General features: G+C 62.2%; 56 protein-coding genes and 1 pseudogene. 25 read left to right on the top strand and 32 right to left on the bottom strand.

Annotated features, from left to right (window positions below; genetic code table 11):
* Positions 1 to 480: 480 nt before the first annotated feature.
* The gene (locus tag HBO24_RS27855) at positions 481 to 810 is read right to left on the bottom strand and encodes a DHCW motif cupin fold protein (protein WP_057959859.1); all 330 of its coding nucleotides are present in this window, start codon (positions 808 to 810) and stop codon (positions 481 to 483) included.
* Positions 811 to 945: 135 nt separating this feature from the next.
* Between HBO24_RS27855 and HBO24_RS27850 the strand changes: the two genes are divergently transcribed.
* Positions 946 to 1,440: an HIT family protein gene (locus tag HBO24_RS27850; protein WP_170060751.1), complete on the top strand. Its 495-nt coding sequence runs from the start codon at positions 946 to 948 to the stop codon at positions 1,438 to 1,440.
* Here the strand turns inward: HBO24_RS27850 and HBO24_RS27845 are convergent.
* A complete protein-coding gene (locus HBO24_RS27845) occupies positions 1,421 to 1,891 on the bottom strand; it encodes a GNAT family N-acetyltransferase (protein WP_170060750.1) in 471 nt (156 codons plus the stop codon). The genes HBO24_RS27850 and HBO24_RS27845 overlap by 20 nt on opposite strands.
* 192 nt (positions 1,892 to 2,083) lie before the next feature.
* Between HBO24_RS27845 and HBO24_RS27840 the strand changes: the two genes are divergently transcribed.
* A complete protein-coding gene (locus HBO24_RS27840; protein WP_057438669.1) occupies positions 2,084 to 2,416 on the top strand; it encodes a hypothetical protein in 333 nt (110 codons plus the stop codon).
* Here the strand turns inward: HBO24_RS27840 and HBO24_RS27835 are convergent.
* Entirely contained in the window at positions 2,409 to 4,022 is a 1,614-nt protein-coding gene (locus HBO24_RS27835) for a hybrid sensor histidine kinase/response regulator (protein WP_076964888.1), read from the bottom strand. The two genes, HBO24_RS27840 and HBO24_RS27835, sit on opposite strands and share 8 nt — an antisense overlap.
* Positions 4,023 to 4,132: 110 nt before the next feature.
* On the opposite strand from HBO24_RS27835, the gene HBO24_RS27830 reads away from it, so the two are divergent.
* The 4 genes and pseudogenes from HBO24_RS27830 to HBO24_RS27815 all read left to right on the top strand — a co-directional run bounded on the left by HBO24_RS27830 (position 4,133) and on the right by HBO24_RS27815 (position 6,119).
* Entirely contained in the window at positions 4,133 to 4,735 is a 603-nt protein-coding gene (locus HBO24_RS27830; protein WP_057438671.1) for a response regulator transcription factor, read from the top strand.
* Positions 4,736 to 4,763: 28 nt separating this feature from the next.
* Positions 4,764 to 4,991: pseudogene (locus HBO24_RS27825) on the top strand (ASCH domain-containing protein); the annotation flags it as partial.
* Between the two features lie 117 nt (positions 4,992 to 5,108).
* A complete protein-coding gene (locus tag HBO24_RS27820; protein WP_076964903.1) occupies positions 5,109 to 5,546 on the top strand; it encodes a GNAT family N-acetyltransferase in 438 nt (145 codons plus the stop codon).
* A gap of 81 nt (positions 5,547 to 5,627) precedes the next feature.
* Complete coding sequence (locus HBO24_RS27815) at positions 5,628 to 6,119, top strand: GNAT family N-acetyltransferase (RefSeq protein WP_057438672.1); 492 nt, start codon at positions 5,628 to 5,630, stop codon at positions 6,117 to 6,119.
* Between the two features lie 14 nt (positions 6,120 to 6,133).
* Here the strand turns inward: HBO24_RS27815 and HBO24_RS27810 are convergent, their stop codons facing one another.
* From HBO24_RS27810 to HBO24_RS27800, 3 genes are all read right to left on the bottom strand, one after another.
* The gene (locus tag HBO24_RS27810; RefSeq protein ID WP_170060749.1) at positions 6,134 to 7,345 is read right to left on the bottom strand and encodes a YgcG family protein; all 1,212 of its coding nucleotides are present in this window, start codon (positions 7,343 to 7,345) and stop codon (positions 6,134 to 6,136) included.
* Between the two features lie 139 nt (positions 7,346 to 7,484).
* Positions 7,485 to 7,862: a type 1 fimbrial protein gene (locus tag HBO24_RS27805; protein WP_057444725.1), complete on the bottom strand. Its 378-nt coding sequence runs from the start codon at positions 7,860 to 7,862 to the stop codon at positions 7,485 to 7,487.
* A 129-nt stretch (positions 7,863 to 7,991) separates the two neighbouring features.
* Complete coding sequence (locus tag HBO24_RS27800) at positions 7,992 to 9,557, bottom strand: L,D-transpeptidase family protein (RefSeq protein WP_170060748.1); 1,566 nt, start codon at positions 9,555 to 9,557, stop codon at positions 7,992 to 7,994.
* A gap of 37 nt (positions 9,558 to 9,594) precedes the next feature.
* Between HBO24_RS27800 and HBO24_RS27795 the strand changes: the two genes are divergently transcribed.
* From HBO24_RS27795 to HBO24_RS27785, 3 genes are read left to right on the top strand one after another with little or no spacing between them, the layout of a single operon-like run.
* Positions 9,595 to 10,293, top strand: a complete 699-nt coding sequence (locus HBO24_RS27795; RefSeq protein WP_057438675.1) for a murein L,D-transpeptidase catalytic domain family protein — start codon at positions 9,595 to 9,597, stop codon at positions 10,291 to 10,293.
* 44 nt (positions 10,294 to 10,337) lie between these two features.
* Positions 10,338 to 11,087 (top strand): creatininase family protein, encoded by a 750-nt coding sequence (locus HBO24_RS27790; RefSeq protein WP_057959867.1) that lies wholly within the window; start codon positions 10,338 to 10,340, stop codon positions 11,085 to 11,087.
* 47 nt (positions 11,088 to 11,134) lie between these two features.
* On the top strand, positions 11,135 to 11,410 hold the full coding sequence (locus tag HBO24_RS27785; RefSeq protein WP_057438677.1) for a hypothetical protein: 276 nt from the start codon (positions 11,135 to 11,137) through the stop codon (positions 11,408 to 11,410).
* On the opposite strand, the gene yfcF is transcribed toward HBO24_RS27785, so the two are convergent.
* Both yfcF and HBO24_RS27775 read right to left on the bottom strand, forming a co-directional pair.
* The gene (gene yfcF, locus HBO24_RS27780) at positions 11,385 to 12,017 is read right to left on the bottom strand and encodes a glutathione transferase (protein ID WP_076964883.1); all 633 of its coding nucleotides are present in this window, start codon (positions 12,015 to 12,017) and stop codon (positions 11,385 to 11,387) included. The genes HBO24_RS27785 and yfcF overlap by 26 nt on opposite strands.
* A gap of 92 nt (positions 12,018 to 12,109) precedes the next feature.
* Positions 12,110 to 12,655: a DUF924 family protein gene (locus HBO24_RS27775; RefSeq protein ID WP_170060747.1), complete on the bottom strand. Its 546-nt coding sequence runs from the start codon at positions 12,653 to 12,655 to the stop codon at positions 12,110 to 12,112.
* Between the two features lie 134 nt (positions 12,656 to 12,789).
* Here HBO24_RS27775 and HBO24_RS27770 point away from each other — a divergent pair, with 134 nt between their 5' ends.
* Entirely contained in the window at positions 12,790 to 13,953 is a 1,164-nt protein-coding gene (locus tag HBO24_RS27770; protein ID WP_170060746.1) for a DUF1624 domain-containing protein, read from the top strand.
* A gap of 535 nt (positions 13,954 to 14,488) precedes the next feature.
* Here the strand turns inward: HBO24_RS27770 and metE are convergent.
* Both metE and HBO24_RS27760 read right to left on the bottom strand, forming a co-directional pair.
* Positions 14,489 to 16,777 carry a 5-methyltetrahydropteroyltriglutamate--homocysteine S-methyltransferase gene (gene metE / locus HBO24_RS27765; RefSeq protein ID WP_170060745.1) on the bottom strand — a complete coding sequence of 763 codons (2,289 nt, stop codon included), beginning with the start codon at positions 16,775 to 16,777 and terminating at the stop codon, positions 14,489 to 14,491.
* Positions 16,778 to 16,896: 119 nt separating this feature from the next.
* On the bottom strand, positions 16,897 to 17,670 hold the full coding sequence (locus HBO24_RS27760; RefSeq protein WP_170060744.1) for a M12 family metallopeptidase: 774 nt from the start codon (positions 17,668 to 17,670) through the stop codon (positions 16,897 to 16,899).
* Positions 17,671 to 17,955: 285 nt separating this feature from the next.
* Between HBO24_RS27760 and HBO24_RS27755 the strand changes: the two genes are divergently transcribed.
* The 6 genes from HBO24_RS27755 (at position 17,956) to HBO24_RS27730 (ending at position 25,858) form a co-directional block, all read left to right on the top strand.
* Positions 17,956 to 19,053, top strand: a complete 1,098-nt coding sequence (locus tag HBO24_RS27755; protein WP_057438683.1) for a carboxynorspermidine decarboxylase — start codon at positions 17,956 to 17,958, stop codon at positions 19,051 to 19,053.
* A 29-nt stretch (positions 19,054 to 19,082) separates the two neighbouring features.
* Positions 19,083 to 20,327: a saccharopine dehydrogenase family protein gene (locus HBO24_RS27750; protein ID WP_057438684.1), complete on the top strand. Its 1,245-nt coding sequence runs from the start codon at positions 19,083 to 19,085 to the stop codon at positions 20,325 to 20,327.
* Between the two features lie 1,051 nt (positions 20,328 to 21,378).
* Positions 21,379 to 21,729: a DUF6124 family protein gene (locus HBO24_RS27745; protein ID WP_115127998.1), complete on the top strand. Its 351-nt coding sequence runs from the start codon at positions 21,379 to 21,381 to the stop codon at positions 21,727 to 21,729.
* Positions 21,730 to 21,850: 121 nt separating this feature from the next.
* Positions 21,851 to 22,357, top strand: a complete 507-nt coding sequence (locus HBO24_RS27740; protein WP_120732581.1) for a sigma-70 family RNA polymerase sigma factor — start codon at positions 21,851 to 21,853, stop codon at positions 22,355 to 22,357.
* On the top strand, positions 22,354 to 23,313 hold the full coding sequence (locus HBO24_RS27735; protein WP_170060743.1) for a FecR family protein: 960 nt from the start codon (positions 22,354 to 22,356) through the stop codon (positions 23,311 to 23,313). Before HBO24_RS27740 ends, HBO24_RS27735 begins: the two co-directional genes overlap by 4 nt.
* 100 nt (positions 23,314 to 23,413) lie before the next feature.
* Positions 23,414 to 25,858 carry a TonB-dependent receptor gene (locus HBO24_RS27730; RefSeq protein WP_170060742.1) on the top strand — a complete coding sequence of 815 codons (2,445 nt, stop codon included), beginning with the start codon at positions 23,414 to 23,416 and terminating at the stop codon, positions 25,856 to 25,858.
* 72 nt (positions 25,859 to 25,930) lie between these two features.
* Here the strand turns inward: HBO24_RS27730 and HBO24_RS27725 are convergent, their stop codons facing one another.
* Positions 25,931 to 27,115 carry a sugar transporter gene (locus tag HBO24_RS27725; protein ID WP_057959876.1) on the bottom strand — a complete coding sequence of 395 codons (1,185 nt, stop codon included), beginning with the start codon at positions 27,113 to 27,115 and terminating at the stop codon, positions 25,931 to 25,933.
* Between the two features lie 87 nt (positions 27,116 to 27,202).
* A complete protein-coding gene (locus HBO24_RS27720; protein ID WP_057438688.1) occupies positions 27,203 to 28,201 on the bottom strand; it encodes a bile acid:sodium symporter family protein in 999 nt (332 codons plus the stop codon).
* Between the two features lie 84 nt (positions 28,202 to 28,285).
* On the opposite strand from HBO24_RS27720, the gene HBO24_RS27715 reads away from it, so the two are divergent.
* Positions 28,286 to 29,074, top strand: a complete 789-nt coding sequence (locus HBO24_RS27715; protein ID WP_057438689.1) for a helix-turn-helix transcriptional regulator — start codon at positions 28,286 to 28,288, stop codon at positions 29,072 to 29,074.
* A gap of 680 nt (positions 29,075 to 29,754) precedes the next feature.
* Here the strand turns inward: HBO24_RS27715 and HBO24_RS27710 are convergent.
* Complete coding sequence (locus HBO24_RS27710; protein ID WP_170060741.1) at positions 29,755 to 30,783, bottom strand: LacI family DNA-binding transcriptional regulator; 1,029 nt, start codon at positions 30,781 to 30,783, stop codon at positions 29,755 to 29,757.
* Between the two features lie 213 nt (positions 30,784 to 30,996).
* On the opposite strand from HBO24_RS27710, the gene HBO24_RS27705 reads away from it, so the two are divergent.
* Entirely contained in the window at positions 30,997 to 32,328 is a 1,332-nt protein-coding gene (locus HBO24_RS27705) for an MFS transporter (protein WP_115127994.1), read from the top strand.
* Positions 32,329 to 32,341: 13 nt separating this feature from the next.
* Positions 32,342 to 33,697 (top strand): amidase, encoded by a 1,356-nt coding sequence (locus tag HBO24_RS27700; protein ID WP_170060740.1) that lies wholly within the window; start codon positions 32,342 to 32,344, stop codon positions 33,695 to 33,697.
* A gap of 42 nt (positions 33,698 to 33,739) precedes the next feature.
* Here the strand turns inward: HBO24_RS27700 and HBO24_RS27695 are convergent, their stop codons facing one another.
* From HBO24_RS27695 to HBO24_RS27665, 7 genes are all read right to left on the bottom strand, one after another.
* Positions 33,740 to 34,975 carry a Zn-dependent hydrolase gene (locus HBO24_RS27695; RefSeq protein ID WP_076964775.1) on the bottom strand — a complete coding sequence of 412 codons (1,236 nt, stop codon included), beginning with the start codon at positions 34,973 to 34,975 and terminating at the stop codon, positions 33,740 to 33,742.
* Positions 34,972 to 35,463, bottom strand: coding sequence for an L-2-amino-thiazoline-4-carboxylic acid hydrolase (locus HBO24_RS27690; protein WP_057438692.1), 492 nt, complete (start codon positions 35,461 to 35,463; stop codon positions 34,972 to 34,974). The genes HBO24_RS27695 and HBO24_RS27690 overlap by 4 nt, the downstream gene beginning before the upstream one ends.
* Positions 35,464 to 35,579: 116 nt before the next feature.
* A complete protein-coding gene (locus HBO24_RS27685) occupies positions 35,580 to 36,719 on the bottom strand; it encodes a branched-chain amino acid ABC transporter substrate-binding protein (RefSeq protein ID WP_115127991.1) in 1,140 nt (379 codons plus the stop codon).
* Positions 36,720 to 36,804: 85 nt separating this feature from the next.
* Positions 36,805 to 37,521 (bottom strand): ABC transporter ATP-binding protein, encoded by a 717-nt coding sequence (locus HBO24_RS27680; protein WP_170060739.1) that lies wholly within the window; start codon positions 37,519 to 37,521, stop codon positions 36,805 to 36,807.
* Positions 37,514 to 38,287 (bottom strand): ABC transporter ATP-binding protein, encoded by a 774-nt coding sequence (locus HBO24_RS27675; RefSeq protein WP_029292970.1) that lies wholly within the window; start codon positions 38,285 to 38,287, stop codon positions 37,514 to 37,516. Before HBO24_RS27675 ends, HBO24_RS27680 begins: the two co-directional genes overlap by 8 nt.
* A complete protein-coding gene (locus HBO24_RS27670) occupies positions 38,284 to 39,384 on the bottom strand; it encodes an ABC transporter ATP-binding protein (RefSeq protein WP_057438695.1) in 1,101 nt (366 codons plus the stop codon). The genes HBO24_RS27675 and HBO24_RS27670 overlap by 4 nt, the downstream gene beginning before the upstream one ends.
* The gene (locus HBO24_RS27665; RefSeq protein WP_057438696.1) at positions 39,381 to 40,328 is read right to left on the bottom strand and encodes a branched-chain amino acid ABC transporter permease; all 948 of its coding nucleotides are present in this window, start codon (positions 40,326 to 40,328) and stop codon (positions 39,381 to 39,383) included. The genes HBO24_RS27670 and HBO24_RS27665 overlap by 4 nt, the downstream gene beginning before the upstream one ends.
* A gap of 197 nt (positions 40,329 to 40,525) precedes the next feature.
* On the opposite strand from HBO24_RS27665, the gene HBO24_RS27660 reads away from it, so the two are divergent.
* From HBO24_RS27660 to HBO24_RS27650, 3 genes are all read left to right on the top strand, one after another.
* Complete coding sequence (locus tag HBO24_RS27660) at positions 40,526 to 41,431, top strand: LysR substrate-binding domain-containing protein (protein WP_170060738.1); 906 nt, start codon at positions 40,526 to 40,528, stop codon at positions 41,429 to 41,431.
* Positions 41,432 to 41,670: 239 nt separating this feature from the next.
* On the top strand, positions 41,671 to 42,123 hold the full coding sequence (locus tag HBO24_RS27655) for a thiol-disulfide oxidoreductase DCC family protein (protein WP_170060737.1): 453 nt from the start codon (positions 41,671 to 41,673) through the stop codon (positions 42,121 to 42,123).
* Positions 42,120 to 42,533 carry a DoxX-like family protein gene (locus tag HBO24_RS27650; RefSeq protein ID WP_170060736.1) on the top strand — a complete coding sequence of 138 codons (414 nt, stop codon included), beginning with the start codon at positions 42,120 to 42,122 and terminating at the stop codon, positions 42,531 to 42,533. The genes HBO24_RS27655 and HBO24_RS27650 overlap by 4 nt, the downstream gene beginning before the upstream one ends.
* Here the strand turns inward: HBO24_RS27650 and HBO24_RS27645 are convergent.
* Both HBO24_RS27645 and HBO24_RS27640 read right to left on the bottom strand, forming a co-directional pair.
* Positions 42,484 to 42,975 carry a DUF2269 domain-containing protein gene (locus HBO24_RS27645; RefSeq protein ID WP_170060735.1) on the bottom strand — a complete coding sequence of 164 codons (492 nt, stop codon included), beginning with the start codon at positions 42,973 to 42,975 and terminating at the stop codon, positions 42,484 to 42,486. The genes HBO24_RS27650 and HBO24_RS27645 overlap by 50 nt on opposite strands.
* A gap of 2 nt (positions 42,976 to 42,977) precedes the next feature.
* Complete coding sequence (locus tag HBO24_RS27640) at positions 42,978 to 44,105, bottom strand: saccharopine dehydrogenase (RefSeq protein ID WP_170060734.1); 1,128 nt, start codon at positions 44,103 to 44,105, stop codon at positions 42,978 to 42,980.
* 142 nt (positions 44,106 to 44,247) lie between these two features.
* On the opposite strand from HBO24_RS27640, the gene HBO24_RS27635 reads away from it, so the two are divergent.
* The 3 genes from HBO24_RS27635 to HBO24_RS27625 all read left to right on the top strand — a co-directional run bounded on the left by HBO24_RS27635 (position 44,248) and on the right by HBO24_RS27625 (position 45,271).
* Positions 44,248 to 44,676 carry a hypothetical protein gene (locus HBO24_RS27635; RefSeq protein WP_057959888.1) on the top strand — a complete coding sequence of 143 codons (429 nt, stop codon included), beginning with the start codon at positions 44,248 to 44,250 and terminating at the stop codon, positions 44,674 to 44,676.
* Between the two features lie 151 nt (positions 44,677 to 44,827).
* Positions 44,828 to 45,064 (top strand): hypothetical protein, encoded by a 237-nt coding sequence (locus HBO24_RS27630; RefSeq protein ID WP_170060733.1) that lies wholly within the window; start codon positions 44,828 to 44,830, stop codon positions 45,062 to 45,064.
* 42 nt (positions 45,065 to 45,106) lie between these two features.
* Positions 45,107 to 45,271, top strand: a complete 165-nt coding sequence (locus HBO24_RS27625) for a hypothetical protein (RefSeq protein ID WP_170060732.1) — start codon at positions 45,107 to 45,109, stop codon at positions 45,269 to 45,271.
* Between the two features lie 103 nt (positions 45,272 to 45,374).
* Here HBO24_RS27625 and HBO24_RS27620 read toward each other — a convergent pair whose 3' ends face one another.
* The 10 genes from HBO24_RS27620 to HBO24_RS27575 all read right to left on the bottom strand — a co-directional run bounded on the left by HBO24_RS27620 (position 45,375) and on the right by HBO24_RS27575 (position 55,415).
* Complete coding sequence (locus HBO24_RS27620) at positions 45,375 to 46,352, bottom strand: LysR family transcriptional regulator (protein ID WP_057959890.1); 978 nt, start codon at positions 46,350 to 46,352, stop codon at positions 45,375 to 45,377.
* Positions 46,353 to 46,405: 53 nt separating this feature from the next.
* Positions 46,406 to 47,335, bottom strand: coding sequence for a peptidylprolyl isomerase (locus tag HBO24_RS27615; RefSeq protein ID WP_169961191.1), 930 nt, complete (start codon positions 47,333 to 47,335; stop codon positions 46,406 to 46,408).
* Complete coding sequence (locus HBO24_RS27610) at positions 47,332 to 47,805, bottom strand: YbjN domain-containing protein (protein WP_170060731.1); 474 nt, start codon at positions 47,803 to 47,805, stop codon at positions 47,332 to 47,334. The genes HBO24_RS27615 and HBO24_RS27610 overlap by 4 nt, the downstream gene beginning before the upstream one ends.
* 22 nt (positions 47,806 to 47,827) lie before the next feature.
* A complete protein-coding gene (locus tag HBO24_RS27605; protein ID WP_057438705.1) occupies positions 47,828 to 48,454 on the bottom strand; it encodes a hypothetical protein in 627 nt (208 codons plus the stop codon).
* A 17-nt stretch (positions 48,455 to 48,471) separates the two neighbouring features.
* On the bottom strand, positions 48,472 to 50,163 hold the full coding sequence (locus HBO24_RS27600) for a putative porin (protein WP_170060730.1): 1,692 nt from the start codon (positions 50,161 to 50,163) through the stop codon (positions 48,472 to 48,474).
* Positions 50,164 to 50,203: 40 nt separating this feature from the next.
* The gene (locus tag HBO24_RS27595) at positions 50,204 to 50,908 is read right to left on the bottom strand and encodes an energy transducer TonB (RefSeq protein ID WP_170060729.1); all 705 of its coding nucleotides are present in this window, start codon (positions 50,906 to 50,908) and stop codon (positions 50,204 to 50,206) included.
* A complete protein-coding gene (locus tag HBO24_RS27590) occupies positions 50,905 to 51,324 on the bottom strand; it encodes a biopolymer transporter ExbD (RefSeq protein ID WP_057438708.1) in 420 nt (139 codons plus the stop codon). Before HBO24_RS27590 ends, HBO24_RS27595 begins: the two co-directional genes overlap by 4 nt.
* A gap of 11 nt (positions 51,325 to 51,335) precedes the next feature.
* Positions 51,336 to 53,135 (bottom strand): MotA/TolQ/ExbB proton channel family protein, encoded by a 1,800-nt coding sequence (locus HBO24_RS27585; RefSeq protein WP_170060728.1) that lies wholly within the window; start codon positions 53,133 to 53,135, stop codon positions 51,336 to 51,338.
* A gap of 25 nt (positions 53,136 to 53,160) precedes the next feature.
* A complete protein-coding gene (locus HBO24_RS27580) occupies positions 53,161 to 54,750 on the bottom strand; it encodes a ShlB/FhaC/HecB family hemolysin secretion/activation protein (protein WP_170060727.1) in 1,590 nt (529 codons plus the stop codon).
* A gap of 62 nt (positions 54,751 to 54,812) precedes the next feature.
* On the bottom strand, positions 54,813 to 55,415 hold the full coding sequence (locus HBO24_RS27575; protein WP_057438711.1) for a transposase: 603 nt from the start codon (positions 55,413 to 55,415) through the stop codon (positions 54,813 to 54,815).
* Between the last annotated feature and the right edge of the window lie 466 nt (positions 55,416 to 55,881).

The raw sequence follows: 55,881 nt of genomic DNA, 5'->3' as shown, positions 1-55,881 counted from the left end.
GGCTTTGCTGTTGCTGTTGCTCTGCTTTTGATCTGGCTTTTGATCTTAGGCGCCCCGTTAAACCACGATGGCCGCAGGCAGGTATTGCGCAGTGGGCACCCCGGCATGGATGCCGGGGTAGCCGCGACACGGCCATGGATGGCCGATCGCGGCGGGCCCACGGAGCAATGCCTGACTGCGGGCATGCCGAGCCTAGGCGAGGCACCGAGTGGTGGGGCAAGAGCCCTTTGCTTACTTTGGGGCTCTTCCAAAGTGAGCCGCCGTAAGGGCGGAACCCTAAGTGGCCGTAACCGCAGCAACGGATATGTACACATACCCAGAAGAAGATACCTATGGCCACCGCGAGCAATCCAACTCCCACAGGGATCTTTGCCGAGCGCAGAGCTTTGTGCCACACCGCCCATCAAATACGGGAGTTGTGCCGAGACACCAAACTCTGAAAACCCCACGATGGATCCATCTCAGCCGATGGACGACTAATCAATCCACAATAAACAGCCTGGCCCCGGTGGCTGTGCTCGACCGGTGCCCGTCCCTGTCATTGCCCACCTGATAACTCATCCCCGCCGTCAGGGTGAACTGGCGGCCATCCTCCAGTTCGGTCTGCAACTCCCCCTCCAGGCACAACAACACATGCCCGCGCCAACACCAGTGGTCAGCCAGGTAGCCAGGGCTGTATTCCACCATGCGCACGCGGGTGGTGCCGAAATGGCAGGTGCGCCATAGGGCGCTGCCGGTTTCGCCAGGGTGCAACTCTGGTTCGATGGTCGACCAGTCGGTGGTGCCAAAAGGGGTAGCCAGTAGATCCATGATTGCCTCAGCGTTAAAGCAAAGAGCAGGACAGTACCCACAAGACCCGACCGTCGAAAGACACAGATCGCGCCCATTTCTGGGATACAGGGGGTTGCCTTTGGTATCCTGCCGGCCCGACCTAGGTGCCCGGCCATGCACATTGCTCCGTCCCATATCCTCCACGAAACCGAACACTGGCTGCTCAACCATCACCTGGGCTCGGCCCTGCCCGGTTATTTGATGCTGGGGGCCAAGACGCCAATCAGCTCGCTGGCTGACCTGCCCGACGCGGCCCTGGCGGAAATGGGTGGCCTGCTGGCGAAAACCCAGCGGGTGATGGAAGTACAGCTCCAACCCAAGTGGCTATACATCAGCCGCTTTGGGCATATGCCCGGCTTCCCGCTGCATTTTCATTTGATCCCGGTCTATGACTGGGTCGAAACGCTGTTCTGGGAGGATGAGCGCTACCGGGTGCTGCAAGACTTCGGCACTGGCAGCAACGGGCAAGCGGCGACGGATGGGGCCGAACTCACCCTGTTTATCTGGCGCGAGTTCGGTGAGAACCCGACGCCACCCGCGACGGCCGGGCTCACGGTGCCGGGCGTGATCGAGCGGCTGCGGGCGGCGTTCAAACAGTCAGGCGCTTGACCATCGGGATACACGCCAGCTCCAGCCCCGAAGGCGAATGATAGATGGACTGTTCGCAGCCTTCATAACCACGCCTGCGATAGAACTGCGCGGCATTCAACGTCGCGTCCAGCACCACCTCCTCAATCCCCAACTCCAGCGCCACTTGCTCCAGGTGCTCAAGCATCTGCCGGCCAAAACCGCGCCCGATAAAACCGGGCAGCACAAACAGCGCCCCCACTTCCCGGTGCGCCGGGTCGAGCATGCCCGTGGCGACCGGCTCGCCATCGACGCAGCCCAGGTAAAACGGCTTGGCCATTAGCGCGGTATAGCCGTCCTCGGCCGCGCCACGGGTCCAGGTCAGCATCTGTTCGGCGGTGTAGGCGCCGATGCATTGGCCGCGGATCGCCTGACGGCGAATGTCGAAGGCGATAGGTCCATCGTCGTCGGTGGCGCGTCTGATTTGCAGCATGCGAATCTCCCTGAATTCACTCTGTTTGCCGTGACCTCAAGGTGCCATTAGCACACTTGTGCTAATCGACCCCGCAGGCCCCCGGCGCTATATTCCCCGGTACTCCAATGCTCCCCGCCAGCACGTCGAACCCGCCGTGCAAGGGATCGTTGTGCGTTGAAAACACTAAAACAACCCCAAGGAAGACACGCCATGAAACTGCACTCCCCTGTCGCCCGCCTTGCCCTGTTGGGCGCCCTGATGCTCGGTGTTGCCGGTTGCAGCAATATCAAGCCTACCGAAGACCACCTCAAGACCCTCTCGGAAACCAACCTCGGCGAGCCGGTCAAGCGTGTCTCCAATGTCCGCAGCGACTCCATGACCACCTATTACATCGCCAGCACCGCTTCCGGTGACTACAACTGCTCCGTGCCCAGCGGTGCCAGCGGCGGGATGTTTGCAGTGGCCAGCTTTGGCATGATGAAACCCGCCGCCTACTGCCAACCCAAGGGCGCCCGGGGTAACGGGTTGACGCCGTTTAACTAGTAACCGGCCCCTGGCTGAGGTCGCGCAGGGTGCCCCGTAGTTCAGCGGGGCGCACTGGCTTGGACAAAATGGCGATCTGCCGGTCGTGCAGCGCCGCCTGGATCTTCTCCACCTCATGCCCGGTCAGAATCAGCGCCGGCACCGCCACGCCACGCTGTGCACGCAACCGGTCGATGCACTCGATACCGGTGGCGTGGTTGCCCAGGTCATAGTCGGCGACGATGATGTCGCAATCGCTGACCAGGTTATGCCCGCTCGACTCCGCCTGCACCTGGCAGCCCCAACGCTCCAGCAATGCCTGGGTGGCCAGCAGCACGTTGTGGTCATCTTCCACCAGGCACACTTTCAAGCCGGTCAACAGCCCCGCCTGGCGTGCATCGTCGCGCACCGGGGGTTGATGGGGCGCGGTCGCCAGGTGCAACCCGCGCAGGCTGACGGACGTGCCATGGCCCACCCGGGAGCGCAGCACCACGTCCATGTCCATCAACTGCCCCAGACGCTTGACGATGGACAAGCCCAGGCCGACCCCTTCCACGTCCTTGTCGCGCAGGTGGCGGACGCGATAGAACTCCTCGAAGACCCGCGGCAGATGCTCCTCGGCAATCCCCCGGCCCTGGTCGTGAATCTCCACCCGCACCTCGCCGCCGCGCTGGCGCACGCCGATCAGCACCGGGCGCTGGCCGCCGTACTTGAAGCAATTGGAGAGCACGTTCTGCACCATCGTTGCCAACAGCGCCGGATCCACCCGCACCCAGTGGGCGCAGGGGCGCAGGCGCAGTTCTACGCCGGCCCAGCGTGCGGCTTCGGCGTTTTGCCGCAGCAGGTCGGCCAGCCACTCACCCAGGTGCACCACCTGGTATTTGGGCAGCAGCCGGCCGTTATCCAGGGTGTAGAGATCGAGAATGGAGCGGAACAACTGCGAGACGTTGAGCAGCGAACGGTCGATATTGTCCACCAGCCGCCGCTCCTCATCGCCCAACCGCGCTTCACGCAGGCACGCCGTAAACAGGCCGATGGAGTGGATGGGCTGGCGCAGATCATGGCTGGCCTGGGCGAGGAAGCGCGACTTTTCCAGGTTGGCGGCGGTGGCCTCTTCAGACGCCTTGCGCGTGCGCTCCAGCAGCAGGTGGGCGTAGACCGGGATCACCGTGCTGGTAATCATCAGCATCAGCACCATAAAGGGCTGCGCCTGCCACAACGGGGTCAGCCGATACACAATCAGCAGCGCCAGCAACGCCAGGCCCGTGGCAATCGCCAGGTAGCGCGAGCCATAGCGCATGCCATTGCCCAGGTTGACCCAGACCATCACCGCATACAGCGGCAATGCCGCCTCGCCGCCGACTACCAGGCCGAACGAGGTGCCGGTGTAGTCGTGGATCATCCCGAAAACCCGTCGCGCCGGGTAATGCCCGGGCCAGCGTGCAATCACCTGACGCAGCACAACCGAGACCAGCAGAAACAGGCAAATATAAATAATCACCGGCACATAGCGGTCCATCGACTGCCCCGGCAAAAAGCCCAGCAGGCTGATGTACACAATGGCGCAGACGGCCACCACAATACGCAGGTTGGCTTGGTCCAGTTCGGCGTCTTTCACGAACTTCATGGGCAACGTCCTTGTACGGTCATCGTCTAAACTGTGCCCCCAGCAGGCAGGCGCTGAGCAGAGTGGTAAAGTAGCACGCCACACAACCTGGCCCCAGGGAGGAGCACATCATGACATGCCGGATCATCATCGCCGACGACCATCCCATGTTTCGCGAAGGCATGCTGCGCACCGTGCAACGCCTGCTGCCCGAGGCCCGCGTGGAACAGGCCGGCGACCTGGATACAGTGCTGCACCTGCTCAAGAGCGGCAGCGAAGTCGACACCCTGATCCTCGATTTGCGCTTCCCCGGCCTGACCTGTATCAGCCAGTTGGGCGAGCTGCGCCAGCAACTGCGGCGCACCACGCTAATCGTGGTGTCGATGGTCGATGACCCGGGGTTGATCGAACAGGTGATGGCGCTGGGCGCCGATGGTTTTATCGGCAAGAACATCGCCCCCGAAGAAATCGGCCAGGCCCTCCTCGCCATCCGCCAGGGCGAGGTGCTGGTCAAGTTCGCCCCCTCGGGGCTGTTGCCCCTGGACACCAACACCCTGACCGCGCGCCAGCAGGAGGTGTTGCGACTGATCGCCCAAGGCAAGACCAACAAGGAAATCGCCAAGGCCCTGGATATTTCGCCGTTTACCGTGCGCATCCATGTGTCGGGGTTGTTGAGAAGTCTGAACGTGCCATCGCGGGCAGCGGCGGCAGTGAAGTACAACACCCCTCTTTAGGAGCAGCACCATCAAAGCCCTCTCCATCGTGCGCCCCAGCGGCAGCCGCATCGCCGCAGGCGAAAAAACCCTGGAAGTCCGCCGCTGGCAGCCACAACTGGAGCCGTCCCAGGACCTGCTGATTGTCGAGAACGGGCGCTTCCTGCATACCGATGGCGATGAAGATGAAACCGGCGTGGCCGTCGCCATCGTACGGGTAAAAGCAGTGCGTGCGTTCACCCCCGAGGACGTGCCAGCGGCCTGCGCCAGCTATTTCGAGGAAGGTTGGCTCGCCTGGGAACTGAGTGATGTACGGCCGCTCACCCGCCCCTTCACCGCCCTGGCGGCACGCGGGATCTACGACGTTGAATTCATGGATAACAGCGAGAACTGCATGAACAGCCCTATCAGAGTCGCCACCCCGGCAGATATCGACGCCATCTTCGACATTCGCACCAGCGTCAGGGAAAACCACCTGTCCCACGAGCAGTTGGCAGAAATGGGCATCACCCCCGATGCCATCCAATTAGCCATGCAGCAAGCGCCCTGCGTCTGGGTCGCCGAGGTGCAAGGTGTAGCGGTCGGGTTTGCCATGGCCGATATCGACGACGGCTGTGTATTTGCCGCCTTCATCCGCCCCGAATTCGAAGGCCGCGGGCTGGGCCGCAAACTGATGGAGCAGGCCGAAGCCTTGTTGTTCCAGCACCATCGACAGATCTGGCTGGAAACCGCCCAAGCGAGCCGGGCCAGTGGGTTTTACCAGCGCCTGGGCTGGGTGGAGGTTGAGCAATTGGCGGACGGGGATATTAGGATGGAGAAGCACCGGCAATAAGCCCGCCGCTGGGATTTTCGCCAGCGCACCGACCCCGCTATCATGCAGCCCCTCGTTCAATCGCCCAGCCCAGGAATACCCATGCCCGCCCTCACCTTGCGCAACGCCACGCCGGCAGACGCCGCCCGCTGCTACGAGATCGAAATCAGCGCCTATGAGGGCGATGAAGCCGCGACCCTGGAGAAGATCGCCACGCGTATCGCCCTGTACCCGCAAGGCTTCCTGATTCTGGAAGCGGACGGTCAGGTAGTGGGCTTTATCAACGGCGGTTGCGCCCATGATGTGGTGATGTCGGATGAGGCCTTCAAGGAGTTGGTGGGGCACTCAGCGGATGCGCCGAATGTAGTGATCATGTCGGTGGTGGTGGACCCGGCGCACCAGGGCAAGGGCTACGCCACGCAATTGATGACAGCCTTTGTGCAGCGCATGCGCGGGATGGGCAAACAGACCATCCACTTGATGTGCAAGGAGCAGCATGTGCCGCTGTACACGCGCATGGGTTACCAGTATGTGCAGCCCTCGGCGTCAGACCACGGCGGGATGGCTTGGCATGAAATGGTGATGACGCTCTGAGCCGGCACGGGGCCTCACCAGCTCCCTGAGGCCCCACCACCGCCGCTGGAACCGCCGCCACCGGAAAACCCGCCACCGGAGCTTGAACTTGAGCTGGAGCTGGAGCTTGAACGGTCACTGGAACCGGAGCTCGACCCGCCCGTGCCCTGACCATAAATGAACAACGCCGCGAACGAGCTGATGGGCCAGGCGAACAACCAGCCATCAAGCCCCATCTCCAGCATGTACCCCGCCGCGCCATAGACCCCCAGCACCATCACCGATTGCACGCAAAAACCCAGCCGACTGTGTTTCCAGGCGGCTTTCATCACCGCGAACAGGATCAGGTACAGGCCCAGCACCGCCAGCGCGGCCAGCGGCCATGCCAGCCAGTTCATAAAGGACACTTCAGTCAGGTAGTGATCCACCAACCCCAGGCCGATGCTGTAGGTCATCAGCCCCACTACGCAATAAAACACCGCCTTGGCCTGCCATAACGCGCCAAACAGGGCCGCGCTGATCGACATACAAAACGGCAGCGCCAGCACATAGATCGGCCAGGCCTTGCCATTGATCGCGGCCAGTGCCGTCAGCAACACGGTCAGCACCAGGCCGGCAATCAGGCCGCGGCGCCAATGCAGCTTGCCCGAGGCCAGCAGCACCCCGCCGACAGCCCCCAGAATCAGCGCCAGCAACACCGCAGTTTCATCCACTGTTTCGCGGGTCTGGTCTACTGCCGGCAAGTCACCCCCCTCGACCAGCACGGTCAGGGCGTCCACGGCGCGCTGCACACCGCCAGCGTAATCGCCCTGGCGAAACGCCGGGTTCAGTTGCTCCTCGATAATCCGGTGGCTCAACAGGTCCGTGACCACCCCCTCCAGGCCGTAACCGACTTCGATCCGCACAGTGCGGTCGTCCTTGACCACCAGCAGCAAAATACCGTCGTCGATGCCCTTGCGCCCCAATTTCCAGGCGCGAAACAGTTGGGTGGTGAATGTTTCGAGGTCAGCGTCGCCCGTAGTCGGCAGCAGCATCACGGCGATTTGCGCGCCTTTGCGTTGTTCGAGGTCTGCCAGTTGCTCAGTCAGACGCTGCTGGGTCGAGGTATCCAGGGTATGGGTCAGGTCGATCACCCGCTGGTTCAGCGGCACATTCTCCAATGCCGGAGGCGCCGTTTGCGCCACGGCCAGCGTGGTGAACACCATGACCAGCAGGCCCAAGACCGATTGCCGTATAAACTGCCCCATCGTTTGTTACCTGACGTTTCATCCTGAAGACGCCGACTTTACCTGATCAACCCGCGTTGAATCTCCAGGCTGACGCGAAAAGTTCGTGGCAACACGCCCCTGCGAGCCGGACCTTCGACATCGCGACAACGTCGTCGGGTCAGGGATAACTCAGCGTCACCAGGTAAGCCCCTGAACGCAACGGTTTGCCTGCCGCATCGCTCAAGTTGTATTGCCGATCGAAGTAACGACCATCGCGCGTTTCAGTCACCATCTTGACCTTGACCACCGAGTGGTCCAAGGCACTGACGGTACGCACCGGCTCGACACCCTGGGCGCTGACGTTGCTTGCGGGTACAAACTGCGGGCAACCACTCAGGGCCAATGTCGCCCCCGCCCCATCGCCCGTAGTGCATGTTGCCTCGACGATGCTGCCGCGGAAATGGATAACGCCGTGGCTCACGGGCGCCGCCTGGGCAGTGCCACTGACGAGCGCGAAAAACAGGCTGATACCGACTGCCAAATGTTGACTGCTCATATTGAACGCTCCTGGGTATGTACCCATCACGTCGGCAAGCTTGGTCGGTTTCTTGAGTGTTTGAGAAATGCCTGATGGTTAATTTTTCAAGGATGCCAACCGGGTCTCATATTGCGCCTCGCTGCGCACCTACAGGACCGCGCCCAGGGCCTTCAACAGCACGCCATCGCGGCCATAGATATCCGGCGCGTACAGCAACGCCCCCTGGCTATCCACCTGCACCGTCCAGTACCCCAGCAACACCGGGACCGGCGTGGCCAGGCGGAACTCATGGGTCAGCCCGGTCGCCAGCAATTCCTCGGTCCGCGCTTTTTCTGCCGGGTTCACCAGCAGATCGCGCAGCAGCATCGGCTGCTCCACCCGCACACACCCCGAGCTGAACGCCCGTGGCCCCTTGCTGAACAACGGTTGGCTGGGCGTATCGTGCAGGTACACGGAGAATGGATTGGGGAAGCGCATGACGATCTTGCCCAGCGGGTTGCGCGGGCCGGCGTCCTGGCGCAGGAGGATGTTGCCGGGGTGCGACCAGTCCACCTGCTCGGGCGACAGGGCGCGGCCTTCACTGTCGAGCACTTTGAGGTTCTGTTGGCGCAGGTACTCCGGGTTCAGGCGGATGGCCGGCAGTTTGTCCTCGCGCATGATGGTCGGCGGGATGGTCCAGGTAGGGTTGAGGGTCAAGCGTGTGATGCGCGACTTGAGCAGCGGCGTCTGCCGTTCGGCGCGGCCCACCTGCAGGCGGGTCTGCCACACGGGCACACCACCCTGGTAGACACTCAACTGGGCCGCCGCGACGTTGACCAGAATGCCATCCGGCTCCAGGTCCTGGGCCAGCCAGCGAAAACGTTCGAGGTTGACCCGCAGTTGCTCGCGGCGCACCGCCGGGCTGACGTTAAGCTCGGCCACCGTGCCCGGGCCGATCACCCCGTCGGCTTGCAACGAATGGCTGGCCTGGAAGCGCTTCACCGCCGCCACCAGCTCATTGCCGTATTGATTGCCCTTGGGCACGCTCGCCAACTGGCCGCCACTGACCAGGCGTCGGGCCAGGGCCGGCACCCGTGGGTCTTCGCCGCCGGGACGCAGCAATGGGCCGTCGGCAATCACACCCCACTGCGGCAAGGGTTGCAGGCGTTGGGTGGCATAGGCCGCGCGCAGGCTACGATACAGACCGGCTGCGGGCCGGGCCTGGTCGAACGCCGCCGGCATATCCGCAAGCCCCGCGTTGGCCAGGGCCAGCACCGCAACGGCCGGATCCTCAGTTGGCGGCTGGGAATGCCACAGCGGCTCGTAATGGGCCTGCTGCAAACGGCCATAGTGCAAGTCATGCAGGGCCTGCAGGTAGTGCTGGCTGGTTGCGAAGTCGGTACACAGCACATTGCTGGTGGTTGCCACGTCAGGCAGCCGGTAGTGCGCCGGATCGAGGCCGTCGTCGGCCAGCAACAGCAACTGGCCCTGCAGGGCCGTTCGGCGATCGTCCACCGACCACAGGGCAGCATTGCCTTGTTGCTGGTAAAAAGCCTGCAGCCGCAGCTCGGCCGGTGTATCCAGTTGGGTCGCCAAATCGGGGCAAACACTCGACAACTGCCCAAGTGCCAGCTGTACTGGGTTTGGCGGCTCGACTGGCAGTTCATCGGGCATGGCGACCAATGGTGCTACGAGCAAGCAAAGGCTCAAGTAACATGCGTGTTTTTTGAACAATGGCTTAGCTCCAATCTACGGCGGAGATGCTTGATAAATGCTGAATATTTACTGCCGACTCGGCCTGATCGCCGCCACCCTGGGCGCGTTCTGTACGGGTGCCTTCGCAGAGAATGCCAAACCTCATACCTTGTATAACAGCCTGGCGCGCTCGGCTCCAGAACTCAATCCCACTGTACTTAAAAGTGCCCTCAGCGCGATGCAATGTGCTGTCAATAACGGCCAGGAACGCTCTGAACGCCTGGCCGTGATCGACTACTCGCAACCTTCGACCGCCCGTCGCCTGTGGATTTTCGATCTGCGGCAAAAAAAGCTGGTGCTACGCGACCTGGTAGCCCACGGGCAAAAATCCGGGGAAAACTTCGCCACCCAGTTCTCCAACAGCGAAGGCAGCCATCAATCCAGCCTCGGGTTGTTCCGCACCCAGGAAAGCTACCAGGGCACCCATGGCTACTCGCTGCGCATGGACGGCCTGGAGCCGGGGTTCAATGACCAGGCCCGCGACCGTGCCATCGTGATCCACGCCGCCGACTACGTCAGCCCCTTGTGGAGCAAGCGTGAAGGCCGCATCGGCCGCAGCCAGGGCTGCCCCGCCGTGCGTCCGCAGGTGGCGCGCCAGGTGGTGGACAAACTCAAGGATGGCCAGTTCATGTTTTCCTGGTACCCCGACCAGCGCTGGCTGAAATCCTCGCCCTACCTCAATTGCAAGCCGCGCCAGATCGCCAGCGCCGGTTGAGGTAGTATCTGGAAGGCCGAGCCTGACCAGAGAGAGAACCTCCAATGCTTTTGCACCAGTCAACGTGGATCGAGATAAGCCAATTTCTCGACCGTAGCCGCACCGTGGTGATTCCTATCGGTTCCAATGAACAACATGGCCCCACCGGCCTGTTGGGCACCGATTGGATGTGCCCGGAAATCATTGCCCATCACGCGCAAAAAGACGCCGATATCCTGGTCGGCCCGACCTTCAATATCGGCATGGCCCAGCATCACCTTGGGTTCCCCGGCACCATCTCCCTGCGCCCGTCGACGTTTATCGCCGCCATCGGTGACTGGACCCGCTCCCTGGCGGCCCACGGCTTTGAGAAGATCCTGTTTCTCAATGGCCACGGCGGCAATATCGCCACCATCGAAGCCGCCTTTTCCGAACTGTACGCCGAGGCCAGCTTCGCCCGTCGCCCTGCCGGCTTTGCCTTGAAGCTGTGCAACTGGTGGGACCTGGAAGGTGTTGGCGAACTGGCGCGCGCGCAGTTCCCGACGGGGCATGGCACCCATGCCACCCCTTCCGAGATTGCGATTACCCAATGGGCTTATCCGGACTTGATCAAGACCGCCGACTATTCACCGCAGATAGCGTCTTCCGGCCCGATCCGCGAGGCCCAGGATTTCCGCGCCCGCCACCCGGATGGCCGGATGGGTTCCGACCCGGCCCTGGCAACGCCTGAGAAAGGCGCTGAACTGGTGGTGCTGGCCGCCAAGGGCCTGGTGTCCGCAGTGGAGGCTTTCAGCCGCGAAGCCATGCCACACTGACGGTTGCGACACCGGCACACAATAAAATCTATAAGAAGGACCTCTCCATGAAACCCCATCAGAAGACCTTTGATCGCATCCGCAACGCCGTCCTGCCAGAGTATCGCGAGCGCGTTGCCGACTATCTGATCGAGTACGAAAACGTCCTGCAGGACCCGACTGCCGATGCCGATCAGGCCAGCGCCGCCGCCCAGCAGTTGCGCGGCTACATACGCGGCCTGAACACCACCCGGGTGCTCGGCATGGAAGACTGGGAAGACCTCGACCGCCGAGTCGCGCAGGAATGGCCGCTGGGCGCTACAACGCCGGACGTGCCTGGTTGACCCAGGCCTGTACCGATGGCCGCTGCCACTGACGCTGGGCATATGCCACCAACCGCGCGGGCACCGGATCGCCATTGAGGATCAGCCGGTTGAGCATCACGGCCAGGTCCACATCGGCAATCGACCATTGGCCAAACAGGTAGTCGTCGCCCTCGGCCAACCATTGCTGCGCCGCCGCAATCAGCTTGTCGGCCGCCACCTGGGCCTGGGTTGATAACGGGCCATACTGGACCCCGCAAAACACCACCAGTGTCGAGCGTTCCTGGCGGATCGCCAGCAGGTCGCTGCGCAACCATGCCTGAATCTGCCGTGCCCGCGCACGTTGGCGCGGCTCCCTGGGATACACCGGCACCTGCGGGAACACATCCTCCAGGTACTCGGTAATCGCCGACGACTCGGACAAGGCAAACCCAGCCTGCTCCAGGGTCGGCACCCGCTGGGTCACGGACAGCCCGGTAAACACCGGAGACTGCTGCTCCAGCGCGTCAAGGTCGAGGGGGCGCACCTCGAACGGTAGGCCTTTTTCCCGCAGGGTCACAAACACCGACATTGCATACGGGCTGGTGAACAGGGCATCGACATATAAGCGCATCGGCAGGTCAGTCACGGTGGCATCTCCTTGGGTGAGCAGCCACGCTACGAGATGTGCGGCGATAAATACAATGTCGCTTTTTTATCGGCCCATTCCCGCGAGGAATACTAGCCAGAAAATCCGCCGCCCGTGAGAAACGCCTGCTCCTGCTCAGTCGTCACCCGGCCCAACGCCGCGTTGCGGTGCGGAAAGCGACCGAATCGCTCGATGATCTCGGCGTGCTCCTTGGCCCAGTGATAGGTACTGGCGTCGAGCTGCTTGTTCAAGACCAAAGACCGTTGTTGGTCCTCAGGGCTTTCGGAATGTTCGAAAGGCAAATAGCAAAACGCCCGCAATGCCGGATCAATCAGCCGATCCATCCCGGCGTCGATCATACGTGCGGCATAAGCCCTGGCCAGTGGATCGGTCGCGAACATATGGGCAGTACCCCGGAAGGTGTTGCGCGGGTATTGATCGAGCAGGATCAGCAGCGCCAGCGCGCCTTCGGGCTCGTCCATCCAATGTTCCAGTTCGCCCCTGGCTGCCTGGAAGTGCGCCTCGTGGAAGCGGGCACCAAACTCGGCATCGAACTGTGGATCTTTCTTGAACCAGCGTGATGGGCTCGCCGCCGTCCAGAATTGCACGACAGCCTTGATATCAACGAGGACGCTCATAAGTCACTCCAGGGTGGTCAAAGTCTGCGCCCTACCCTAGCACCTGCAGGGCCCGATTCCGACTGAGAAATCCACAGCTGCCGACCAATGTTATAAGATAACCGCCCCTACATTCCCGCCGGCGACCCTGCACCATGACCGACGCTGTTCCCGCTGCCCGTTTACGCCAACGCCTGCTCTCCATCGACGCCCTGCGTGGCCTGGTGATCCTGTTCATGTTGCTCGACCACGTGCGTGAGACGTTCCTGCTGCACCGCCAGGTCAGCGACCCGATGAGCATCGACAGCACGGAGCCGGCGCTGTTTATCAGCCGCACCCTGGCCCACTTGTGTGCGCCGGTGTTTGTGTTGCTGACCGGCTTGTCGGCGTATCTGTACGGCGAAAAGTACCAAGGCCGTGGCGATGTTGCGGCGTTTCTGTTCAAGCGCGGGCTGTTCCTGGTGGTGCTGGAATTTACCCTGGTGAACTTCGCCTGGACCTTCCAACTGCCCCCCAGCGTGATCTATATGCAGGTGATCTGGGCCATCGGCGTGAGCATGATCGCCCTCGCCGCGCTGGTGTGGCTGCCCCGCCCGCTGCTGATCGGCCTGGCGCTGGTGATCATTGGCGGGCATAACCTGCTTGATGGCGTGCATTTCGCAGCGGGGTCGGCGTGGCATATTCCCTGGACGATCCTGCATGAGCGCAGCTGGATCGAGGTGAGCGACACCCTGCGCCTGCGCACGACCTACCCGGTGTTGCCGTGGATCGGGGTGATTGCCCTGGGTTACAGCCTCGGCCCCTGGTTTACCGGGGCGATGCCGGCGGCGCGGCGTCAGCGGTATCTGTTGCTGGCGGGCATTTGCGCTCTGGTGGGCTTTGGGGTGTTGCGCACGATCAATGGTTACGGTGAGGCACCGTGGCACAGCCATGACAGCCCGGTGCAGACCTGGATGAGCTTCTTCAATATCACCAAGTATCCGCCGTCATTGCTGTTCCTGACGCTGACCCTGGGCGTGGGGCTGCTGTTGCTGCTGGCCTTTGAACGCGCCGGGCAGCGGCGCTGGATCGACATACTGGCGGTGTTCGGCGCGGCGCCGATGTTCTTCTACTTGCTGCACCTGTATGTGCTGAAGGTGTTGTACGTGATGGGGGTGGCGCTGTTTGGCCTAAACCAGGGGACGCACTTTGGGTTCGACAGCGTGGGGGCGGTGTGGCTGGTGGCGTTGTTACTGCCGCTGGCGTTGTACCTGCCCGTGCGCTGGTTTGCCCGGCTGAAGGCCCGGCGGCGGGATATAGCGTGGCTCAAATACCTTTGAGCACAAAGATCCACATGTGGGAACTGGCTTGCCTGCGATGGCGGTGGGTCAGTTGCCAGAAGCAGTGAATGGGCTGCCGCTATCGCGGGCAAGCCCGCTCCCACAGGGGGGTTGCGCGTGGCATAGAGTTTTGGTGCCGCCACAAATCAAATGTGGGAGCTGGCTTGCCTGCGATGGCGGTGGGTCAGTTGTCAGAAGTAGTGACTGGGCTGCCGCTATCGCGGGCAAGCCCGCTCCCACAGGGAGTCTGCGTGTGGTAGAGAATTTGGGTGCCGCCACAAATCAAATGTGGGAGCTGGCTTGCCTGCGATGGCGGTGGGTCAGTTGCCAGAAGTGGTGACTGGGCTGCCGCTATCGCGGGCAAGCCCGCTCCCACAGGGGGGCTGCGCGTGGCAGAGAGTTTTGGTGCCGCCGCAAATCAAATGTGGGAGCTGGCTTGCCTGCGATGGCGGTGGGTCAGTTGCCAGAAGTAGTCACTGGACTGCCGCTATCGCGGGCAAGCCCGCTCCCACAATGGGATTTGTGTCAGCCGCAGTTACGCCCATTCAGCGCGCAATTGCCGGGCAGCTGTAACCATGTGAATCAACGCCGCTTCCGTCTCCGGCCAGGCGCGGGTCTTCAGGCCGCAGTCGGGGTTGACCCATAGGCGCTCGGCCGGGATGCGCTGGGCGGCTTTGCGCAGCAGGTTGGCCATTTCCGAGGCGTCGGGCACCCGGGGTGAGTGGATGTCGTAGACCCCCGGGCCAATGTCGTTCGGGTAAGCGAAGGCTTCGAACGCGTCCAGCAGTTCCATGTCCGAACGGGAAGTCTCGATGGTGATCACGTCGGCATCCATCGCCGCGATGGACTCGATCACGTCGTTGAATTCGCTGTAGCACATATGGGTATGGATCTGGGTTTCGTCACGCACACCCGAGGCGCACAGGCGGAACACTTCGGTGGCCCAGTCCAGGTAGTGCTGCCACTGGGCCCGGCGCAGGGGCAGGCCTTCACGGAACGCCGCTTCATCAATCTGTACGATCTTGATGCCCGCCGCTTCCAGGTCCACCACTTCGTCACGGATCGCCAGCGCCAGTTGCCGGGCCTGCACTTCGCGGCTCACGTCTTCGCGGGGGAATGACCACATCAGCATGGTCACCGGGCCGGTCAGCATGCCCTTCATGACCTTGTCGGTCAGGCCTTGGGCATAGCGGATCCACTCCACGGTCATGGCTTTCGGGCGGCTCAGGTCGCCGAAGATCACCGCCGGTTTCACGCAGCGAGAGCCATAGCTCTGCACCCAGCCAAAGCGGGTAAATACATAGCCGTCCAGCTGTTCGGCAAAGTACTCGACCATGTCGTTACGTTCGGCTTCACCGTGCACCAGCACGTCCAGGCCAAGGTTTTCCTGCACTTCAACGGCGTGCTTGATCTCGCTGTGCATCGCCTCGACATATTCGGCCTCGCTTAACTTGCCGGCCTTGAACGACTGGCGCGCCAGGCGGATCGACGCGGTCTGCGGGAACGAACCAATGGTGGTGGTCGGGAACAGCGGCAAGTCAAGGCCGGCGCGCTGCTGGGCGATGCGCTGGGCAAACCGCGACTGGCGCTGGCTGTCCTTGGCGGTGATAGCCGCCACGCGAGCTTGTACCGCCGGTTTGTGGATACGCGGCGAGGCCCCGCGGGCCGCTTGCACGGCGCGGCTTTGGGCCAAGGCAGCAAGCACGTTCGGCGCTTCGGGCTGGTTGATGGCCTGGGTCAGCACGGCGACTTCTTCACACTTTTGTACGGCGAAGGCCAGCCAGCTTTTCAGCTCGGCGTCGAGCTTGTCTTCACGCCCCAGATCCACCGGGCTGTGCAGCAGCGAACAGGACGGCGCAACCCACAGGCGATCACCCAGGCGTTCATGGGCGTGCTGCAAGGTAGCCAGGGCATTTTCCAGGTCGCAGCGCCAGACGTTCCGCCCGTTGACCACCCCCAAGGACAGCACCTTATAGGCCGGCAGACGGTCGAGAATCGTCGGGTACTGGTCAGGTGCACGCACCAGGTCAATGTGCAGGCCATCGACCGGCAAGTTGGCCGCCAGGCCGAGGTTTTCTTCGAGCCCGCCAAAGTAAGTGGCGACCAGTTTTTTCAGCGGGTCACGCTGGATCAGGTTGTAGGCGCGTTCAAACGCGTTTTTCCAGTCCTGGGGCAGATCCAGCACCAGGATCGGCTCGTCGATCTGCACCCATTCCACGCCCAGGTCCGCCAGGCGCTGGAAGATCTGCCCGTACAGCGGCAGCAGGCGGTCGAGCAGGTCGAGCTTGTCAAAGTCACCGCCCTTGGCCTTGCCCAGCCACAGGTACGTCAGCGGCCCGATCACCACCGGCTTGACGGTGTGCCCCAGGTCGCGGGCCTCCTGGACTTCTTCGAACAATTGGTCCCAGCCCAGGTGGAACTGCTGGTCCGCGCTGAATTCAGGCACCAGGTAGTGGTAGTTGGTGTCGAACCACTTGGTCATTTCCTGGGCGTGGGCACCGCCGCAGCAGCTGTCGCTGACGCCACGGGCCATGGCAAACAAGGTATTGAGGGTGGCATGCCCGTCAGCCGGGCGGAAACGCTCGGGGATCACACCAAACATCAGCGAGTGGGTCAGCACCTGGTCGTACCAGGCAAAATCCCCAGCCGGCAGCAACTCGATGCCGGCCTCTTTCTGCAAGTCCCAGTGGGTCTTCCGCAATTCACGGCCGACGGCGCGCAGACCGGCTTCGTCCAGCTCACCCTTCCAAAACGCTTCCTGCGCTTTTTTCAGTTCACGATCGCGTCCAATGCGCGGAAATCCAAGGGAATGAGCGACAGCCATGACAAAAACTCCAATGTGTTGGTATGGGAGCTATTGTCGGCAGCGGGTCATAATGAGACAAACTCATTTTACTGTAGATGATCACGAATCTTGCTCATGATCGGCCTGCCCCAGGCTTTTTATGGAGACGGCTGAACGTGACGGAAGTCCCACCAACTGGCAGAAACTGGTTTTTTCTTGACCTCGGGTGGATAGAGCGAGCGGACAAAGTGGATATCACCCTCGGAGAGCTCATTGCTGTCCCCAATAGCATCTCCACTGTTGAGCCAGGATGAATTGAAACCATAATGCATGATGGATTTACGATCATAGTCAGATGACACAACATCGGAAACCAACGGCCCAAAATTCGCTTTTAGTTCTTTCTCCCCACCTTTATCCATGTAGGTTTTCTTGACTTCGGACCAATTGATATCCAAATCATTGTTTTCGTGCTGATGTTCATGTTGCAACCCCAAAACATGACCGAACTCATGTTGGATCGTACCGGCGTTATAAGCATTCGGCCCACCCTTGAGGCCGATGACCATTGTAGGTTTGTCGGGCGGTACATAGAGCGAGCGGGTACCCAAGTACGAATGCCCACCGGAAATATCGTTGTCTGCGGCAATCCGGATATCCCCGTCGGCGGCGTCAGTGAACTCAAAGTGCAGATTGACGTGAGGCGCCCATTTATTGATGTTGGCTTTGGTAAATTCTTCTTGCGCTTTACTCATGCCCATCAGGGAAATTCTTATGACTGAGTGTTGTGGCCATAACGCCGAAGCTGACGCCACCCCACGCTTTTGCCTGGAAGACGCAGCAACCTCCCCCTTGGCAGTTGGATTGGCGTTCTCGTTGGCCAGGTAGTTCGGTGGATAGACAGATGAGTGAGCGTTCAGTTGGACAGTCAAAGTCGTAGCTCCAGCAGCGATGTATTTCCCGTTACGTCGTAATTCGGCGCTATAGGTTCCACTGGGGCCATGACAAGGGTTTACGCGTGACGATCAAGCGTGCGCCTGGCGACTAAACCACTGCCTGACCGCCTGGCCACACGGTTATGGACCCATTTGATGACCAATACCTGAGTGGCCTGTAGGCCCAAGCCTGCAAATTCCGCTGACTAACCTTTCGATCCTGAGCAAGTGCGGGCACAATGCCTGTCCTTTTTTGGCAGGCTCCGCCGCAGGCTCTGAAAAATGATCAAAACCCCGTATTACCTCATCGACAAACAGAAGCTTCTGGTCAACATGCAGAAGATCGCCTACGTGCGTGAGCAGTCCGGCGCCAAGGCGCTGCTGGCGCTCAAGTGCTTTGCCACCTGGTCGGTGTTCGACCTGATGCAGGAATACATGGACGGCACCACGTCCTCGTCGCTGTACGAGCTCAAGCTCGGTCGCCAGAAGTTCGAAGGTGAAGCCCACGCCTATAGCGTGGCCTGGGCCGACGATGAGATCGAGGAGATGCTCGACAACTGCGACAAGATCATCTTCAACTCCATCAGCCAGCTGCAGCGCTTTGCCGAGCGCAGCGAGGGCAAGACCCGCGGCCTGCGCGTCAACCCGCAAGTGAGCAGCTCCGACTACCTGCTGGCTGACCCGGCGCGCCCCTTCAGCCGTCTGGGCGAGTGGGATCCGGTGAAGATCGAAGGCGTGATCGAGCAGATCTCCGGCTTCATGTTCCACAACAACTGCGAGAACGGTGACTTCAACCTGTTCGACCAGATGCTGAACACCATCGAAGAACGTTTCGGCGCACTGCTGCACAAGGTCAACTGGGTCAGCCTCGGCGGCGGCATCCACTTTACTGGCGAAGGCTATGCCATCGACGCGTTCTGCCAGCGCCTCAAGGCGTTCTCGCAGAAGTACGACGTGCAGGTGTACCTGGAACCCGGCGAAGCAGCGATCACCAACAGCGCCTCCCTGGAAGTGACCGTGCTCGACACCCTGTACAACGGCAAAAACCTAGCCGTGGTCGACAGCTCCATCGAAGCCCACCTGCTGGACCTGCTGATCTATCGCCTCAACGCCAAACTGGCGCCAAGCGATGGCGAACACACCTACATGGTGTGCGGCAAGTCGTGCCTGGCCGGTGATATCTTCGGCGAATATCAATTTGATCAGCCGCTGGCCATCGGCGATCGACTGTCGTTCATCGACACGGCAGGCTACACCATGGTCAAGAAAAACTGGTTCAACGGCCTGAAAATGCCGTCCATCGTAGTGAAACAACTCGACGGTACAGTCGAAGTGGTTCGTGAATTTGGTTACGACGACTACCTGTCCAGCCTTTCGTAAAGCGGACAGATAAAGGAGAGATAAAGCAATTGAAAAAGAACGTTCTTATCATTGGTGCAGGAGGTGTCGCCAAGGTGGTGGCCCACAAGTGCGCGCAGCACAACGACGAACTCGGTCGTATTGCTATCGCGTCGCGCAACATCTCCAAATGCCAGGCCATCATCGACAGCGTCAAGGCCAAGGGTAGCCTCAAGGTACCCGCCCAGATCCAGGCCTTTGCCCTGAACGCCCTGGACGTGGAAGCGACCAAGGCACTGATCCGCGAAACCGAATCGCAGATCGTCATCAACGTCGGCTCCGCCTTCCTCAACATGTCGGTACTGCGTGCCTGCATCGATACCGGCGTGGCTTACCTCGACACCGCCATCCACGAAGAGCCGGGCAAGGTCTGCGAGACCCCGCCGTGGTACGGCAACTACGAGTGGAACCACCTGGAGGAGTGCAAGCAGAAGAACATCACTGCGATCCTCGGTGTGGGTTTTGACCCAGGTGTGGTCAACGCCTATGCGGCGCTGGCGCAACAACAGCATTTTGACCGCATTGATTCGATCGACATTCTCGACGTCAATGCCGGCAGCCACGGCAAATATTTCGCCACCAATTTCGACCCGGAAATCAACTTCCGCGAATTCACCGGGCAGGTGTGGAGCTGGCAGAACAGCCAGTGGACCAGCAACACCATGTTCGAAGTAAAACGTACCGACGACCTGCCGGTAGTGGGTTCACAGAACCTGTACCTGACCGGCCACGATGAAGTGCACTCGTTGTCGAAAAACCTCGACGTGCCCAACGTGCGGTTCTGGATGAGCTTCGGCGAACACTACATCAATGTGTTCACCGTACTGAACAACCTCGGCCTGCTCTCCGAGAAACCGGTCACCACCGCCGAAGGCCTGGAAGTGGTGCCTTTGAAACTGGTCAAGGCCGTGCTGCCTGACCCGTCCTCGCTGGCACCGGGCTACACCGGCAAGACCTGCATCGGCGACCTGGTCAAGGGCACCAAGGATGGCCAGCCACGCGAGCTGTTCATCTACAACGTGGCCGACCACGAAGACGCCTTTGCCGAAACCGAAAGCCAGGGCATCTCCTACACCGCCGGCGTACCACCGGTAGCCGCTGCGCTGCTGGTGGCCCGTGGCGAGTGGGACGTGCAACGCATGGCCAACGTTGAAGAACTGCCAGCCGAGCCGTTCCTCAAGGCACTGGACGTGATGGGTCTGCCGACCCGTATCAAGGACGAAAAAGGCGACCGCGCCTGGGATGCTATCGCCTGATAGCGTCTTGATTGACGGATCGCTCCCACGTCCTGTGGGAGCGATCAAAAACATTGCCCGGATCGTTGCAGGGGCGGATATCAATGTTGCCAGTGCCTAAGCTATCGCAGGCAAGCCAGCTCCCACAGGGTTTATCGGTGTTTGCAGGATCTGCGCACCTTCACGTGGGCGTCCTACAGCGAACTCGTTATGCCAGCTGGCCCAAATTAATGTGGGAGCTATCGAGCCCCAGCGAGGCTGCGATGGCGGCAGTATTGCTGGCATTGATGCTGGCTGACCTACCGCTATCGTAGCCTCGCTAAAGCTCGACAACTCCCACAGGGTTTGTCGGTGTTTGCGGGATCTTCGCACCTTAACGCGGGCGTCCTACAGCGAACACGCAATGCCATCTGGCCCAAAACAATGTGGGAGCTGTCGAGCCCCAGCGAGGCTGCGATGGCGGCGGGATTGCTGGCATTGATATTGGCTGACCCACCGCTATCGTAGCCTCGCTAAAGCTCGACAACTCCCACAGGGTTTATCGGTGTTTACAGGATCTTCGCACCTTAACGCGGGCGTCCTACTGCGAACACGCAATGCCATCTGGCCCAAAACAATGTGGGAGCTGTCGAGCCCCAGCGAGGCTGCGATGGCGGCGGTACTGCTGGCATTGATATTGGTTGACCAACCGCTATCGTAGCCTCGCTAAAGCTCGACACCTCCCACAGGGTTTATCGGTGTTTGCAGGATCTGCGCACCTTAACGCGGGCGCACCAGATGCTTCCTACATCCGTTTCAGGTTGTCCCTCGGAAAGGTGCTGACTAACCTTCCCGTTGCCGCTGCCAAATCAGCGGCCGGATTTGACCGTCCGACCAAACCAGTACGCTAAAGCACCCCAGACCTATTTCAGGCGTTTTTCTTATGTCTGATGTATCGTGTCGCGGCAGCTGTGCGCGGGATACCTTCGGGTATGCCGGAATCACTGGTTTCCGGTCGGTCAACCCGCGTACAGCTGCCACCCTACTCGTTTGACCGCGAACGGTGGCAGCTCCACCTACCAGGAGCTTCACCATGATCAAACACAGCCCCAACCCCCCACCCAGCTACGATGCCAGTCTTCTGCGCGATGCGGCGGATCGTGCGATCAACCACTATCTGCACCCCGAGCCCCCCACCCCAACCGCTCAACCCAGCGACCCGGCGTCAGCAGCATTATTTACCGTGCGCACCGACCTGGACGCCGAAACCCTGCTGATCAATGCCTCGCAAGACCTGGCGTCGATCAACGTGATCGCCACGCACCTGGCCTTTGAAGTCGACGGTACGCACCGCAGCGTGGCGCTGGGCCTTTGCCGGATGCTCGAAGGCGTGCAGCTGCTGGTCGACCAGGCGCTGGATGGCTGCGCACAACCGGCCCTGTAGAGCTGGAATGCCGTTTTATGTAGGAGCGAGCTCGCTCCTACAATTACCGGTTGTTGCCCCCCCCTCGCACAAAAGGTAGTATTGAGAACGATTCACAATACCACCCTGAGAAAGTCGACCCGTGCAGTCACCTCCAATCCGCAAGCTGGGCTTCTTTTTCAACGACCATCACCGTTGGCTGCTGCAACATATCCAGCATCGCGTGCGTAACCATGCCGATGCCGAAGACACCGCCGCCGATACCTTCTGCCAGATGCTCGCCGCCCGGGTCGACCCCGACAGCATCGAGCAACCCCGGGCCTATCTCTCGACCATTGCACGCCGGCTGATTTTTGATCGCTACCGCCGCAGCCGTCTGGAAACCGCCTACCTGGAGCGCCTGGCCGCTGCCCCCGAAGCCTTGGCGCCCTCCCCCGAAGACCAATTGCAACTGATCCAGGCCCTGGTGGCGATTGACCGTGCCCTCGACGGCTTGCCGCTGATCGTCAAGGCCACGTTCCTTTATAGCCAGCTGGACGGCATGAGCTACGTGGCGATTGCGCACAAGTTGCAGTTGTCCGAGCGCACCGTCAGCCGCTACATGAAACAGGCCCTGCGCCAGTGCTACCTGGCCGAGCTGGCCCCGTGAGCAAGGCGCGCCTGGACCCGGTCAGCGAGCAGGCCATCGACTGGATGGTGCGCCTGCGCGCCGGCAAACCGGATGCGCGGATGCAGGAGCGCTTCAATGCCTGGCTGGCCCTGGACCCGGCTCACGCCCAAGCCTGGGCCCGTTTGCAGGAGCGCCTGGGCGGCTCGTGGAACACCCTGCGCACCCTCGAAAAACGCCTGCCCGGTGAAGCGCGACAAGTGCTGTTGCAGCCCCATGGTTCGCGGCGTGACATGCTGCGCGCCATCGGCGGCCTGGGATTGCTGGGCGGCGGCCTGTGGCTGGCGGCGCGCAGCCCGCTGGGCGACAACCTGTTGGCCGACCTGCACACCGCGCGCGGCCAGCGCCAGACATTCACCCTGGCCGATGGCAGCCGCCTGAGCCTGAATGCGCAGAGCGCGGTGGATGTGCAATTCGACCCACACCAGCGCCTGATCATCCTGCGCCACGGCGAACTGGTGATTCAGGTGGCGGCCGATGCGCAACGGCCGCTGCGTGTGCGCACTGCCCAGGGCAGCATCCAGGCGCTCGGCACGCGCTTCCTGGTGAGCCAGGAGCCGCAGGCTACACGGCTGGTGGTGCTGGAACACTCGGTGCAGGCGACCCTGCGCAACGGTGTGCAGCGCACCGTGCTGGAGGGCCAAGCCGTAATGCTGCAGGCCGATCGCATCGAGCCGCTGGCCGGCAACCAGGGCTTCCGGGCCGACTGGCTCGCCGGGCACCTGAGTGTGCTGGACGACTCCCTGGAACAGGTGGTCAACGCCCTGCGCCCGTACAGCCGTGGTTTTGTGCGCGTCGATCCTCAGGTGCGCGACTTGCGCGTGCAGGGGGTGTTCCCCCTCAACGACCCGCACCGCGCCTTCGGCGCCCTGGCCGAAACCCTGCCGATCCGGGTCGATCACTACAGCCCGTGGCTGACCCTGATTCGCGCCAAATAACCCGGGCAATATTTTTTATGCAAATAACTCTTATTTGTGTCCGGTTTTCATTTTTCGTCCCACCTATCTCCTGACACGTCCACACCTTCAGGAGAATGCTGTGCTCAACCCTTGGCCCCACGCCCTTTCTGTCGCCGTTGCCCTGGCAACCCTGGCGAGCCCTGCCCTGGTGCAGGCGCAAAGCCTGTCTTTCAACCTGCCGGCCGGCCCGCTGGCGCAAACGCTGAACGCCATTGCCAGCCAGAGCGGGCGCATTGTGTCCCTGGACCCGGTGCTGGTGCAGGGCAAGCAGGCCAATGCCGTGATTGGCCAGATGCCGGCCGAACAGGCCATGGACCGTGCGTTGTCGGGCAGCGGCTTGCAGTTGCGCATCACCGAGCAAGGTAATTTCAGCGTCGAGCCTGCCACCGACACGGGCAGCACGCTGCAATTGGGCGTGACCTCGATTGTCGAGCACAGCATCGACCCCACCACCACCGAAGGCAGCGGTTCCTACGCCGCACGCGCGGTGACAATCGGCAAGGGCACCCACACCCTCAAGGAAATCCCCCAGTCGATCACGGTGATGACCCGCAAGCAAATGGATGACCAGGACCTGGTCGACCTCAAGGACGCCGTCAACCACACCACCGGCCTGGTGGGCGTGCAAGGCGTGGGCAAAGGCATGATCATCACCTCCCGCGGCTTCCAGATCGACGACTGGCAGTACGACGGCGTGCCGATCCCGCGCAATACCTACGCCCTGGGCAACTGGGCGACCCAGGACATGATTTTCTTCGACCGCCTGGAAGTACTGCGCGGCGCCTCCGGCCTGCTGCAGGGCACCGGCAGCCCTGGTGGCGCAATCAACCTGGTGCGCAAGCGCGGGCAGACGGCACCCACCGTGGCCCTTACCGCCAAGGCCGGCAGTTGGGACCACTACGGCCTGCAACTGGACGCCGGCGGCCCGCTGAACCAGAGCGGCACGATCCGTGGGCGGATGGTGGCTGACGAAGACCAGAGCGATTCGTTCATCGACTACGAATGGAGCAAGACCCACTCGCTGTACGGCGCCCTGGACTTCGACCTGCAGGAAGACACCACCCTGGGCCTGGCCGTCAGCCGCACCAATGCCGAATCCCGGCCGATGCTGCGGGGCCTGCCGCGCTACAGCACGGGCAAGTCGATTGACCTGTCACGCTCCACCTTCAGCGGCTCGCGGTGGAACCACTCGCAGATCGACGTCACCACCCTGTATGCCGACCTGGAGCACCGCTTCAACGACGACTGGAAGTTCAAGGTCGGCGCGGTGCGCATGAGCGAAGAAAACACCTCCACCCACCAGCGCGTGCAGAGTACCGGCAACGGCATCAACGCCGACGGCACCGGGTTGACCTATGCCGATTGGTACACCGATTTCGACGGCACCAAGATCGGCCTGGACACCCACCTCACCGGGCGTTTCGAAGCACTGTCCATGGCCCAGGAAATTACGCTGGGCGGCAACTATTCCAAATACACGTCCAACGACATCATTGCCCGGACCTTTAACAAAAGCACCGACAACATCTTCGACATCGATAACAACCGCCCCGAAATCAGCTACGAGGGTCTGATGAACACCCCCGGCGGCAGTGCAACACCGAGCAAATACGACATCCGCCAAAAAGGCCTGTATGGCAGTTGGCGCGTCAAGCCCATCGACCCGTTGACCCTGGTACTCGGCGCCCGTGTCAGTTGGTATGACTACAGCTATACCTCCTCGGGCATCAAGGCGGTGACCCACGCCACCACCGTCAACGACCCCAGCACCACCAACGAAACCGGCGAAGTCACGCCCTACGCCGGGATCGTCTACGACCTGAGCCGCGAGTGGGCGGTGTACGCCAGCTACACCGACGTGTTCGAGCCACAGACCCAGCGCAACCTCAGCGGTGCGGTGGTCAAGCCGGTGATTGGCAGCAACTACGAAGTCGGGCTCAAGGGCGAACTGCTGGACGGGCGGGTCAATACCTCCCTGGCGCTGTTCCGCTACGACCAGGAAAACCGTGCGATCACCGACTACTCCCTGGGTGAAATCTGCGGCGGCACGTACTGCGCCACAGGCTCAGGCAAAGTCCGCAGCCAGGGCCTGGAAGCTGAAATCAGCGGTGAAGTGTTGAGCGGCCTGCAACTGTTTGCCGGCTATACCTACAACACCACCAAGTACCTTGAGGACCGGGATAACAAGGGCAAGGTATTCAGCCAGTGGACGCCCAAGCATATGTTGCGGGTGTGGGGCGACTACCAGTTCAGTGGCGACTGGAGCAAGGTCAGCGCCGGGTTGGGCTTTACCACCCAGAGCCATACCCTGGGGTATGAGTACAACTATGACGTGGCGGGCTACACGGTCTGGAACGCGCGGCTGGCGTATCAGATGACGCCGGAGGTGGGCTTGGCGGTCAATGCCAACAACCTGTTCGACAAGACCTACTACGCCTCCGGGTACAACCAGTTGAATGGCAACAACTTCTACGGTGATCCGCGCAATGTGATGTTCAGTGTGAAGTACACGCCGCAGTTCTGATGGGCTGACACAGCGATGGCGCTCCTGTGGACGCCATCGCTGGCGAGTTGGCTGCTGCGAACGCCGCTCACCTTATTCGCGTGGTCCACCCTGCCCAAACCGATAAATCGACAGGCAGTACAACCCCAGCGCCGCCACCGCCAGCAAGCCCCCCGCCGCGCCGATCCAGGCAAAGCCGAAATGCCCGCCGACCCAACTGCCCAGCAGCGCGCCGCCGCCGATGCCGATGTTGTAGATCCCGGAAAACATCGCCATTGCCACATCGGTCGCGTCCGGTGCCAGCACCAGGACCTTGGACTGCAGCGCCAAGCCAAAAGCCATGATCGCCATGCCCCAGAACACGCTCAGCACCACCAGGTAAGAAACGTCACCACTCAACGGCAACAACAGCCCCAGGCACAGCGCCAGCACCGACACAGCCACCAGCAGAAAGCGGTAAGGGTTGAAACGGTGCAGCAAGCTGAACAGTAACGACCCCATGATCCCCGCCCCGCCAAACACCAGCAGCACCAGGGTCACCGCATTGCCCCCCAGGCCCGCGACGCGTTCGACGAAGGGTTCGATATAGCTATAGGCGGTGAACTGGGCCGTGACCACCATGGCCGTCAACACGTACAGCGCCACCAGCGCCGGACGCTTGAACAGCATCGGCAGGCTGCGCAGCGAGCCGGAGTTCTGGCTCGGCAACAGCGGCAAGGTGCGCGCCAGCCAGAACACCAGCACAGCGGCAAACCCGGCGATCACAATAAAGGTGGTGCGCCAGCCCATGGCCTCGCCCAGCAGGCGGCCCAAAGGAATGCCCAGGACCATCGCCAGTGAGGTGCCCGTGGCCAACAAGCCCAGCGCCTGCACCTGCTTGCCCGGCGGCGCCAGGCGTACCGCCAGGGAGGCGGTGATCGACCAGAACAGCGCATGGGACAAGGCAATGCCGATGCGACTGACCATCAACAAGCCAAAACTGTTGGCCACGCTGGAGAGGATATGGCTGGCGATAAACATGCCGAACAGCACAATCAGCAACTTGCGCCGCTCGACGTTGCGGGTCAGCAACATCACCGGCAGCGACGTCAATGACACCACCCAGGCATAGATGGTGAGCATCAGGCCGACCCGGGCGATCGGCATGTCGAAGCTGGCGCCGATGGCACTGAGCAGGCCGACCGGGACGAATTCAGTGGTGTTAAACACAAAGGCCGCCAGCGCAAGGGCGATGACCGGCTGCCAGTTGGCTTGAGGTGTGGTGGTGGAAGTACTCATCGACAGGTCGTTTTACTCAGTTGCGCGCCGATCCTGACGGCCCGATGCCTGCCCTTGAGCGGCGCCGAAAAATAGTAACACGATGGCTCAGGGATCGACTTGCGCCATGATCTCGGGAATCGACTCCGGGCGCTTGGCATAGCGCTGGGCCAGTACCGCGCAGACCATCAACTGGATCTGATGGAACAGCATCAGCGGCAGGATCAGCACGCCCATGGTGCTGCCGGCAAACAACACCTGGGCCATTGGCACCCCGGTGGCCAGGCTTTTTTTCGAGCCGCAGAACAGGATGGTGATGCGGTCTTCCTGGTTAAAACCGAACGCCTTGCCCAAGATCGCGGAAGCCATCAGCACCAGCGCCAGCAGGATGCAGCAGGCCACCACCAGGCCGCCCAGCTCCCACAGGGGGATCTGGTGCCAGATGCCTTCGTTGACCGCCTCGCTGAAGGCGCCGTAGACCACCAGCAGGATCGAACCCTGATCGACGAATTTCAGCCAGTTTTTATTGCGCCCCACCCACGCACCGATCCAGCGTCGGGCGATCTGCCCGGCAATAAACGGCAGCAGCAATTGCACGCTGATCTTGAGAATCGCATCCACCGTGGAGCCGCCGTCGCCATGCACATTGAGCAACAAGGCCACCAGCAACGGCGTAAGGAAGATACCGAACAGGCTGGACGCCGCCGCGCTGCAAATCGCCGCCGGGATATTGCCCCGCGCCAGGGAGGTGAAGGCAATCGCCGACTGCACCGTGGCCGGCAACGCGCATAAGTAGAGCATGCCCATGTACAGGTCTTTGCCGATCATCGGCGACAACAGCGGCTTGAGCGCCAGGCCCAGCAGCGGGAACAGCACGAAGGTCAGGCTGAACACCAGCAAATGCAATCGCCAGTGCCCGGCACCGGCGACGATGGCCTGGCGCGACAGCTTGGCGCCATGCAGGAAAAACAGCAGCGCGATGGCCAGGTTAGTCACCCAGCCAAACGCCACGGCGGCCTGGCCGCTGACCGGCAACAAGGAGGCGAGGACCACCGTGGCAATCAGGATCAGGGTGAAGTTATCAGGTAAAAACCGGGGGCGTTTCATTAGCTGTTCTTCCAGGGGTTGCCAGGGCGTCGTGGCGACTCTAACGTAACGGCTGCCTACCGACTAACGCCAATGAGCCAGTAAATGCCGCCTAAAGGACATGAAAAGGCCGTTCGCCGCAGCATCCCCGGGCTCGCCAGCCTGCCGCGCCCGGTGTATGGCCGCACCGAATCCCTGCCCAACCGCGCCCTGACCCGTCGCCATAGCCACCCGTGGGTGCAGTTGTCGTATGCGATTTGCGGGGTGCTGGAGATCCACACCAGTGCCGGGCGCTTTGTCGCCCCGCCGCAGCGCGCGGTGTGGATCCCGGCGGGAGTGCCCCACCGCGTGTTCAGCTCGCCCCACACCGAAATGCGCAGCCTGTACCTGGACTGCAGCGTGACGACCTGGGCCGTGGAACGTTGCCAGGTCCTGGCGGTAAGCGACTTGCTGCGCGAGTTGATCCGCCGTTTCAGCGAACTGCCGGTGGAATATGCCGAAGACGGCCCGGACGGGCGCCTGGCCCAGGTGCTGCTGGACCAGTTGGCCGCCGCGCCGCAGGTTGACCTGATGCTGCCCCTGCCTGTGGACAGCCGGCTGCGACAGATCTATCGCAGCTTGAGCCTGCACCCGGAACAGGCAACCACCCTGGGGCAGTGGAGCCAGAAGTTGGGGGTCAGTGAGAAAACCTTGAGCCGGTTGTTCTTGCGCGATACCGGCCTGACCTATCGCGCCTGGCGCCAACGGCTGCGACTGCTCAGCGCCCTGCCCGACCTGGAACGCGGGGAACGAGTGACGGATGTAGCGCTGGGCTGTGGGTATGAGTCGGTTTCGGCGTTTATCGCAGCGTTTCGCCAGCAGTTTGATGCGACGCCAGGGGAGTTTTTTCGCTGATTGAATACCGCGGCTTTTGACCGTCCACAATCCCCTGTGGGAGCGGGCTTGCTCGCGAAGACGGTGTGTCAGTCGATAAATTCAGTGACTGAACCACCACCTTCGCGAGCAAGCCCGCTCCCACAGGGGATCTTGGCCGGGCACAGCGTTTTGGCCACACCACCCATCAAATGTGAAAGCTGGCTTGCCTGCGATGGCGGTGTACCTGTCATCAATGACAGTGACTGGACCACCGCTATCGCGAGCAAGTCCATTCCCACAGGGGATCTTGGCCGGGCACAGCATTTTGGCCACACCACCCATCAAATGTGGGAGCTGGCTTGCCTGCGATGGCGGTGTACCTGTCATCAATGAGAGTGACTGGACCACCGCTATCGCGGGCAAGCCCGCTCCCACAGAGGATCTTGACCGGGCACAGCGTTTTGGCCACACCCCCCATCAAATGTGGGAGCTGGCTTGCCTGCGATGGCGGTGTACCTGTCATCAATGAGAGTGACTGGACCACCGCTATCGCGGGCAAGCCCGCTCCCACAGGGGATCTTGGCCGGGCACAGCGTTTTGGCCACACCCCCCTTCAAATGTGGGAGCTGGCTTGCCTGCGATGGCGGTGTACCTGTCATCAAAGAGAGTGACTGGACCACCGCTGAATCGCGGGCAAGCCCGCTCCCACATTTTTGACGTCAGCGCAACAAAGACGAACTCGCCCGCACCTGCAGCTGCGGCGCCACCTTGATCGACTCGACAGCCTCGCCCTCGATGCGCTTGAGCAGCAGTTCAACCGCATGGCGGCCCATCTCTGCCAAGGGCAGGCGCACGCTGGTCAGGGGAACCATCAGTTCATTGGCCAGCGGTATGTCATTGAAGCCCACTACGGCAATGTCCTTGCCCGGCATCAAGCCCTTGTCACGCGCAGCGCCCATCAGGCCGATGGCCAGGAAGTCATTGACCGCAAAAAACGCCTGGGGCCGTGGGTTCAGGCTCAGCAGATACTCGCCCTGGCGATGCCCGGTCAGGCTGTCAAAAGGACCATTGAGCGTCCACTCCGAGCGTAGCGTGATGCCTTGCTCACGAAAGTAGCGGGTAAACCCACGGGTGCGATCCGCCCCGGTCGAGGCGTGCCGCTCACCCGCCAGAATGGCCACATCGCGACAGCCCAATTGGTACAAGTGCTCGGCCGCCAGCCAGCCGCCCAACTCATCGTCACTGCACGCCGCCAGATGCCCGGCAATCTGCCGGCTGACCAACACGTAGGGGATGTGCTTGCGCGCCAACAGGTCGAGCAGCGGCTGGCTTTCGCCCACATGGGAGTCGCCGACGATCAGCCCGGCCACCGAGCGGCGCAAGGCGTGCTCGGCACGCGCCATCTGGCGTGGCTGCTGGTCGTCGGTATTGGAAACGAAGGTGAGGTAGCCGGCCTGTTCGGCGGCACTGTCGATGCTGTCATAAATGGTCGCCATCACCAGGTCGGTGAGCCTGGGCATGAGCACACAGATTTCCTGGCTTTTGCGCAACTTCAGGCTCGATGCCTGGGTGTTCGGCCGGTAATCCAGCTCTTTGGCCAATGCACGAATGCGCGCTACCACTTCGGCCGAGGCCGCTCGCTCGACCCCGGCCGGGTCGCCATTGAGTACCCGGGACACCGTGGACACATGCACACCCAGTGCGGTCGCCATGGATTTCAGGGTGGCAGGGCGAGATGGGCTCGGCATGGTGGAGAGGCTTCCAACTGTCTGATATTTAGCGCGCAGATTCTACCCGAACGGGCGTGTCGCAGCCGCAGGTAAATTTTTACCCAAACGTTTGACTAAAATTTTTACGAACCTTACATTTCGACAACCCAAACGTTTGGGCAAACAATAAAAAATACGCCGGACGCGGCCGACTTTTTGACTTCTGCCATCATTTTGAAGAGTCAGATCCCTATGAACAGCCCCGCTATCCCGTCTTTCCGCTACCAGATTTTCTTCCTGATCATGCTGATGGCACTGCTCAACTACATCGACCGCGGCGCGATTGCCTATGCGTCGGCGAGCATTCTGCCCGAGTACGGTTTCGACAAGGCCGACTGGGGCAACGTGCTGGGTTACTTCGGCTACGGCTACATCCTGGGGGCATTGGTCGGTGGCATTCTGGCCGACCGTTTTGGTGCCAAGCGCATCTGGCTGATCGCCGGCGCCACGTGGTCGATCTTTGAAATTGCCACGGCCTTTGCCGGTGACTTCGGGCTGGCGTTCCTCGGCGGCTCGGCCATGGCCGGTTTCGCCACGATCCGCGTGATGTTCGGGTTTGCCGAAGGTCCGGCGTACTCGGTGATCAACAAGAGCGTGGCCAATTGGGCCACGCCCAAGGAGCGCGGTTTTGTGGTTTCGGTCGGCCTGCTCAGCACCCCCTTGGGGGCACTGCTCACCGCACCGGTGGCCGTGGGCCTGCAAACCCTGACCGGCAGCTGGCGCAGCATGTTCGTGGTGCTGGGCGTGGCCAGTCTGGCGCTGCTGATCTATTTCATGACCCGTTTCACCAACACTCCGGATGAAAACCCGCGGGTATCCAAGGCCGAACTCGACTTCCTGCGTAAAGAGCGCGCCGAAGCCGCCAATGCCTCGACCCCCACCACCAGCGTCGCGCCGGTCTGGCACTTCTTCAAGAACAAGGACCTGCTGCTCAATGCCGTCGGTTACTTCTCGTTTGTGTACGTGACGTTCCTGCTGCTGACCTGGACCCCCAAGTACCTGCAGGATGAGTTCCACTACAACCTGTCGTCGCTGTGGTACATGGGCATGATCCCGTGGACCGGCGCCTGCTTCACCGTGCTGCTGGGCGGCAAAATATCGGACTGGCTGCTGCGCCGCACCGGCAACCTGAAAGTCGCCCGCAGTTGGCTGGCCGCGACCTGCCTGCTGCTGACAACCCTGTGTTTCATCATGGTGTCCCAGGCCCAGACCGTCTGGGGCGTGATTGCCTTGATGACGTTGGCCAACGCCTTGAACGCCCTGCCCAACTCGGTCTACTGGGCCGTGGTGATCGACACTGCGCCGTCCAATCGAGTTGGCGCCTACAGCGGCATGACGCACTTTATCGCCAACACCGCTTCGTTTATCGCCCCGATGCTCACGGGCTACCTGACCGTGCATTACGGCTATTCGTCGATGTTCGTGGCCGCCGCAGTGGCCACGGCGCTGGGCATGAGCGCAATGCTGATGGTGCGCCCAGGTGGTCGCCAGGTCGCCCCACCCTTTGTACCCGCAGCTGTTTGATGGAGTTGTTTATATGAGCCTGGTGAAGCCTACCCACGCTGGATATTTTTGCGGTCAGTCGATCATCACGCTGGCCGCGCGCCTGCGGGCTGGTAGCGTGACCAGTGTCGAGCTGACGCAAGCCGCCCTGGACAGCATCGAGCGCTTGAATCCGCGATTAAATGCGTTCGTTCAAGTCGATGCCTGCGTCGCCCTGGCCCAGGCGCGCAAGGCCGACGCGCTGTTGGCCCAAGGCCTGGACCTGGGCCCGCTGCACGGCATGCCGGTCGCGGTCAAAGATAACATCGACACGTTTGACTACATCACCACCTACGGCTCCGCGCATTTCGAGGGTTTCCAGCCGGACCGCGATGCCCTGTGCGTACACCGGGTGCGCGAAGCCGGGGCGGTGATTATCGGCAAGACCCTGACCCACGAATTCGCCTACGGCCCGACCGGCGATCGCTCGTTGCAAGGTGCGGCACGCAACCCGTGGGATGCCCGTTGCATCACTGGCGGCTCCAGCGCCGGCAGTGCCGCGGCGGTGGCCAGCGGCATGGTGCCGCTGGCCCTAGGCACCGACACCGGCGGCTCGATCCGGATCCCTTCGGCCTTGTGCGGCACGGTCGGCTTCAAGCCCTCGTTTGCCTGCGTGCCGGTGGACGGGGTGTTCCCGCTGTCATCGAGTCTCGACCACGTAGGCCCCATCGCCAACCATGTCGAAGATGCGCGCCTGTTGTTCGAGGTGTTGGCCGGACGCGCCGGTACGCCTGCAACCCACCCGCAGCCGCTGCGGGTTGGCTGGATGACTTGCCCCAGCTTCGGCCCGGTCGACGCCGACGTGCATCAGCAGGTCTATGGGGCGGCGCAGCAGCTGTTTGGCGACGCACTGCAGGAGACCGACGAACTGCACCACATGGCGGCGGGCATGAAAGACACCCTGCTGACACTGCAACGTGCCGAGGCCTTCGAGGTGCATGCCGAACGCATGCGGGATGCGCCGCATAAGTTTGAACAGGAGGTACGCGAGCGTCTTGAGGTATCGGAGGAAGTCAGAGGCTGGCAATACATTCGCGCACAGGCCAGCCAGGCGCAGTACAAAGCGGCGATGGCGCGCCTGTTCGAACACTATGACTTGCTGGTTTCGCCCAGCGTGCCGATTACCGCGACTGAGGTAAATGCACGCAAGGTGCGGGTGGGCGAACAGGACATTGATGTACGCGCCGCCGTGCTCAGCTATACCAGTGCCTGGAACCTCACCGGCCTCCCCGCGCTCAGCCTGCCGGTGGGGCACGTGAGGGGCATGCCGGTGGGGTTGCAGGTGATTGGCGCCGCTGGCGCGGATGATCGGCTGTTGCAGGTGATGAGCAGGCTGTTTGTGCGGGAGTGAGGGCAAGACCCCACAGGTTGAATGTGGGATCAGGTCTTCAGCCTATTCGCCTGACGAAGCCAGAATCGCCTGCAACAACACATCCGCCCCCGCTGTGGACCAGTGCGGGTGGATCTCTTCCGCCTCGTTATGGCTCAAGCCATCCACACACGGCACAAAAATCATCGCCGTCGGCGCGACCTGGTTCAGGTAGCAGGCATCATGCCCGGCTCCGGAAATCATGCGCCGATGGCTATAGCCCAAGGCCTCGGCCGCAGCCTGCACCACGTCCACGCAGTCTTTGTCGAAGGCAATCGGTGCGTACTGGAAGATCTGCTTGACGCTGGCCTGCAAGCCAATCCCCTCGGCGATGCGCGCCACTGCTGCGTGCAGTTGCTGATCCTGCACGGCCAGCACCGCTTCATCGGGATGGCGGAACTCGACGCTGAAAAACACCCGCCCCGGCACCACGTTGCGTGAGTTGGGGAAGATATTGGCCATGCCCACCGTTGCCCGCCCTTCGGCGCCTTGGGCCAGGCCGATCTGGTTGACCGCCTCCACCACCCGGGCAAAACCCAGCAGTGCATCCAGGCGGTGATCCATGGGCGTGGTGCCGGCATGGGCACTGCGCCCGCTCAGCTCGACTTCATACCAACGCTGGCCCTGGGCGCCGGTGACCACACCGATGGTCAGGTCCTGGGCCTCAAGGATCGGGCCTTGCTCGATATGCAGTTCATACGCCGCATGCACCGCCTGGCCGCCCACAGGGTGCGGGCCGGCGTAGCCGATCTGTTGCAGTGCCTGGCCGATGCTTACACCAGCCTTGTCTTCGCGGGACAAGCCGTACTCCAGGTCGAACACCCCGGCATACACCCCCGAAGCAATCATCGCCGGGGCAAAGCGCGAGCCTTCTTCGTTGGTCCAGTTGACCACCTCGATCGGCCGGTCGGTCTCGATGCCCAGGTCGTTCAAGGTGCGCAGCACTTCCAAGCCGGCGAGTACGCCGTAGATGCCATCGAACTTGCCGCCCGCCGGTTGTGAGTCACCGTGGGAGCCGGTCAGCACCGGGGCCAGGTGCTCATGCCGGCCGGCGCGGCGGGCGAAGATATTGCCCATGGCGTCCACACGGATGCTGCACCCGGCCGCCGTGCACCAGGCCACGAACAGGTCGCGGCCGCGCCGGTCTTCGTCGGTCAGGGCCAGGCGCGAGACGCCGCCCTTGGGCGTGCCGCCGATCTGCGCCATTTCCATCAGCGAGTCCCACAGGCGCTCGCCGTTGACCCGGGCCAGGGCGCTCACGAGCGCGGCTCCCGGGGCTTGGCGTGGTAGCGGAAGTCACAGCTTGGCGCGCCGCCCATGATGGTCTGGGTGCGCGTCAATTCAATATTGGGGTTGTAGCCGACGATAAACAGCTCGTCGCGGTTGCACGACAACAGGTGGCCGATCTCGCCCAGGCCCATCTCGTGGTACATCTCGGCATAGCGGCAGCGCTTGACGTCATAGTCGTAATGCTCGGCGTCGCTGGCGATGATCTCGACTTTCAGCGCGTCGTCCTTTTCCCACAGCACTTGCAGCTCAACGAAGCTCTTGAGGTCGGCGCCCTGCTCTTCCTGGGCGGCAAAATGCTTGCCGGCCTGGATCGCGGCGTTGCCCACCGCTTCGCCAATCACCGCTGCGGCAAAGGCCTTGCCCTGCTCGCGCACGAGGATTTCGTAGATCGGCTTGATGATCTCGGCTTCGATGCGCCGGCGGGCCAGGATGCCCAGTTCACCTTCGAGTTTGCTCATTGCATGCCTCATTCAAATGGCTACGAAGATCCAATGTTGGTGCTCCACATGTAGGAGCTGTCTCGCCGGGTGAGACAGCCCCCACTTGGGACGCTCCTACGCTTAGATCCAGCGCGTTACTTTTTGCCGCCAGCCACGCTTACCGGTTGCCATTGATTGGCCTTGACCTGGTAAACGGTGAACGACGGGTTCTGTAGATTGCCCTGGGCATCGAACGCGAGGGTCCCGGTCACGCCCGGATAGCTGATGGCGCGCAGGACCGGCAGGTACTTCTGCGGGTCGGTGGAGTTGGCCTGTTCGATGGCGGCGATCAGCACGCCGACACCGTCATAGGCAAACGGCGCATGCAGCTCGATATTGCTCTTGAAACGCGCCTTGTAGGCGTCTTCAAAGGCCTTGCCACCCGGCATCTGTGCCACGGCCAGGCCCGGCTCCAGGGCGATTACGCCCTCGCCTTCGTTCTGCGCCAGTTGCAGGAAGGTCTGGCTGACAAAGCCGCCCGCGCCCATCAACGGTGCCTTGATCCCCAACTGCTTGATGCGTCGGGCCAGCGGTGCAGCCTGGGAGTCGACGCCGCCAAAGAAGATCAGGTCGGGGTTTTGCCCACGGATATTGGTCAGCACCGCACTGAAGTCGATGGTCTTGTCGTCCACGTATTCACGGGCAACCACCTTGGCGCCACCGGCCTCGATGGATTTGACGAACTGGTCCGCCAGGCCCTGGCCGAATGCGGTGCGGTCGTCGATCACGGCGATACGCTGCGCCTTGAGGGTCTTGAGCGCGTAGTCGCCGGCGACCTGGCCGCCGTCATCGTCATGGCCCATGATCCGGAAACTGGTGTCGAAACCTTGCTGGGTATAGGCGTGACCGGTGGCCACTGGCGCGACCTGGGCAATCCCGGCGTCATGGTAGACCCGCGCGGCCGGGATGCTGGTGCCGGTGTTCCAGTGACCGACCACGCCAACTACGCCTTCGTCCACCAGGCGCTGGGCCACGGTGACGGCGGTGCGTGGGTCGGACTGGTCGTCTTCGGAGACCAGTTTGTACGTGACCGCTTCGCCGTTGATTTTCGGATGCTTGGCGTTGGCCTGGTCAATGGCCAGTTGCGCGCCGTTTTCCAGGTCTTTGCCGATCCGCGCCGACGGGCCGGTCAAGGGCCCGGCCAGGCCGATCAGGACCGTCTGGTCGGCCTGGGCCACACCGCTCAGGGCCAGGCTCAACAACAGTACACGTTTGAAGGGGGCAGTCTTGTTCATCAGTTTTTCCTGTTTCTCATCAGGCCCTCATGGCCTGTGGGGGTGGGCGAAACACGCCGGGCGTCCGGTGGCGTTTGTTATGGGGTTATTCACCGAGGTAGGCACTGCGCACCTCGGGGTGGTCGAGCAATTGCGCGCTGGCGCCGCTGAGGCTGATGCGCCCGGTGTCCATCACGTAGGCGCGGTCAGTCACTTGCAGCGCAAGGCGCGCATTCTGCTCCACCAGCAGCAGGGTCATGCCCTGGCGGCAGACATCATCAATCACCTGGAACAGCTTTTCGACCATGACCGGCGCCAGGCCCATGGATGGCTCGTCGAGCACCAGCAACCGCGGCTTGGACAGCAGCGCACGGGCCAGGGCGAGCATCTGCTGCTCGCCCCCGGAGAGCAAGCCGGCCGATTGCTGCAAGCGTTCTTCCAGGCGCGGGAAGTGCTCGAACAACTGGCGGATTTCCAGGTTCACCTGGTGCGGGTCGCGGCGCAGGAACGCCCCGGCCTGGAGGTTTTCCAGCACGCTCATGCGCGCAAAAATGCCGCGCCCTTCGGGCACCATGGCGATGCCCAGGGTCAGGCGCTCATGGGGCGCCAGGCTGAGGATCGAGCGCCCGGCAAAGCGGATCTGCCCCGCAGCGGCCGGCAGCAACCCGGTCAGGGCCTTGAGGCTGGAGCTTTTGCCGGCGCCATTGGCACCGATCAGCGTCACCCGTTCGCCTTCATTGATATGCAGGTCCAGGGACTTGACCGCCTCGATGGCGCCGTAGCGCACCTTCAGGCCGTCAATCTGCAACAACGCTTCAGACATGGGCGCCGGCTCCCAGGTAAGCCTGGATCACTTGCGGGTGGCGGCGCACTTCGGCAGGCGCGCCCACGGCGATCACCCGGCCGTAGTCCAGCACGCTGATGCGGTCGCACACGCCCATTACCAGCTTCACGTCATGCTCAATCAGCAGCAGGGTGTGGCCGTCGTCGCGGATCTTTTCCAGCAGGCTGCGCAGCTGCACTTTCTCGCTGGCATTCATCCCGGCAGCCGGCTCGTCGAGGGCCAGCAGGCGCGGCTCGGTGGCCAGGGCGCGGGCAATTTCCAGGCGCCGCTGATGGCCGTAGGACAGGCTGTCGGCGCGGTAGTGGGCAAACCCGGCGAGGCCGACATAAGCCAGCAAGCGGTGGGCGTGGGCGCGGGTCTGCGCCTCTTCCTCGCGCCCACGCGAGTGCCCGCTCAAGGCCGCCCACACGCCGTTATGGGTGCGCACATGGCGCCCGACCATGACGTTTTCCAAGGCGCTCATGGCGTTGAACAGGCGGATATTCTGGAACGTACGCGCAATGCCGGCGCGGGCCACCTGGTGCACCGCCGTGGGCTGGTACTCCTGGCCGTCGAGTTGAAAGCGCCCGGAATCCGGGGTGTACAGCCCCGTCATCACATTAAAGAAGGTGGTCTTGCCGGCGCCATTGGGCCCGATCAGGCCGTAGATTTCCCCGGCCTCGATACTCAGGCTCACGTCATCGAGCGCAGCCACGCCGCCAAACTGTTTATTGACCTTCTCGATCTGCAATAACGGATGATTCAAGGTGCACCTCCTGTGCGGCTCGGCCAGAGGCCGGCGGGTCGATACAGCATCGCCAGAATCAGCGCCAGGCCGTAAAACAGCTGGCGGATAATCTCCGGGTCCACCAGCACCTGGCCAAACAGCGCCTGCTGCAAGGGGCCCATGCTGGCGCGTAACGCTTCGGGCAAGGCTGCGAGCAACACGCAGCCCAGAATCACCCCGGGGATATGCCCCATGCCGCCGAGCACCACCATGGCCAGCACGGCGATGGACTCGTTGAGGGTGAAGGATTCCGGTGAAACAAAGCCCTGGAACGAGGCAAACAGCGCCCCGCTGATACCGCCGAACGCCGCGCCGATGGCAAATGCCAGCAGCTTCAGGCGCAAGGTATTGAGGCCCATGGCCTGGGCCGCCTCTTCATCCTCGCGGATCGCCATCCAGGCGCGGCCGATGCGCGAGCGCTCTAGGCGAATGCAGGCAAACAGGATCAGTACCACCAGCGCGGCGAACAGGTAGTAATAGAGGTAGACCGAGGGCAAGCGCAGGCCGAACAGTTCCTGGGTACGCCCCAGGTTGACCCCCAGTAGCGTCACCGGGTCGACCTGGGCGATGCCCTTGGGACCATTGGTGAGGTTCACCGGGCGGTCGAGGTTGCGCAGCAGGATGCGGATGATTTCGCCAAACCCCAGGGTGACGATGGCCAGGTAGTCGCCGCGCAGGCGCAGGGTCGGCGCCCCCAGAATCACGCCGAACCCGGCCGCCAGCAGCGCGGCCAGCGGCAAGATCAGCCAGATCGAGGTGTGCATGCCCTCCGGCAGCAGCGCCAGCAAGGCTGGGAACTGTTGCACCAGATGGGGCGATGACAGCAAGGCCGCCAGGTAGGCGCCCACCGCGTAGAAGGCGATAAAGCCCATGTCCAGCAAACCGGCATAGCCCACCACGATATTCAGGCCCAGGGCCAACATGATGTACAGCAGGGCAAAGTCCAGGGTGCGCACCCAGGTATTGCCGCCGGCATGCCCGACAATCCAGGGGGCCAAGACCAGGGCCAGGGCGAACAGCAGCAGCCCCAGGCTGGCGCGTTTGCTCGAAGGGCTCACAGCGGTTGCCAGGCTCATGCGCGGGTCGCCAATCGTTCGCCCAACAACCCCTGGGGCCGCAACACCAGCACCGCGATCAACACGATAAACGCGAACACGTCCTGATAGTTGCTGCCGAACACACCGTTGGTGGCAGCCCCCAGGTAGCCGGTGCCGAGGGCTTCGATCAGCCCCAGCAGCAGGCCGCCGAGCATCGCGCCCTTGAGGTTGCCGATGCCGCCCAGCACCGCCGCGGTAAACGCTTTGATCCCGGGCAAAAAGCCCATGTAGAAATGCGCGCTGCCATAGTTGCTGGCCATCATGATGCCCGCCAGCGCGGCCAGGGCGCCGCCGATGGCGAAAGTCATGACGATGATGCGGTTCGGGTTGATGCCCATCAGGCTCGCCACTTGCGGGTTCTCGGCCACCGCGCGCATGGCCCGGCCAAAGCGCGTGCGCTCTACCAACAGCAACAACCCGAGCATCAGGCTTAACGCCACGCCAATGGTGGTCAGTGCGGTGGCATTGGTCACGGCAGCGTGGGTGGCATCGCCAGCAAGTACTTCGATAGGTTCCAGGGGCAGCAATTGCGGGAACATCTGCGGGTTACGGGTCCAGACCAGCATCGCCACGGTCTGCAACAACAGCGACACGCCGATACCACTGATCAACGGTGCCAGGCGCGGCGCGTTGCGCAAGCGCCGATAGGCAACACGCTCGATCACCACCGCCAGCACCGCACAAAAGGCCATGGCGATCATCGCCGCCGTCAGCAGCAACAGCACCGGCGGCATATCCGGCCAGGCTGCCTGCAGCACGCGGATCACCGACAGGCCCACCAGTGCGCCGATCATCAACACATCGCCATGGGCAAAGTTGATGATGCGCAAAATGCCGTAGACCATGGTGTAACCCAAGGCGACCAGCGCGTAGAGACTGCCCGACAGCAAGCCGTTAAGCAGTTGCTGGATAAACGCATCCATGAGAACCATCAACTCCCTTTACAAAAAACGTCGTGGCCAAGGCGCGCGACTAAAAAGCCCGAGCGCGGAACACTAGTTATTTATTCTGTTTTTATCAAATATCTGAAGGGAATATGGTTATACCAACTACAAAACCCCCTATACACGGGACCTTTTTGCGCTTTATTTATCTTTTTACTTAGTATTTAATTCAATACATGAATAATTTAGAACAGTTAGCCAACGATCCGCCCCTACGGGCCGTGCGTACTTTCGAGGCCTTTGCCCGCCACGGTGGTGTCAATGCCGCCGCCCGCGAGCTGGGGGTGTCGCCCTCGGCTGTCAGCCATCAGTTGCACTTGCTCGAGAGCTTCCTGCAACAGCCGCTGACGATGCGCCAAGGCCGCAACCTGGGCCTGACCGAAGAAGGCCGTGAGTACTACCGGGCGATTCGCTCGGCCTTCGCGGTACTGCGCAGCGCCACCGAACACGTGCGCGAGAAAAGCGCGACACGCCAGGTCACCATCAGCCTGATCCCGATGTTCGCGACCAACCTGTTCATCCCGAGCCTGGCGCAGTTTTTGAGCGCCAACCCGGCGCTGGATATCAACATCACCTACGCCAACCACCGCAGCTACCCCAGCGATGCCGCCGACCTGTCGATCCGCTTCGGCACCGGGCACTGGCCGGGTTATCACAGCGAGCCCCTGATCAGCGGCGCGGTCACGCCGTTCTGCAGCCGCGAATTCCTCCAGCGCCACGGCCCTATCGACAGCCCCCAGGCCCTCAGCGAACTGCCCCTGCTGCACGACGAAGAGCGTGGTACCTGGGGCCAATGGTTCGATGCCGCCGCGGTCAACCACAGCAACACACACAACGGCCTGCTGCTGGAGGACGGCCAGTTGACCCTGGTCGCCACCCGCACCGGCCTGGGCTGCTCGCTGCTGCGCGCGCCGTTGGTGGCGCCACTGATGGCTACGGGTGAGCTAGTGCAATTGTTTGACCTGCAGGTGGATGACGGTCGCCAGTATTACCTGTGCCGCCGAGCCACCAGCGAGCTGTCGAGCGAGGGCAATAACCTGTATGACTGGATCAAGGCCCGCTTGGGCCACAGCCCCGTGTAGGGGCACGTCATGCACGAACGGCATCCCTGTGGCGAGCGGGCTTGCTCGCGCTGGGTCGCGCTGGGTCGCGTAGCGGCCCTAAAAATGGGACTGCTGCGCAGTCCAACGCGGGCAAGCCCGCTCGCCACACTTTCTTTGTGCTTACCAACTGAACAGCATTGCGTTTTCCGGCCCGTGTATCATCAGTGCGGGCTCGCCGGTATGATCCGAGGCTCCAGAGCCTCATTGGACCCACCCTTATGCCCGGTGCCTTTACCCGCCCCACTCCCGCCCCCTTGCTCAGCCAGGGCGAGACGGTGGTGCTGTTCGACGGGGTCTGCAAACTGTGCAATGGCTGGGTCAGGTTCCTGATCCGCCATGACCGCCACCGGCGTATTCGCCTGGCGGCCGTCCAGTCGCCCGAAGGCCAGGCACTGCTCGCCTGGGCCGGCTTGCCCCTGGATCAATTCGACACCCTGGCGGTGATTCGCGACCAGTACTACTGGGTCCGCTCCAACGCAGTCCTGCAGATCATCGCCCTGCTGCCCATGGCCTGGCGGCCGCTACAGTTGCTGCGGGTACTGCCACGGGTACTTCGTGACTGGGCCTATGACCGCATCGCACGTAACCGCTATCGGCTTTTTGGCCGGTACGACAGCTGCCTGCTGCCCGATCCTGATCATGCGCAACGCTTCTTGAAAACCCCGCGATGAGTACACTGACACGCATCAACTGGATCGCACGGGCGGGTCTGGCGTTCATGTTTGGCTACCACGGCCTGGTTCCCAAGCTACTGTGGCTCAGCCCTGGCGAAAGGACCATGATCCTGGCCCATGGGATCGAGCAGGTAGAACTGTTCGCCACATTGGCCGGCGTTGGGGAAATTGCCCTGGCCTTGTGGCTGCTGCTCGCACCGCGCAGTCCCTGGCCGTTGCTCCTCGCCGCAACGTCGCTGGTCATCCTGCTGCTGGATGTCGCGCTACTCAATCCAACGATGCTCAGGGATGCCTTCAACCCGGTCTCACTCAATATCGCCGGCCTCGCCCTGTGTGCGATCGCCTGGTATACCCGGCCTACATCATCAGTTCGAGCAACTGCCACGGGGTCATCTTCGTCACCATGATCAGCACGATCACAAACATCCCCAGGAACCCGAGTATCCCCAGCCAGAACCATCGCCTGTACACGCTGTGATACTCGGTACCGAGCTCGTTGCCTGCAACATCGGCGTTGGCTGCGATGACCTGTAGGCGCTTCTGCAACACCAATACCGGGAGCCATAGCAACCCCACGCACAAGAAAATGATCAGCGCCGTCAGCACCCACCCGGTCGTCAGAGGAAGGCCTGTCAGCCGGGTCAGCAGGTAGCCCGTGACTATCTGTATAAAGCCGGCAGGCGTGGTGATCCAAGTGTCGAACCGCACCACCATTCTGGCCACCTGAGCGATCACCTGGGGATTGGCCGTGCGGCTGGCGGCAATCAGATAAAGGTATGAACCCATGCCAAACCCGAACAGGAACACCGCGGCGATGACATGCAGGTACTTCAAGCCCAGATAAAGCATGCTCAACGCTTTCCGTCAGCGCATTGCACGGTGAGGCTCAGATTTTGCGGGTCGTTGATGGCAGTCATGTACTCGTCGACGTTAATTTCGCCGACACACGCCCGGGCACCGTGTTCGGGCAGATAGCCTCCGGACATTTTTGCGGCCAGGGCGACGGCGGCACAGCTTGGTATTTCCGGCCCCTTGTCATTCAGGGCTGTCAACTGCAGCGTCATGGACAATGGCCCACCATCAAGACCAAGCCCCTGCACGTCGATGTACATCGCACTTTTGCCATCGCCAAAGCGTTCGAACCAAGTCCCCAAACGATGCAGTCTGCCCGCCCAGGCCGCATGGTCACGTACCAGCCCCGTACGCAGCGCCTGGGCCAACAGGTAATTGGCGACACCGCCCAGCTTCAAGCCCGCGCCCGCCTTGAAGGCCAGGGTATGGGCGCCATAGCGGCTGGCGAAAATATCCATATCTGGCACATCGACATTGGCCAATAGCCGGGTACCCAGGCCAGGCATCTTGCGTAACGTCAGATCCTGCCAGCCCAACACCTCATGCACCTGGCCATCTTTCAGTTGTTTGATCGGCTTGCCAGCGTAGGCAAGCACGCCTTCGACGGTAGACAGGCCAGGCATCTTCGCCGAAGAAGAAATGCCATGCTCGATCGCATCAATGCGCTGGAAGTGATGCCGCTGCTGATCGATCAGAGCTGCCGACAACGTCGGCACCGAGCTGCAACCGCTGAGGATCGCCACCCCCGCTTGCCTGGCGCGCGCATCCAGCACGCCAATGCCGTTGACAAAGGTGCGACAGTCCGAGAGGTCACAGTAATTGACACCCGCGTCGATGCAGCTCTGGGCTACGGCATAGGACTGCCCCTGGAATGGACCGCCGGTATGGATCACCAGGTCGATCGCCATCGAGCCCAGCGCCGCTCGGAACTCGCTGCCCATCGCATCGCCGCACCAATACTGACAGGTACGCCCTGTTTGCGTGTCTAGCGCTTGAACCTTGCACAGCAACTTGACCCGGTCGCGCCCTGATATCACCAGGTCAATACCTGGCATTCCAATCAAATGCCGACTGACGATGGAGCCGAAATTGCCGTACCCACCGATCACCATCACCCTGAACCTCATTTATCTATTCCTTGAAAGACGGGATCCCGCAGAGCTTCCCTGATATCAGTTGAGCGGGCAAGTCTTGGCGACTGCCCACGCTGCCGGCTGGTATGATGCCGCGCTTTGAAAAACCAGCTGTAGACCTGCGAGGAAATGCACCTTGAGTAACGACGCAAAAATGACCGGCGACCTGTTCGAAGTGGACAAGCGCCTGTCGCTCAAACCCGTGGTGGACTTCAATAGCTACCTGCAGGCGGCTTTTGGTGATGGCCCTTGCACCTGCACGCGCTGCGTGGCCAGCGCGGGTGACGAGAAAGGCTACGAGTATCAGCACAGCTTCGACTTCCAGGGCCAGGTAACCCACCGCCGCTTTGCGCTGACCGCTGGCAGCGATGTGTTGCAGATGCTGAAGAAAGCCTGGCTGTCGTACACCAAGGCGGAACTGCCGGGTCACGGCGAGCTGGCGTTGGACACGGTAAAGGAGTTTGTCGAACCGCAGTTGCACAAGCGTCTGCTGCCGTTGTTGCTGGCCAGCGGGTTGGTCAAGGATGTCGAGGGTGGGTTGCACATTCAGCCTGTAGTCGCCTAGGGACCGACCCGGGATACACGCGCCCGGAACGACACCAGACCACTGAAACGATTTACTGTTAATAGTGACAGTAGATCCCTGGTACTCCTCAAGTTATTAATTAACCGTAAAGCCTCTACGAACGGTTTAAATCAACTCTGAGGATTCACTAATGCCAACCCCCCAACCGCACAATACAACCGGCCATTTAACGGCGGACATTGATGGCCGCGCCTACACCGCCGAGTCTGTTTCACTTAACCTTTATAGTTCATCGATTATTGCCGGCGGTCCGATTGAAGGTATCTTGAAAGAGGGGATTTTCTTTACTTTCCCGGACCACATCAAGCCGGGCACATACGAAATGAACAGGGATACCCTTGTAGGTGCCTGGTACAACCCAGGGTAGAATCAGAATAGCTGGTACGCTGACAACAACGATGAGGACAAGATGGAGGTTATCTCTGTTTCATTGGAAGCCGAACCTTCATTAGAAATTTCTTTCAAGTTTTTTGCGGTCAATTCTGCGGACACGCAACAGCGTAAAAAAATTATCGGCGTCGCGAAGTTCGAAGGCGCCTCGCAACAAGGTACGGTGCAATACAAGACTCAATAACACTATGAGCGCCCAAGTCTGTCTATCGCTGGAATATCCCATTTGTAAAAAGGGCCGCGCTTGTTAGCGCTGGCCCTTTTTTTGTTCGCGCCATTGAGCGGCGTCAGCCAAACCACTCGCGCCGCTCCTCAAAGGTGTTGACCACCATTGCCACAATCATCTGCACCTCCTGTGGATGCGCCGCCGCGGCATTGACCGCCATCCACACCTGGCGCTGCATATCCTGGGCAAACAAGCCCGGCAACGCCATCAAGCCCCGGTCGAAACAACTCATGTAACGCGGCAGCAAGCCAATGCACGCGCTGCAGCGGATCATCTCCAGCATCAGCGGATACGCCTGCACCTGCACCACCCCCGCCAAGCGCTGTTGCACCACTCGGTTCCACGGCGCCAATGCCTCGACCAAGCCGTCAGGCTGCCATTGCACCAGCATGTAGTCCGCCAAGTCATCCACACTGTCCGGGCGTGCGGCCAGGCGTGAGTAGCGTTTGGCGATATGCGGCAGGTAATCCAGGCAGGCCAGTGCCTGCGGTGGGTGGGTCGCAAAGCCCGGTCCCGGCTGCGGCGAGTCGACGCCCGCCAGCCACAGCACCACGTCGGCTTCCACTGTCTGCACGGCCTGCGGACTGTCGATACAGACAATCTCCAGGCGCACACTGGCATTGCGGCGCAGCAGGGAGATCAGGTCGCGCCCGAGGATGTCATGCAGGATGGTCTCGGCCACTGCCAGCCGAATCAACGGTTGTTCCTGCACCGGCACCCGCCGTTCATTGGCCAGGGTCACCAGCCGCGCCTGGAGCTGCAGGCCGTCACGGCTCAGCGCCAGGACATTGCCCTGGTAGCTGAACAGTGAACGGCGCATCTGTGCTTCCAGTAACGCCAGGCGTTTGCGCAGCAATGTGGCCTTGATGTTCAGGCTGCGGGCCGCCTGCATGAAACAGCCGCAGCGGGCGCTGATCAGGAAGTAGCGCGCCACCTCCGGGTCGATGCCCGCAGCCAGGGCCAGCCAGGCTTCCCGGGGTTCGCCGGGCGCGCGGTAAGGCGTCATGCCGTGGGGTGCTGCAGGTTCTAGATAGTCCATGGGGGGGGAACTCCCTGTCTTATTGGGTCTGTGCATCCATGCGTACAGCCTGTTTATTCCAGTACTTTGTTCAGTTGCGCCCCGTCGATGCTCAAGGTCGCGGTGTTGAGCATGCCCTCCAGATAGGCCTTGGCGATCTGCTCCTGGCGCTGGGCGCGCAGGGCCTCGGTCAGGCGTGGGCGCAGTTCGTCGAGGCTGGCGGTGCGCGCCGGTTGGTGCTCGGTCAACTTGAGCACATGGAACCCCGCCGCGCTGTGCACCGCATCCGATACCGCACCCGGCTTGAGCCGCGCGACCACGTTGCGCACCTCTGGTACCAGTTGCTGCAAGGGTTGCAGGCCCGAATCACCGCCGCGCCCGGCGCTGCCGGCGTCCTGGGAGTACTGGCTGGCCAGCCCGGCAAACTCCGCCGGGGCCGCCTGGGCCCGGCGGCTCAGTTCCTGGGCCTGGCGCCGCACGGCCTCGGCATTTTGCGGGTCGTCCACGGCGAGGAAGATCTGGCTGACCCGGTACAACGGCGGTGTCATCCACTGGGCCTTACCGCTGTCATAGGCCTGCTGCAACTCGGCGGCGCTGGGGTAGTCGGCCGGCACCTGGCTGACCGACAGCAGGTAGTCGCGAAACACGATCTGCTCGGTGGCGGCGCGGGTCTGTTGCTCGACGTCCGGGCGTTGCCGCCAACCCTGGGCATCGGCCTGTTCGAGCACGGCCTTTTGCGCCAGGCGCGAGCGGATCCAGGTTTCCAGGGCACCCCGATTGGCGCGCAACTGCTCGCGCGATTCGGCCGGCAAGGTGGCCAGCAATGCCTGCAGTTCCGGCACGGCCACCTGTTGATTGCCCAGGCGTGCCACCGCCGGGCCCTCTGCGCCGATCACCGGGGCCGGTTGCTGGGCCGCGACCGGGTCGCTGCCCGAGCGCAGGCCCAAGCCCACCGCCACCCCCAACAGGGCCAGCGCAGCTACCACCAGGGTTGGTTTTTTCACAGCGCTGGCGCCTCTTCGCGGGTTTCAACCTCAGGTACACCCTGGGCTTGCAGGTGCGCGGCGGTCTGGCTGTATTCACGCAGGTAGACGATAAATTCCTGCAACAGCCGATCCCACAACTCCAATTGGCTGCGCAGGTACAGGGCACCGACGCCAGCCACCATCACGTCCATCTCCATCAGCAGGAACTCCCCCTGCACGGACAGCCGGGCAAAGCGCCGCGAGGTGTTCCAGACCGGGGCCAGGCCTGCGGGCAACTCGCCCTGGACCCGCAGCGCGCAACTGTAGGTGAAATCCACATAGGCGCCCTGCTCCGCCGGGTTGCCGAAGCGCACGGCAAAACCGATGCCCTGGCTGGCGCTGAGCAGTTGCACGATGCCGTTCTGCTCGCTCTGGTTGACCCGGTAGCCGGCCTCTTGCAGCAACTCGGTCAGGCGCTGGGGGGTCACGCTGCTCATCAATTCGCTCATGGTTAACTTCTTCCTTGGTTGATCAGTGATTAAGCGCCGCCTGGGGCGCATCGAAACGGCTGTTGTACAGGCCATCGCCAAAACCCTGGGCCAGTTCTTCGAACTTGACCCGCGCGCCGCTGGCGAACGGTTGGCGAATGCTCATGACCTCGGCCACGTCGATTTTTTCGTAGGCTGCGAGCAACGCTTGGGCCACGCCATACATCTGTTGATTCTTGGCTGAACATTGCTGCACTTGTGTGTCACGTTCAGCCAGTTGCGCCTGCAGGCGCGCGCGCTCGGTTTCTTTGCCACGGGCCAGCACCAGCAGGTCGTCATAAGCCTTTTTGAACTTGCCGGTCTGCTCGGCACTCGCCGCCACTTGCGCCTGGGCCTGGCTGTGCAGGCTCTGCTGCTGGCCGGCCAGTTGCTCGGCCACGCCTCGGGCCTTGTCCAGCTCCAGGCTCAACTGCTTGATCTGCACCTGGGCCTGCTTGGCCTGGTTTTCAGCGGCAATCCGTGCAGCGGCGGCCTGGGCCTGTTCGCTTTGCAGTGCCTGCAGCTGCGCGGTGGTGCTGCGCAACTGGGTGCGCAGGCGCTCCTCCATGCCTTCGGCCGAGGCGCCGGTGGCGACCAGGGCCAGGACCAGTCCGCAAATTCGCATGTTCATGGGTATCTCCCGGCGCGTCAGAAGCGCGTATTCAGTTCCAGTTGCATCACATCGACTTCAAACGGCGCGCCATACACCTCTGAGGCGCTCAGCCAACGGGCGCTGGCGTAGATGTTCTTGTCGATGCCGTAGTTGCCGCCAATGAAGTAGCCCTTGGCATTGGTGCCGCCGAGGTGGAAGGACGAGTCGTTGAAGCCGTCCGGCAAGGCATCCGGCTGGATGTACTTGTAGCCAGCCAACAGGTTCCAGTCGCCGGCCTTTTTCATCTCCAGGGCGCTGCCGAGGGTGAACTGCACCATCAGCGCATTGCCGCCACTTTCAAACTGGCCCTTGCTGTTGATGTTGTTGACGATCTCGCCTTCGCTGCGCTTGAGCATCTCGCCCTTGTCGTAGGCCAGGTTGTGAATGAAGTTGGCCTGGCTGCGCAGCTTGAAGTCTTGAGGCAGTTCGCTGTCCCACACCAGGTTCAGGTCCAGCACATCGAACTTGGAGGCCAGGCCCACGTATTGCGGTTGCGGGGTCAGGCCCGGGGTCGCCGGGTTGGCGTTGATATTGCGCAGCAGGAACACGCTGTTGCCCTTTTGCATAAAGGCCACGCGCGAGCCGTCGGTGTCGCAGCCCGGCGCGCCGGCCCATGGCGAGCAAGGGCTGGAGCGCTGGCCTTCGATGTCGTCGAAGCGGTAATAGGCCAATGCGCCCTTGAGGCTGTTGCTGCGGTTGATCTTCCAGTTGGCGCCGATCTGCCCGCCGAACAGCCATTTGGTGTCGCTGTCTTCCTTGTCGAAACCGTTGCTGCTGGCGGTGTCGGAGGTGTACTCCACCGGGAACGCGCCCAGCGTGCCGAACAGGCCCCATTCGTTGTTGAGGCTGTGGTTGAAGATCGCCGCCACGCCGTCGAAGTTGAGGTCGCTGGAGTACATCATGTCGGTGGAATAGAACGGGTTGGCGATCCGCCCGCCCGTCAGGGTCAGGTCCTGAGTGGCCTTCCAGGTCAGGTAGCCCTGGTCGAGCCAGATATCTTTCTTGCCAAAGCCGCCGCCCAGGGTCTGGGTAGTGGACACCGGGTTGTTGTCGGAGCCGGTGCCGATGCGGATGCCTGCGGTCCATTCCGGCGAAATGATCGCCTTCATCCCCAGGCGTGCACGCAGGCGGAACAGGTTCTCGCGGTCTTCACGGGTGTTGAGCAATGGCGGCAGGCGGGTGTTGGTGTCTTTGTTGACGTCGTAGGGGCCGTTCTCGTTGAGCTTGGCGTAATCGACGATTTCGTTGCTGTTGTTGCCAGAGAAGAACCGCGACTCGTCACGCAGACGGATGTCGCCATCGAAGCTGATACGCGAGACCCAATCCGGGAAGGTGTTGGGCTGGGCCCAGTTTTCCTGCTTGGCAGTGGCCATGACTTCGGCCTTGACCTGGTCGCGGATCTGATCACGCACGGCGGCCGGCACGTACTGCACCCGCACATCCCCAGGGGCCGCCGCAGGCCCGGTGGTGGCCACTGCGGTCTGGCGCGCCTGCACCGCCTCTTTCTCGGCCTGGGCGATCAGCCCTTCGGCCTGTTCCTGCTTGAGCACACCTTGCTGCACCAGCAGGCGGATCAGGTTGATCGTGGCGTTTTCCGAAGGCCCGGCCGGGGCGGCCGTTGCCTGGCCAACCAGGGTCGCGATGACCATGCCGACCGCCAGGGTCACTCGATTCACGTGGGAAATCATCTGCACACAACTCCTGTAGAAAACTGCAAAAAAGGTTGGCTCACTCCGGGCGTCGGCCCTTGAGGGACAGGCGCACCGGCAACGTCAGGGAGGCCGGTGTGCGCTCTTTCAAACGGGGCGTGGCCCGCAGTGCCGCCAGTACCTGGGTGTCGGTGTCGGCATCGCCGCTGGACTGGGCCAGCTCTACACGCGTGACCTCGCCATCGCCGCTCAACCACAGGTCGGCCTGCACCGCATAGGCCTTCTTGCGCAACTCCGGGTCTTCGCGCAGCAAGCGCTGGAACACCCCGGCCAGGTACTGCTTGAACGTGCCCGTGCCCAGGCCGCCCCCACCGGACCCGGCCATGCCGCCGCCCTTGCCGGCCCCCACGTTGAAAGCGTCGTTACCGGCCTGGGCATCACCGTCCATCTGCATCGGGTTGGCCAGGTCGTCGGCGGGACTCGGGGGTGCCTCTTGCTCCGGCTTGACCTCCTCCGGCGCAGGCGTGGGCTCAGGCTCGGGGATCTTTTCCTCGACCTGGGGCTCGGGCTCCTTGGGCGGTTCCGGGGGCGGCGGCGGTGGTGGCGGCAACGGGATAATCATCGGCACCTTGGGCGCTTCGCGGCGCACGCCGCTCATGTCATTGGCCCACTGCCACAGGAACCACGCGGCCACGGCGCCCACCAGCAGGCCGGCGCCCCACTTCAGCGGGCGCAGCGGCGACTTCTTCACGGGCGTGGGTGGGATCGGCATCTGTGCGGTCATGATGGTTTGCCAGTGACCAGGCCGACCTGGGACAGCTCCAGGCGGCGCAGCAAATCAAGCACCTCGATGACCTTCTGGTACTGCACCGTGGCATCGCCGCGCACAATCACCGGAAACTCCGGGTTCAGGGCTTTCTCGATGCGCAGGCGTTCTTCCAGTTCCCCCAGGGTTACCGGGTAGGCGTCGAGGAATACCTGGCCGCCGTCATTCACCGAAATCGCCTTGGTCTTGGCCTCGGACAACGACACCGAGGCACTGGCCTTGGGCAAGTGGATCTGGATCCCCGAGACCTGGGCCGTGGCGGTGAGGATAAACATCACCAGCACCACCATCAGCACGTCCACCAGGGGCGTGATGTTGATGCTGTCGACGGCGGCGTCTTCGTCATCGTCGTGGGAGGCATTCACAGAAGCCATGCTGATTCTCCTCAGGCCGGTACGTGGGCTGGCTGGGCGCGCCGATGCGCGGCTTCGCTGGACTGGCTCTCGCCGTGCATCTCGGCCAGGCGGGTGATGAACTCATCGACGAACACCCGCATGTCGGCACTGACCTCCTTGTTGCGGGTGATCAGGCGGTTGTAGCCAAACAGTGCGGGGATCGCGACAAACAGGCCCATGGCGGTGGCCAGCAACGCAGCAGCCATGCCCGGGGCGATCGCATTGATGTTCACGTCGCCGGCCATGGCCGTGCCGAGGAACACCACCATGATCCCCAGCACCGTACCGAGCAGGCCGATATACGGGCCGCCGGCAATGGCGTTGGACAGGGTCGAGAGCTTGGCGCTGAGCTGCTGGTTTTCCCGGGTGCGCACGCCGTCCATGGAGCAGCGGATGGCTTCGATGGTGGCTGCCGAGACCGAGCTGGTGTCGGCGCCCTGGGCGCGGCGGGTGCGGATTTCCTGGACGGCGACGCGGTACAGGCGCCATAACGACGAGTGGCCGAGGCGCTCGGCCAGGATCTGGTCGTCGTAGTACATCTCCAGGCGGGTGCCGATCTGCGCGAAATGCTCGCGGAAGATCTCGTTGGCACTGCTGACGCGGCTGACCATGCGGTTCTTGCGGAACATGATGACCCACGACTGGACCATCATCGCCACCAGCACCAGGATGATCACCCAGGCGTCGATAGGCACGGCCTTGAGCAAAAAGCCCAGGCTGCCGAAACCAAAGCCCGACTGTTCTTCATCCACGCCATAGGCCAGCAGTTTCGACTCAGAACCCTGGGCGCTGGCATCGGCCAACAACGCCCCCGCCGGGCGTGCGACTTTGGACAGGCGCAGCTCATCCATCGCCCCGGCAAAGGGCAGCAGGCCGCCGGTGGACTCCGGCAGGTCGGCGCCAATGGCCAGCTGGGAATTGAACGCCGGCATCGCCAGCGCCAGGGTCGCGGTTTCGCGGCCGTTGACATACAGGGTCACAGCGTTGCCAGCGGCCGTAAAGGCCAGGTGTTGCCATTGGCCGGGGTTCAGCGGCTGGGTCGATACCGCACGCTGGCCGTCGATCTCGACAAACGGCATGCCCTGGTTCAGGCCCAGCACCAGGCTGCTGCTGCCTTCACGGCGGGCCAGCACCACTTGCTCACCGGCGGCCTGGTCCAGGCGCAGCCAGGCACTGAAAGTAAAGGCGCCGCTGGCAGTGTGTTGCAACGACGGACTGGCCGGCAACAGCAACGGCTGGCCGCTGAACTGCAAGGCCCGCCCGATCACGCCGTCGATGCTCGCACCGGTGGCGTTCAGCGCAGTGTTGCCATAGGCCGTGGTGTCACGGGCCGGCGTGCCGTTGGCGCCCTCGAAATGGTAGAGCGCGGTGTAGCTCGGATCGAACGTCAGTTGGCCGTTGCCGGTCGCCGGGGCCTTGTCGTTGCCGTAGTACATCCACAGGTCCTGACGCTGGCCGCCTTCGATCTTGGGCACATCGACCCAGATCAACGCCATGCCCATCAGCGGGTCGAAGCTCTCGATCTGGTGATTGAACACAGTCTTGTCGTCGGCGCTGACAAAGCGCAGGTCGGCGCCGTCTTCCTTGACCCCGTCGAAGGTGAAGTTGCCGGTGTGCAAGCGCACCAGCAAGGCAGTACGGCCCAGCGCCTGATTGATCGCGGCGCCTTGGGGGGTGGTGTCCAGCGAGATCTGTTTACGGTAGTGCCAGTCGTCCTGCCACCAGGCTTGGGCGGTGGCCGGGAGCACGAAGCCCAGGCAGATCAACAGGCTCAGAAATAGGCGTTGCATGTGAAGGGTTCTCCGGAAAAAAGGGTCAGAAAGTCGCCTGCACACTGAAGTGCAGTCGCGAGTCCTGTTTCTGGGTGTTCGGTCCATCGAGCAGCGGGTAGCCCCAATCCAGGCTGCCGGACAACCACTTGCTCAAACTGGCACGGGTGCCGAGGCCGACGCTGGCCAGGCTGTATTCGTCTTCCTGCTCGGGCAGCGGGTCATGCAGGCGCAGGCGCGCGCCTTCGGCAAACGCGTAGAAGCGCCACTCCTGCACATAGCTGCCGAGGAACTTGGCCAGGGATGGCGTTCGCAATTCCTGGGAGAGCAAGTAGCCATCATCCCCGGTGCGTTCAGCGGCCAGGTAGCCACGGATCGACGTGGCGCCACCGGCCGAATACTGCTCGTTGGAGACCAGCGGGCCAGACGCCAGTTGGAACGCGGTCTTGGTCGCCGACTGCCAGTCGCCGGTGAAGGTGTAGGTGTAATTCAGGTCGCCCTTGAGCACGGCAAAGCTGGGGCTGGCCTGGTCGCGTTTGTACTGGAATTCTTCGGCGTCGCTGCCGTAGCCAAAAAACGCACGGGTGCCGACCACCAGGTTCAGGCCCAGGCCCAGTTGCGCCTGCTCGGTGTAGCGGTAGCCGTTGTAGCCGAAGGTCAGCGGCGCGTACTTGAGCGGGATCTGGTCGCGGCTGGCGCCGAACTGCATCTGCTCCTCGAAGTCCTTGAAGTCCACCCCCACCGATAACGAGTTGGCCCATACACCACTGGCCGGCAGGTTGTAGATCGCCGAGACGCCATAGGAGTGACCCTTGCCCAGCACGTTGCTGCCGCCGATGGTGGCGATATTGCTGTCGGACTGATAACCGGAGAACTGCACAGTCCAGCGCTCGTTGAGCGGCGCGCTGTAGGCGCCGGACCAGACCTTGGCGTTTTCGCTGTCCTGGGGCGCAGTAAAGAAGGTCAAGGACACGCTGTGGCCCAGTTGCCAGAGGTTGTCGTAGCCCAGGGTCGCGACACTGCGCAGCTTCTCGGTGTCGGCACTGTAGTCGTTGTTCAGGCCGAGGCTGGCGTGCCAGGGGTTCTGGTCCTCCACTTGCAGGTCCACATCCATGGTGCCGGGGCGCTGGCCCTCGCGCACCAGCGGCGTGACCTGGCGCCCTGCCCCGCGATTGAGGCCGGCGAGCTGGGTCTGCACCGTGGCAAAATCCGGTACCGCCCCCTCCTTCAGCGCCGAAACTTCTTCGCGGATCTCTACCGGCGAATAGTGCTTGGCCCCCACCACCCGCACTCGGCCGACCTTGGTCTCGCTGACTTGCAGGTAGACGATGCCGTCATCGACCTTCTGCTCGGGCAATTCGACAAACACCGACTGATAACCGCGCGCCTGGTAGATCTTCTGCAAGGCATCGCGGGCGCCTTCGATATCGCTCAAGGTCTTTTGCGGGCCCAGGAACGGGTACACCGCCTCTTCGATCGCCCGAGCGTCGAGCACCGTATTGCCGCGCACAAAGTACTCATTGACGTCCACCCGCCGCACAGCGGCCTCGGACGCGCCACCTGGCTCATCGGCTGACACCGGCAGCGCCAGTGTCAGCCAGCACAGCGCCAGCGTTGATTTGAACAGATGCGTCACACCGCCCCCTGGATTACTCGAATGGCTGGCCTTCACGGTTGTTGGCACCACGTTCGGCCGACTCAATTGCTGGATGTCGAGGTATTGGCATGCCGTGCCAGCCAGGTATGCAGCAGCGCGAAGTTCAAGGAGAACTCCGGCATGTGCAGCAAGGCGCCACAGAACACTTCACCGATGATTTTCTGGATCAACTGCACCGCCCGTGGGTTGCCCAGGAGCGTGGCAATATCGCGCTGCAGAACGTGGATGCCCCACACCCGCTGGGTCAGGTCGAGGCCGACGAACCAGCGGAACAGCAGGTTGTAGTTGAGTTGCTCGTGCAGTTGCTGTTCGCTGGGCACCGAATAGAGCAGTTGCAGCAGCAGAATCTGCAGCACCGTGCGCGGGGCGATAAGCATGCCAGGCTCGGCATTCAGGGCCTGCAACAAGTCGTGGTGCTGCTCCAGCACCTCGTCGATCTGCGGGCGCAGCAACACCAGGGAGTGACCGGCAGGTATATAGCTGGACACCTCTTTCAAAGCGCCTTGCCAGTCCTCCTGGGACACGATCCAGACCCAGGGCGCGCCATAGCGATAGACCGACACCGGCTTCTTGCGGGCGGCTTCGACGATCTTCGACAGGCGCTGATCGAGTTCCTGCATGCCTACTTTCGAGTAGCGTTCCATAGTTCCCATCCGCCCCACTCCTGGCCTGTTTCGCGTGCTTGAGCGCGTTACATAGGCAAGACGGAGGGACGGGGGGACTACCGAACTTTTGTCATAAAAGCTTCATTCCGCAGGGCTGATTGTCGGGCGTCGTCAGCAACCTAATGTGGGAGAGGGCTTGTTCGCGATGGGCGTAGGTCGCTACACAGCTCTCTTCTGGGTTTGTGTACATATCCGTTGCTGCGGTCATGGCCACTTAGGGTTCCGCCCTTACGGCGGCTCACTTTGGAAAGCCCCAAAGTAAGCAAAGGGCTCTTGCCCCACCACTCGGCACCTCGCCCAGGCTCGGTGTGCCCGTCATCCGACATTGATTTGGGGGGCCGCCGCGATGGGCCATCCATGGCCCAGCGCGGCTAACCCGGCGTCCTGCCGGGTTACCCCCCAAATCAATATCGGATGACGGCCAGCGTGGTTTAACGGGGCGCCT

Origin of the sequence: Pseudomonas sp. WS 5410 (assembly GCF_012985645.1) — a bacterium.
Taxonomy (GTDB): Bacteria; Pseudomonadota; Gammaproteobacteria; order Pseudomonadales; family Pseudomonadaceae; genus Aquipseudomonas; species Aquipseudomonas shahriarae.
The sequence above is the reverse complement of the archived record's forward strand: the minus strand, read 5'-3'. Positions and strand labels throughout refer to the sequence as shown.

What these genes read in the sequence shown, in the direction of transcription:
- HBO24_RS27855 (WP_057959859.1), bottom strand. Translation starts at nt 810, where the DNA reads ATGGATCTACTGGCTACCCCTTTTGGCACCACCGACTGGTCGACCATC.
- HBO24_RS27850 (WP_170060751.1), top strand. Translation starts at nt 946, where the DNA reads ATGCACATTGCTCCGTCCCATATCCTCCACGAAACCGAACACTGGCTG.
- HBO24_RS27845 (WP_170060750.1), bottom strand. Translation starts at nt 1,891, where the DNA reads ATGCTGCAAATCAGACGCGCCACCGACGACGATGGACCTATCGCCTTC.
- HBO24_RS27840 (WP_057438669.1), top strand. Translation starts at nt 2,084, where the DNA reads ATGAAACTGCACTCCCCTGTCGCCCGCCTTGCCCTGTTGGGCGCCCTG.
- HBO24_RS27835 (WP_076964888.1), bottom strand. Translation starts at nt 4,022, where the DNA reads ATGAAGTTCGTGAAAGACGCCGAACTGGACCAAGCCAACCTGCGTATT.
- HBO24_RS27830 (WP_057438671.1), top strand. Translation starts at nt 4,133, where the DNA reads ATGACATGCCGGATCATCATCGCCGACGACCATCCCATGTTTCGCGAA.
- HBO24_RS27820 (WP_076964903.1), top strand. Translation starts at nt 5,109, where the DNA reads ATGAACAGCCCTATCAGAGTCGCCACCCCGGCAGATATCGACGCCATC.
- HBO24_RS27815 (WP_057438672.1), top strand. Translation starts at nt 5,628, where the DNA reads ATGCCCGCCCTCACCTTGCGCAACGCCACGCCGGCAGACGCCGCCCGC.
- HBO24_RS27810 (WP_170060749.1), bottom strand. Translation starts at nt 7,345, where the DNA reads ATGGGGCAGTTTATACGGCAATCGGTCTTGGGCCTGCTGGTCATGGTG.
- HBO24_RS27805 (WP_057444725.1), bottom strand. Translation starts at nt 7,862, where the DNA reads ATGAGCAGTCAACATTTGGCAGTCGGTATCAGCCTGTTTTTCGCGCTC.
- HBO24_RS27795 (WP_057438675.1), top strand. Translation starts at nt 9,595, where the DNA reads ATGCTGAATATTTACTGCCGACTCGGCCTGATCGCCGCCACCCTGGGC.
- HBO24_RS27790 (WP_057959867.1), top strand. Translation starts at nt 10,338, where the DNA reads ATGCTTTTGCACCAGTCAACGTGGATCGAGATAAGCCAATTTCTCGAC.
- HBO24_RS27785 (WP_057438677.1), top strand. Translation starts at nt 11,135, where the DNA reads ATGAAACCCCATCAGAAGACCTTTGATCGCATCCGCAACGCCGTCCTG.
- HBO24_RS27775 (WP_170060747.1), bottom strand. Translation starts at nt 12,655, where the DNA reads ATGAGCGTCCTCGTTGATATCAAGGCTGTCGTGCAATTCTGGACGGCG.
- HBO24_RS27770 (WP_170060746.1), top strand. Translation starts at nt 12,790, where the DNA reads ATGACCGACGCTGTTCCCGCTGCCCGTTTACGCCAACGCCTGCTCTCC.
- metE (WP_170060745.1), bottom strand. Translation starts at nt 16,777, where the DNA reads ATGGCTGTCGCTCATTCCCTTGGATTTCCGCGCATTGGACGCGATCGT.
- HBO24_RS27755 (WP_057438683.1), top strand. Translation starts at nt 17,956, where the DNA reads ATGATCAAAACCCCGTATTACCTCATCGACAAACAGAAGCTTCTGGTC.
- HBO24_RS27745 (WP_115127998.1), top strand. Translation starts at nt 21,379, where the DNA reads ATGATCAAACACAGCCCCAACCCCCCACCCAGCTACGATGCCAGTCTT.
- HBO24_RS27725 (WP_057959876.1), bottom strand. Translation starts at nt 27,115, where the DNA reads ATGAGTACTTCCACCACCACACCTCAAGCCAACTGGCAGCCGGTCATC.
- HBO24_RS27720 (WP_057438688.1), bottom strand. Translation starts at nt 28,201, where the DNA reads ATGAAACGCCCCCGGTTTTTACCTGATAACTTCACCCTGATCCTGATT.
- HBO24_RS27715 (WP_057438689.1), top strand. Translation starts at nt 28,286, where the DNA reads ATGCCGCCTAAAGGACATGAAAAGGCCGTTCGCCGCAGCATCCCCGGG.
- HBO24_RS27710 (WP_170060741.1), bottom strand. Translation starts at nt 30,783, where the DNA reads ATGCCGAGCCCATCTCGCCCTGCCACCCTGAAATCCATGGCGACCGCA.
- HBO24_RS27705 (WP_115127994.1), top strand. Translation starts at nt 30,997, where the DNA reads ATGAACAGCCCCGCTATCCCGTCTTTCCGCTACCAGATTTTCTTCCTG.
- HBO24_RS27700 (WP_170060740.1), top strand. Translation starts at nt 32,342, where the DNA reads ATGAGCCTGGTGAAGCCTACCCACGCTGGATATTTTTGCGGTCAGTCG.
- HBO24_RS27690 (WP_057438692.1), bottom strand. Translation starts at nt 35,463, where the DNA reads ATGAGCAAACTCGAAGGTGAACTGGGCATCCTGGCCCGCCGGCGCATC.
- HBO24_RS27685 (WP_115127991.1), bottom strand. Translation starts at nt 36,719, where the DNA reads ATGAACAAGACTGCCCCCTTCAAACGTGTACTGTTGTTGAGCCTGGCC.
- HBO24_RS27680 (WP_170060739.1), bottom strand. Translation starts at nt 37,521, where the DNA reads ATGTCTGAAGCGTTGTTGCAGATTGACGGCCTGAAGGTGCGCTACGGC.
- HBO24_RS27670 (WP_057438695.1), bottom strand. Translation starts at nt 39,384, where the DNA reads ATGAGCCTGGCAACCGCTGTGAGCCCTTCGAGCAAACGCGCCAGCCTG.
- HBO24_RS27665 (WP_057438696.1), bottom strand. Translation starts at nt 40,328, where the DNA reads ATGGATGCGTTTATCCAGCAACTGCTTAACGGCTTGCTGTCGGGCAGT.
- HBO24_RS27660 (WP_170060738.1), top strand. Translation starts at nt 40,526, where the DNA reads ATGAATAATTTAGAACAGTTAGCCAACGATCCGCCCCTACGGGCCGTG.
- HBO24_RS27655 (WP_170060737.1), top strand. Translation starts at nt 41,671, where the DNA reads ATGCCCGGTGCCTTTACCCGCCCCACTCCCGCCCCCTTGCTCAGCCAG.
- HBO24_RS27650 (WP_170060736.1), top strand. Translation starts at nt 42,120, where the DNA reads ATGAGTACACTGACACGCATCAACTGGATCGCACGGGCGGGTCTGGCG.
- HBO24_RS27645 (WP_170060735.1), bottom strand. Translation starts at nt 42,975, where the DNA reads ATGCTTTATCTGGGCTTGAAGTACCTGCATGTCATCGCCGCGGTGTTC.
- HBO24_RS27640 (WP_170060734.1), bottom strand. Translation starts at nt 44,105, where the DNA reads ATGAGGTTCAGGGTGATGGTGATCGGTGGGTACGGCAATTTCGGCTCC.
- HBO24_RS27630 (WP_170060733.1), top strand. Translation starts at nt 44,828, where the DNA reads ATGCCAACCCCCCAACCGCACAATACAACCGGCCATTTAACGGCGGAC.
- HBO24_RS27625 (WP_170060732.1), top strand. Translation starts at nt 45,107, where the DNA reads ATGGAGGTTATCTCTGTTTCATTGGAAGCCGAACCTTCATTAGAAATT.
- HBO24_RS27620 (WP_057959890.1), bottom strand. Translation starts at nt 46,352, where the DNA reads ATGGACTATCTAGAACCTGCAGCACCCCACGGCATGACGCCTTACCGC.
- HBO24_RS27610 (WP_170060731.1), bottom strand. Translation starts at nt 47,805, where the DNA reads ATGAGCGAATTGATGAGCAGCGTGACCCCCCAGCGCCTGACCGAGTTG.
- HBO24_RS27605 (WP_057438705.1), bottom strand. Translation starts at nt 48,454, where the DNA reads ATGAACATGCGAATTTGCGGACTGGTCCTGGCCCTGGTCGCCACCGGC.
- HBO24_RS27600 (WP_170060730.1), bottom strand. Translation starts at nt 50,163, where the DNA reads ATGATTTCCCACGTGAATCGAGTGACCCTGGCGGTCGGCATGGTCATC.
- HBO24_RS27595 (WP_170060729.1), bottom strand. Translation starts at nt 50,908, where the DNA reads ATGACCGCACAGATGCCGATCCCACCCACGCCCGTGAAGAAGTCGCCG.
- HBO24_RS27590 (WP_057438708.1), bottom strand. Translation starts at nt 51,324, where the DNA reads ATGGCTTCTGTGAATGCCTCCCACGACGATGACGAAGACGCCGCCGTC.
- HBO24_RS27585 (WP_170060728.1), bottom strand. Translation starts at nt 53,135, where the DNA reads ATGCAACGCCTATTTCTGAGCCTGTTGATCTGCCTGGGCTTCGTGCTC.
- HBO24_RS27575 (WP_057438711.1), bottom strand. Translation starts at nt 55,415, where the DNA reads ATGGAACGCTACTCGAAAGTAGGCATGCAGGAACTCGATCAGCGCCTG.